This is a genomic window from Nocardioides sp., assembly GCF_035547795.1.
In the GTDB taxonomy this organism is placed as follows: Bacteria; Actinomycetota; Actinomycetes; order Propionibacteriales; family Nocardioidaceae; genus Nocardioides.
The window spans coordinates 1-53,989 of the sequence record NZ_DASZUF010000177.1; the positions used below are offsets into that span (position 1 = coordinate 1).

The 53,989-nt window shown below is 71.7% G+C and carries 64 protein-coding genes, 1 tRNA gene, 1 other RNA gene and 1 riboswitch (1 of these 67 cut by a window edge); of the genes, 53 read left to right on the forward strand and 13 right to left on the reverse strand.

The features are described from left to right. Positions 1-113: riboswitch (cyclic di-AMP (ydaO/yuaA leader) on the forward strand. This riboswitch is flagged as partial in the annotation. A 6-nt stretch (positions 114-119) separates the two neighbouring features. After that, positions 120-680, forward strand: coding sequence for a C40 family peptidase (locus tag VHA72_RS12345; RefSeq protein ID WP_325575629.1), 561 nt, complete (start codon positions 120-122; stop codon positions 678-680). A gap of 8 nt (positions 681-688) precedes the next feature. Here the strand turns inward: VHA72_RS12345 and VHA72_RS12350 are convergent, their stop codons facing one another. Continuing rightward, positions 689-1,336: a PilZ domain-containing protein gene (locus tag VHA72_RS12350; RefSeq protein ID WP_325575631.1), complete on the reverse strand. Its 648-nt coding sequence runs from the start codon at positions 1,334-1,336 to the stop codon at positions 689-691. 190 nt (positions 1,337-1,526) lie between these two features. Here VHA72_RS12350 and VHA72_RS12355 point away from each other — a divergent pair, with 190 nt between their 5' ends. The 9 genes from VHA72_RS12355 (at position 1,527) to prfB (ending at position 10,595) form a co-directional block, all read left to right on the forward strand. Continuing rightward, a complete protein-coding gene (locus tag VHA72_RS12355; protein ID WP_325575633.1) occupies positions 1,527-2,771 on the forward strand; it encodes a TadA family conjugal transfer-associated ATPase in 1,245 nt (414 codons plus the stop codon). Continuing rightward, a complete protein-coding gene (locus VHA72_RS12360; protein ID WP_325575635.1) occupies positions 2,771-3,622 on the forward strand; it encodes a type II secretion system F family protein in 852 nt (283 codons plus the stop codon). Before VHA72_RS12355 ends, VHA72_RS12360 begins: the two co-directional genes overlap by 1 nt. After that, positions 3,619-4,548, forward strand: coding sequence for a type II secretion system F family protein (locus VHA72_RS12365; RefSeq protein WP_325575637.1), 930 nt, complete (start codon positions 3,619-3,621; stop codon positions 4,546-4,548). The genes VHA72_RS12360 and VHA72_RS12365 overlap by 4 nt, the downstream gene beginning before the upstream one ends. A gap of 25 nt (positions 4,549-4,573) precedes the next feature. After that, complete coding sequence (locus VHA72_RS12370) at positions 4,574-4,765, forward strand: hypothetical protein (RefSeq protein WP_325575639.1); 192 nt, start codon at positions 4,574-4,576, stop codon at positions 4,763-4,765. Next, positions 4,762-5,136, forward strand: coding sequence for a TadE/TadG family type IV pilus assembly protein (locus VHA72_RS12375; RefSeq protein WP_325575641.1), 375 nt, complete (start codon positions 4,762-4,764; stop codon positions 5,134-5,136). Before VHA72_RS12370 ends, VHA72_RS12375 begins: the two co-directional genes overlap by 4 nt. Beyond that, on the forward strand, positions 5,133-5,582 hold the full coding sequence (locus VHA72_RS12380; protein ID WP_325575643.1) for a hypothetical protein: 450 nt from the start codon (positions 5,133-5,135) through the stop codon (positions 5,580-5,582). Before VHA72_RS12375 ends, VHA72_RS12380 begins: the two co-directional genes overlap by 4 nt. Beyond that, positions 5,569-6,027: a pilus assembly protein TadG-related protein gene (locus tag VHA72_RS12385; protein WP_325575645.1), complete on the forward strand. Its 459-nt coding sequence runs from the start codon at positions 5,569-5,571 to the stop codon at positions 6,025-6,027. The genes VHA72_RS12380 and VHA72_RS12385 overlap by 14 nt, the downstream gene beginning before the upstream one ends. A gap of 222 nt (positions 6,028-6,249) precedes the next feature. Further along, positions 6,250-9,414 carry a lamin tail domain-containing protein gene (locus VHA72_RS12390; RefSeq protein WP_325575647.1) on the forward strand — a complete coding sequence of 1,055 codons (3,165 nt, stop codon included), beginning with the start codon at positions 6,250-6,252 and terminating at the stop codon, positions 9,412-9,414. A gap of 62 nt (positions 9,415-9,476) precedes the next feature. Next, complete coding sequence (gene prfB / locus VHA72_RS12395; RefSeq protein ID WP_325575649.1) at positions 9,477-10,595, forward strand: peptide chain release factor 2; 1,119 nt, start codon at positions 9,477-9,479, stop codon at positions 10,593-10,595. Between the two features lie 5 nt (positions 10,596-10,600). Here the strand turns inward: prfB and VHA72_RS12400 are convergent, their stop codons facing one another. Beyond that, the gene (locus VHA72_RS12400) at positions 10,601-11,194 is read right to left on the reverse strand and encodes a hypothetical protein (RefSeq protein ID WP_325575651.1); all 594 of its coding nucleotides are present in this window, start codon (positions 11,192-11,194) and stop codon (positions 10,601-10,603) included. A 43-nt stretch (positions 11,195-11,237) separates the two neighbouring features. Between VHA72_RS12400 and ftsE the strand changes: the two genes are divergently transcribed. The 3 genes from ftsE to VHA72_RS12415 all read left to right on the forward strand — a co-directional run bounded on the left by ftsE (position 11,238) and on the right by VHA72_RS12415 (position 14,203). Next, a complete protein-coding gene (ftsE, locus tag VHA72_RS12405; RefSeq protein WP_325575653.1) occupies positions 11,238-11,927 on the forward strand; it encodes a cell division ATP-binding protein FtsE in 690 nt (229 codons plus the stop codon). 34 nt (positions 11,928-11,961) lie between these two features. Continuing rightward, positions 11,962-12,876, forward strand: coding sequence for a permease-like cell division protein FtsX (ftsX, locus tag VHA72_RS12410; protein ID WP_325575655.1), 915 nt, complete (start codon positions 11,962-11,964; stop codon positions 12,874-12,876). A gap of 88 nt (positions 12,877-12,964) precedes the next feature. Beyond that, a complete protein-coding gene (locus VHA72_RS12415; RefSeq protein ID WP_325575657.1) occupies positions 12,965-14,203 on the forward strand; it encodes a M23 family metallopeptidase in 1,239 nt (412 codons plus the stop codon). A 5-nt stretch (positions 14,204-14,208) separates the two neighbouring features. On the opposite strand, the gene VHA72_RS12420 is transcribed toward VHA72_RS12415, so the two are convergent. Continuing rightward, the gene (locus VHA72_RS12420; protein ID WP_325575659.1) at positions 14,209-14,631 is read right to left on the reverse strand and encodes a Fur family transcriptional regulator; all 423 of its coding nucleotides are present in this window, start codon (positions 14,629-14,631) and stop codon (positions 14,209-14,211) included. 162 nt (positions 14,632-14,793) lie between these two features. Between VHA72_RS12420 and VHA72_RS12425 the strand changes: the two genes are divergently transcribed. The 5 genes from VHA72_RS12425 (at position 14,794) to VHA72_RS12445 (ending at position 19,573) form a co-directional block, all read left to right on the forward strand. Next, positions 14,794-15,750 (forward strand): metal ABC transporter solute-binding protein, Zn/Mn family, encoded by a 957-nt coding sequence (locus VHA72_RS12425; protein ID WP_325575661.1) that lies wholly within the window; start codon positions 14,794-14,796, stop codon positions 15,748-15,750. A 77-nt stretch (positions 15,751-15,827) separates the two neighbouring features. Next, complete coding sequence (locus VHA72_RS12430; protein ID WP_414689798.1) at positions 15,828-16,655, forward strand: metal ABC transporter ATP-binding protein; 828 nt, start codon at positions 15,828-15,830, stop codon at positions 16,653-16,655. A gap of 5 nt (positions 16,656-16,660) precedes the next feature. Then, on the forward strand, positions 16,661-17,602 hold the full coding sequence (locus VHA72_RS12435) for a metal ABC transporter permease (protein WP_325575757.1): 942 nt from the start codon (positions 16,661-16,663) through the stop codon (positions 17,600-17,602). Between the two features lie 29 nt (positions 17,603-17,631). Further along, a complete protein-coding gene (locus VHA72_RS12440; RefSeq protein WP_325575663.1) occupies positions 17,632-18,462 on the forward strand; it encodes a hypothetical protein in 831 nt (276 codons plus the stop codon). Positions 18,463-18,469: 7 nt separating this feature from the next. After that, entirely contained in the window at positions 18,470-19,573 is a 1,104-nt protein-coding gene (locus VHA72_RS12445; RefSeq protein ID WP_325575665.1) for a S1 family serine peptidase, read from the forward strand. Positions 19,574-19,581: 8 nt separating this feature from the next. Here VHA72_RS12445 and VHA72_RS12450 read toward each other — a convergent pair whose 3' ends face one another. Then, positions 19,582-20,646 (reverse strand): GTP-binding protein, encoded by a 1,065-nt coding sequence (locus VHA72_RS12450; RefSeq protein WP_325575667.1) that lies wholly within the window; start codon positions 20,644-20,646, stop codon positions 19,582-19,584. Positions 20,647-20,876: 230 nt separating this feature from the next. On the opposite strand from VHA72_RS12450, the gene smpB reads away from it, so the two are divergent. The 10 genes from smpB to VHA72_RS12500 all read left to right on the forward strand — a co-directional run bounded on the left by smpB (position 20,877) and on the right by VHA72_RS12500 (position 27,572). Beyond that, positions 20,877-21,356, forward strand: a complete 480-nt coding sequence (gene smpB, locus VHA72_RS12455; protein WP_325575669.1) for an SsrA-binding protein SmpB — start codon at positions 20,877-20,879, stop codon at positions 21,354-21,356. Between the two features lies 1 nt (position 21,357). Continuing rightward, positions 21,358-22,455: a glycoside hydrolase family 3 N-terminal domain-containing protein gene (locus tag VHA72_RS12460; protein WP_325575671.1), complete on the forward strand. Its 1,098-nt coding sequence runs from the start codon at positions 21,358-21,360 to the stop codon at positions 22,453-22,455. Beyond that, the gene (locus tag VHA72_RS12465) at positions 22,452-22,847 is read left to right on the forward strand and encodes a TIGR03668 family PPOX class F420-dependent oxidoreductase (RefSeq protein ID WP_325575673.1); all 396 of its coding nucleotides are present in this window, start codon (positions 22,452-22,454) and stop codon (positions 22,845-22,847) included. The genes VHA72_RS12460 and VHA72_RS12465 overlap by 4 nt, the downstream gene beginning before the upstream one ends. After that, positions 22,844-23,734, forward strand: coding sequence for an amidohydrolase family protein (locus VHA72_RS12470; RefSeq protein ID WP_325575675.1), 891 nt, complete (start codon positions 22,844-22,846; stop codon positions 23,732-23,734). Before VHA72_RS12465 ends, VHA72_RS12470 begins: the two co-directional genes overlap by 4 nt. Positions 23,735-23,754: 20 nt before the next feature. After that, positions 23,755-24,124, forward strand: a transfer-messenger RNA (tmRNA) gene (ssrA, locus tag VHA72_RS12475). A 159-nt stretch (positions 24,125-24,283) separates the two neighbouring features. Beyond that, positions 24,284-25,204 (forward strand): Dyp-type peroxidase, encoded by a 921-nt coding sequence (locus VHA72_RS12480; protein ID WP_325575677.1) that lies wholly within the window; start codon positions 24,284-24,286, stop codon positions 25,202-25,204. A gap of 10 nt (positions 25,205-25,214) precedes the next feature. Next, positions 25,215-26,027, forward strand: a complete 813-nt coding sequence (locus VHA72_RS12485; protein ID WP_325575679.1) for an acyl-CoA thioester hydrolase/BAAT C-terminal domain-containing protein — start codon at positions 25,215-25,217, stop codon at positions 26,025-26,027. A gap of 65 nt (positions 26,028-26,092) precedes the next feature. Next, on the forward strand, positions 26,093-26,443 hold the full coding sequence (locus tag VHA72_RS12490; protein WP_325575681.1) for a DUF488 domain-containing protein: 351 nt from the start codon (positions 26,093-26,095) through the stop codon (positions 26,441-26,443). A 53-nt stretch (positions 26,444-26,496) separates the two neighbouring features. Beyond that, the gene (locus VHA72_RS12495) at positions 26,497-27,141 is read left to right on the forward strand and encodes a helix-turn-helix transcriptional regulator (RefSeq protein WP_325575683.1); all 645 of its coding nucleotides are present in this window, start codon (positions 26,497-26,499) and stop codon (positions 27,139-27,141) included. Beyond that, positions 27,138-27,572 carry a hypothetical protein gene (locus VHA72_RS12500; protein ID WP_325575685.1) on the forward strand — a complete coding sequence of 145 codons (435 nt, stop codon included), beginning with the start codon at positions 27,138-27,140 and terminating at the stop codon, positions 27,570-27,572. Before VHA72_RS12495 ends, VHA72_RS12500 begins: the two co-directional genes overlap by 4 nt. A gap of 22 nt (positions 27,573-27,594) precedes the next feature. Here VHA72_RS12500 and VHA72_RS12505 read toward each other — a convergent pair whose 3' ends face one another. Then, on the reverse strand, positions 27,595-27,756 hold the full coding sequence (locus tag VHA72_RS12505) for a hypothetical protein (RefSeq protein WP_325575687.1): 162 nt from the start codon (positions 27,754-27,756) through the stop codon (positions 27,595-27,597). A 50-nt stretch (positions 27,757-27,806) separates the two neighbouring features. Between VHA72_RS12505 and VHA72_RS12510 the strand changes: the two genes are divergently transcribed. The 3 genes from VHA72_RS12510 (at position 27,807) to VHA72_RS12520 (ending at position 30,167) form a co-directional block, all read left to right on the forward strand. Beyond that, on the forward strand, positions 27,807-28,232 hold the full coding sequence (locus tag VHA72_RS12510) for an HIT family protein (protein ID WP_325575689.1): 426 nt from the start codon (positions 27,807-27,809) through the stop codon (positions 28,230-28,232). Positions 28,233-28,237: 5 nt separating this feature from the next. Further along, positions 28,238-28,999, forward strand: a complete 762-nt coding sequence (locus VHA72_RS12515; protein WP_325575691.1) for an SDR family NAD(P)-dependent oxidoreductase — start codon at positions 28,238-28,240, stop codon at positions 28,997-28,999. Between the two features lie 106 nt (positions 29,000-29,105). Further along, positions 29,106-30,167: a DUF3048 domain-containing protein gene (locus VHA72_RS12520; protein ID WP_325575693.1), complete on the forward strand. Its 1,062-nt coding sequence runs from the start codon at positions 29,106-29,108 to the stop codon at positions 30,165-30,167. Between the two features lie 6 nt (positions 30,168-30,173). Here the strand turns inward: VHA72_RS12520 and VHA72_RS12525 are convergent, their stop codons facing one another. Beyond that, positions 30,174-30,917 (reverse strand): TetR/AcrR family transcriptional regulator, encoded by a 744-nt coding sequence (locus tag VHA72_RS12525; protein ID WP_325575695.1) that lies wholly within the window; start codon positions 30,915-30,917, stop codon positions 30,174-30,176. Between the two features lie 133 nt (positions 30,918-31,050). On the opposite strand from VHA72_RS12525, the gene VHA72_RS12530 reads away from it, so the two are divergent. The 5 genes from VHA72_RS12530 to VHA72_RS12550 all read left to right on the forward strand — a co-directional run bounded on the left by VHA72_RS12530 (position 31,051) and on the right by VHA72_RS12550 (position 35,443). Continuing rightward, positions 31,051-31,572 carry a hypothetical protein gene (locus tag VHA72_RS12530; protein ID WP_325575697.1) on the forward strand — a complete coding sequence of 174 codons (522 nt, stop codon included), beginning with the start codon at positions 31,051-31,053 and terminating at the stop codon, positions 31,570-31,572. Between the two features lie 34 nt (positions 31,573-31,606). Further along, positions 31,607-32,173, forward strand: coding sequence for a YqgE/AlgH family protein (locus tag VHA72_RS12535; protein WP_325575699.1), 567 nt, complete (start codon positions 31,607-31,609; stop codon positions 32,171-32,173). 20 nt (positions 32,174-32,193) lie between these two features. Then, the gene (locus tag VHA72_RS12540; protein ID WP_325575700.1) at positions 32,194-32,487 is read left to right on the forward strand and encodes a DUF3039 domain-containing protein; all 294 of its coding nucleotides are present in this window, start codon (positions 32,194-32,196) and stop codon (positions 32,485-32,487) included. Then, the gene (locus VHA72_RS12545; RefSeq protein WP_325575702.1) at positions 32,484-34,268 is read left to right on the forward strand and encodes a DEAD/DEAH box helicase family protein; all 1,785 of its coding nucleotides are present in this window, start codon (positions 32,484-32,486) and stop codon (positions 34,266-34,268) included. The genes VHA72_RS12540 and VHA72_RS12545 overlap by 4 nt, the downstream gene beginning before the upstream one ends. Positions 34,269-34,384: 116 nt before the next feature. After that, positions 34,385-35,443, forward strand: coding sequence for a glycosyl hydrolase family 8 (locus VHA72_RS12550; RefSeq protein ID WP_325575704.1), 1,059 nt, complete (start codon positions 34,385-34,387; stop codon positions 35,441-35,443). A 7-nt stretch (positions 35,444-35,450) separates the two neighbouring features. Here VHA72_RS12550 and VHA72_RS12555 read toward each other — a convergent pair whose 3' ends face one another. Genes VHA72_RS12555 through VHA72_RS12570 form a run of 4 tightly spaced genes read right to left on the reverse strand, consistent with a single transcriptional unit; the run spans position 35,451 to position 38,993 of the window. Further along, positions 35,451-36,683, reverse strand: a complete 1,233-nt coding sequence (locus tag VHA72_RS12555) for an MFS transporter (protein WP_325575706.1) — start codon at positions 36,681-36,683, stop codon at positions 35,451-35,453. Beyond that, positions 36,680-37,081: a MarR family winged helix-turn-helix transcriptional regulator gene (locus tag VHA72_RS12560; RefSeq protein WP_325575708.1), complete on the reverse strand. Its 402-nt coding sequence runs from the start codon at positions 37,079-37,081 to the stop codon at positions 36,680-36,682. Before VHA72_RS12560 ends, VHA72_RS12555 begins: the two co-directional genes overlap by 4 nt. Before the next feature lie 52 nt (positions 37,082-37,133). Further along, positions 37,134-37,709, reverse strand: a complete 576-nt coding sequence (locus VHA72_RS12565) for a nicotinamidase (protein WP_325575710.1) — start codon at positions 37,707-37,709, stop codon at positions 37,134-37,136. Positions 37,710-37,742: 33 nt separating this feature from the next. Next, positions 37,743-38,993 carry a nicotinate phosphoribosyltransferase gene (locus VHA72_RS12570; RefSeq protein ID WP_414689800.1) on the reverse strand — a complete coding sequence of 417 codons (1,251 nt, stop codon included), beginning with the start codon at positions 38,991-38,993 and terminating at the stop codon, positions 37,743-37,745. An 83-nt stretch (positions 38,994-39,076) separates the two neighbouring features. Between VHA72_RS12570 and clpS the strand changes: the two genes are divergently transcribed. From clpS to VHA72_RS12590, 4 genes are all read left to right on the forward strand, one after another. Beyond that, positions 39,077-39,370, forward strand: coding sequence for an ATP-dependent Clp protease adapter ClpS (clpS, locus tag VHA72_RS12575; protein WP_325575714.1), 294 nt, complete (start codon positions 39,077-39,079; stop codon positions 39,368-39,370). Further along, positions 39,367-39,957 (forward strand): DUF2017 domain-containing protein, encoded by a 591-nt coding sequence (locus VHA72_RS12580; RefSeq protein ID WP_325575716.1) that lies wholly within the window; start codon positions 39,367-39,369, stop codon positions 39,955-39,957. The genes clpS and VHA72_RS12580 overlap by 4 nt, the downstream gene beginning before the upstream one ends. 82 nt (positions 39,958-40,039) lie before the next feature. Beyond that, positions 40,040-40,468, forward strand: a complete 429-nt coding sequence (locus VHA72_RS12585) for a M67 family metallopeptidase (protein WP_325575718.1) — start codon at positions 40,040-40,042, stop codon at positions 40,466-40,468. 37 nt (positions 40,469-40,505) lie between these two features. Beyond that, complete coding sequence (locus tag VHA72_RS12590) at positions 40,506-40,781, forward strand: MoaD family protein (protein WP_325575720.1); 276 nt, start codon at positions 40,506-40,508, stop codon at positions 40,779-40,781. Positions 40,782-40,810: 29 nt separating this feature from the next. On the opposite strand, the gene VHA72_RS12595 is transcribed toward VHA72_RS12590, so the two are convergent. Together VHA72_RS12595 and VHA72_RS12600 are read right to left on the reverse strand one after the other, a co-directional pair. Further along, the gene (locus VHA72_RS12595) at positions 40,811-41,692 is read right to left on the reverse strand and encodes an ABC transporter permease (RefSeq protein WP_325575722.1); all 882 of its coding nucleotides are present in this window, start codon (positions 41,690-41,692) and stop codon (positions 40,811-40,813) included. Continuing rightward, positions 41,689-42,657: an ABC transporter ATP-binding protein gene (locus VHA72_RS12600; protein WP_325575724.1), complete on the reverse strand. Its 969-nt coding sequence runs from the start codon at positions 42,655-42,657 to the stop codon at positions 41,689-41,691. Before VHA72_RS12600 ends, VHA72_RS12595 begins: the two co-directional genes overlap by 4 nt. A 131-nt stretch (positions 42,658-42,788) precedes the next feature. Here VHA72_RS12600 and VHA72_RS12605 point away from each other — a divergent pair, with 131 nt between their 5' ends. From VHA72_RS12605 to VHA72_RS12645, 9 genes are all read left to right on the forward strand, one after another. Continuing rightward, complete coding sequence (locus VHA72_RS12605; RefSeq protein ID WP_325575726.1) at positions 42,789-43,910, forward strand: sensor histidine kinase; 1,122 nt, start codon at positions 42,789-42,791, stop codon at positions 43,908-43,910. Next, positions 43,907-44,578, forward strand: coding sequence for a response regulator transcription factor (locus VHA72_RS12610; RefSeq protein WP_325575728.1), 672 nt, complete (start codon positions 43,907-43,909; stop codon positions 44,576-44,578). The genes VHA72_RS12605 and VHA72_RS12610 overlap by 4 nt, the downstream gene beginning before the upstream one ends. 48 nt (positions 44,579-44,626) lie before the next feature. Beyond that, positions 44,627-45,589, forward strand: coding sequence for a PLP-dependent cysteine synthase family protein (locus tag VHA72_RS12615; protein ID WP_325575730.1), 963 nt, complete (start codon positions 44,627-44,629; stop codon positions 45,587-45,589). 53 nt (positions 45,590-45,642) lie between these two features. Next, on the forward strand, positions 45,643-46,401 hold the full coding sequence (locus VHA72_RS12620) for an MBL fold metallo-hydrolase (RefSeq protein WP_325575732.1): 759 nt from the start codon (positions 45,643-45,645) through the stop codon (positions 46,399-46,401). Between the two features lie 68 nt (positions 46,402-46,469). After that, positions 46,470-47,393, forward strand: coding sequence for an ABC transporter ATP-binding protein (locus VHA72_RS12625; protein WP_325575733.1), 924 nt, complete (start codon positions 46,470-46,472; stop codon positions 47,391-47,393). Next, positions 47,390-48,190, forward strand: coding sequence for an ABC transporter permease (locus VHA72_RS12630; protein ID WP_325575735.1), 801 nt, complete (start codon positions 47,390-47,392; stop codon positions 48,188-48,190). The genes VHA72_RS12625 and VHA72_RS12630 overlap by 4 nt, the downstream gene beginning before the upstream one ends. Positions 48,191-48,239: 49 nt before the next feature. Continuing rightward, the gene (gene rph, locus VHA72_RS12635; RefSeq protein WP_325575737.1) at positions 48,240-48,947 is read left to right on the forward strand and encodes a ribonuclease PH; all 708 of its coding nucleotides are present in this window, start codon (positions 48,240-48,242) and stop codon (positions 48,945-48,947) included. A gap of 74 nt (positions 48,948-49,021) precedes the next feature. Continuing rightward, positions 49,022-49,642 carry a non-canonical purine NTP pyrophosphatase gene (locus VHA72_RS12640; protein ID WP_325575739.1) on the forward strand — a complete coding sequence of 207 codons (621 nt, stop codon included), beginning with the start codon at positions 49,022-49,024 and terminating at the stop codon, positions 49,640-49,642. Positions 49,643-49,648: 6 nt separating this feature from the next. Beyond that, positions 49,649-50,506 (forward strand): sucrase ferredoxin, encoded by an 858-nt coding sequence (locus VHA72_RS12645; RefSeq protein ID WP_325575741.1) that lies wholly within the window; start codon positions 49,649-49,651, stop codon positions 50,504-50,506. Here VHA72_RS12645 and VHA72_RS12650 read toward each other — a convergent pair whose 3' ends face one another. Continuing rightward, the gene (locus VHA72_RS12650) at positions 50,507-51,310 is read right to left on the reverse strand and encodes an SDR family NAD(P)-dependent oxidoreductase (RefSeq protein ID WP_325575743.1); all 804 of its coding nucleotides are present in this window, start codon (positions 51,308-51,310) and stop codon (positions 50,507-50,509) included. A gap of 48 nt (positions 51,311-51,358) precedes the next feature. On the opposite strand from VHA72_RS12650, the gene VHA72_RS12655 reads away from it, so the two are divergent. From VHA72_RS12655 to VHA72_RS12670, 4 genes are all read left to right on the forward strand, one after another. Further along, a complete protein-coding gene (locus VHA72_RS12655) occupies positions 51,359-51,877 on the forward strand; it encodes a ribose-5-phosphate isomerase (protein WP_325575745.1) in 519 nt (172 codons plus the stop codon). Between the two features lies 1 nt (position 51,878). Continuing rightward, entirely contained in the window at positions 51,879-52,745 is an 867-nt protein-coding gene (locus tag VHA72_RS12660) for an Fpg/Nei family DNA glycosylase (protein ID WP_325575747.1), read from the forward strand. Positions 52,746-52,773: 28 nt separating this feature from the next. Further along, the gene (locus tag VHA72_RS12665; RefSeq protein WP_325575749.1) at positions 52,774-53,871 is read left to right on the forward strand and encodes a PP2C family protein-serine/threonine phosphatase; all 1,098 of its coding nucleotides are present in this window, start codon (positions 52,774-52,776) and stop codon (positions 53,869-53,871) included. 91 nt (positions 53,872-53,962) lie between these two features. Then, positions 53,963-53,989 (forward strand) — tRNA-Gly (locus VHA72_RS12670); it runs 44 nt beyond the window's last position.

The window sequence follows — 53,989 nt, forward strand, 5'->3', positions numbered from 1 at the left end:
TCCCGCGGCTGCTCGCAGCCGCTTGGGGTGAAGCCCGACTCTCCTCGCGAGAGCGGGCCGGACACCTTCTCGTCCGAACCCGACAGCTCACCTCGCAGGCGTGGGGAGGACCACCACGCATGCCCAATTTCATCCGCATCACCATGGCCACGGCAACGGCGTTCGGCGCCCTCGCCCTGGCTCCCACCGGCGCTCAGGCCGCCACGACCCCGACGGCTGCCTCGGCCTCCGTCGTACCGGCCGTACACCTGCGGCTGACCAAGCACCAGCGCAAGGTGCGCATCGAGCATCGCCGCCGGGTGCGCCGCAGTCACGAGGTCACCCGGGCGCTGCGGGTCGCCGCCCGTCAGCAGGGCGATCCCTACCGGTACGGCGCCACCGGCCCGAACGCGTTCGACTGCTCCGGCCTGATGCTCTACTCGTTCCGTGCCGCCGGCCTGCACCTGCCGCGGACCGCCGCCGCCCAGGCCGGCGCGGTGCGTCACATTCCGCGCTCGCGGATGCGTGTGGGTGACCTGGTGTTCTTCACCAGCGGCAGCCACGTCTACCACGTCGGCATCTTCGACGGCTGGAGCCACGGAGCGAGGATCATCATCCACGCGCCGTACACCGGGGCGCGGGTGCGCAAGGAGGCGATCTGGACCAACAGCTGGTTCGCCGGGACCGAGCGACTGGCGTAGCGACCGGCTTAGCGACCGGCCTGGCTGCCGGCCATCTGGTGTAGCCGGATCTGCTCGGCGAACAGCGCCCGCCGCAGCGCGGTGGCCGCGCGCTCGTCGTGCCGCAGGGTGATCACCAGCTCCGTGCCGGTGCCCAGCGACGTACGGCGGAAGACGATGCCGGTGGCGCTGAACGCCTCGCCGCCGATCACGAACTCGGTGCGCACCTGTGTGTCCTCCGCCAGCTCCCTGGCGCGGCCCTCGACCCGGCAGCGCAACGCCGCCTCGCTGGCGTCCATCAACAGCGCGCCCACGGTCGCCTCCTCGGTGGCCAGCGTCATCAGGCCGCCGGTCGCCACGCGGAGGTGCTGGCGCCGGTTGGTGCGGCGGGCCGGACCGGTCGGCTCGGCCCGCCACACCCGCAGCGGGCCGTCGATGTCCTCGGCCACCACCCTCACCGGCAGCTCGTGGAGGCCGGTGGGGCTGGTCCAGATCAGGTCGAGCCGGGTGCCCTCGCCGAGGTCGTTCTCGGCGGGCAGGTCGAACGGACGGGCCAAGGTCAGCAGGGTGCCCTCGACGCTCTCGATCCGGCTCGCGTACTCGCCGCCGTACTCGCCTTGGAACTCGAGTCCATGCTCACGCAGCAGGACGGGCTGGTTGACGGTGGGGCTCTCCACGTCGCCCTCATCGGCAGCTCCGCGCGCCACTTTCGGATCATGACGGGTGTTCTTTGCCTTGCTCGCCGCTGCCGGCGGGTGGTCTGGACCGGTTCTCCACAGGTCGCGATCAGGCTCTGGTCAGGCGATCGGGGCTGACCTAGATTGCAGGCCTGGAGTCCACACTCGGGAACGGAATCCGGTCATGGTCATGTCGCAGGTCGCCGACGGCGGGCTGGTCGAGCTGCTCGACGCGCAGGTGCGCGAGCTGGTGCGCCACGAGGGCGTCGATCCGCAGCGGGACGCGGCGGTGGTGCGCCGGATCGCCGAGTCGGTGGTGCGTGCCCACGACGAGCGCTCGCTGACCGGCGCTGTCCCGCCGTTGCTGGAGCCGCGGGCGATGGTCGGCGAGCTGGTCGCGCGGGTGGCCGGCTTCGGGCCGCTGCAGCCTCTCCTGGACGACCCGGAGGTCGAGGAGATCTGGATCAACGACCCGGCGCGAGTCTTCGCCGCGCGGCACGGTCGCCACGAGCTGACCAACCTGATGCTGACCGCGAGCCAGGTCACCGAGCTGGTGGAGCGGATGCTCAAGGCGAGCGGCCGGCGTCTGGACCGGAGCACGCCGTTCGTCGACGCCACCATGCCCGGCGGCCACCGGCTCCACGTCGTGCTCGACGGGATCTCGCGCGGGTTCGCGGCGGTCAACATCCGCAAGTTCTCCCTGCGCGCCGCCCGGCTGGCAGACCTGGTCGAGCTCGGCACGCTGACGGCGCCGGCCGCGGCGTTCCTGGAGGCGAGCGTCCGAGCCGGGCTGAACCTGCTGATCGCCGGTGGCACCCACACCGGCAAGACCACCCTGCTCAACTGCCTGGCTGCCGCCATCCCCGGCGGGGAGCGGGTGATCAGTGCCGAGGAGGTCTGGGAGCTGCGCTTCGCGCACCCCGACTGGGTCGCGCTCCAGACCAGGCAGTCCGGGCTGGAGGGCACCGGCGAGGTGACGCTGCGGGACCTGGTCAAGGAGTCGCTGCGGATGAGACCCAGCCGGATCATCGTGGGGGAGGTGCGCGCCGCCGAGTGCCTCGACCTGCTCCTCGCGCTCAACAGCGGCATCCCGGGGATGTGCACCTTGCACGCCAACTCCGGTCGGGAGGCGCTGGTGAAGATGTGCACCCTGCCGCTCCTGGCCGGGGAGAACATCGGATCCAGGTTCGTGGTGCCGACCGTCGCCGCCAGCGTCGACCTCGTCGTCCATCTCGCGCTCGACCCGCACGGCGGGCGGCGGGTCGAGGAGATCGTCGCGGTGCCGGGCCGGGTGGAGGGCGAGGTCATCGAGACGGCCGTCGTCTTCGAGCGGGTCGGTGGCGAGCTGCGCCGCAGCACCGGCATGCCGCCCCGGCCCGAGCGTTACCAGCGCGTGGGTGTCGACGTCCACGCGCTGCTGGCCGGGAGCCGATGATGGGTGCGCTGCTCGGCCTCGGCGTCGGACTCGGCCTGGTGTTGTGCTGGTCGGCGTTCGTGGTGCCGCGTACGCCGCGATCCCGGCGGCCGGCGGTGCGGACCGAGGCACTGCTCGCCCGCGCCGGCCTGGGCGAGGTCACTGCGACCAGCCTGTGGGCGCTGTGCGGCGGCTGTGGCGCCGTGGTGGCGCTGGCCGCGGAGGTGCTGACCGCGACGCCGCCGGTGGCGGTGGCCTTCGGGGTGATGGCCGGGTTCCTGCCGGTGGGGATCCTCGCGGGCCGGGCCCGCCGCCGGCAGCGCGAGCTCGCCGAGGTGTGGCCCGAGGCGGTCGACAACCTGGCCTCGGCCGTGCGCGCCGGGCTGTCGCTGCCGGAGGCGCTGGCCGGCCTGGCGATGCGTGGGCCGGAAGCGCTCCGGGCGCCGTTCGCCCAGTTCGCGCTCGACTATCAGGTCTCCGGCCGCTTCGGGGAGTGCTTGGACCGGCTCAAGGATCGCCTCGCGGACCCGGTGGGCGACCGGGTGGTGGAGGGGCTGCGGATCGCACGCGAGGTCGGCGGGGGCGACCTCGGGCGGCTGCTGCGCAACCTGTCGGCGTACCTGCGCGACGAGGCGCACACCCGCGCCGAGCTGGAGTCGCGCCAGGCATGGGCGGTCAACGGGGCGCGGCTCGCGGTGGCGGCGCCCTGGCTGGTGCTGCTCCTGCTGGCCTTCCAGCCCGACGTCATCCACCGCTACTCCTCGCCCGGCGGCGCGGTGGTGCTGGTCGCCGGCGCGGTCTGCTGCCTGGTCGCCTACCGGCTGATGCTGCGCATCGGCCGGCTCCCCACCGAGCGGCGGATCCTGCGATGAGGGGGTGGGGCCTGCTGCTCGGTGCGCTCGCCGGGGGTGGCGTGCTGCTGATCCTGGCCCGGTTGCGGGCGATCCGCCGGCCCCGGCTCGCGGTGCGGGTGCTGCCCTACCTGCGCGACCTCACCGCGGATGCCCGCGCGCCGGAGCCCGCCGTCGGGATGCTGCCACCGGTGGTGGCGGGCGTCTTCGGGCCGCCACTGCGTGCCGGGGCCGACGCGGTCGAGCGGATCCTCGGTGGCGCCGCCTCGGTGCGCCGCCGGCTGGAGCGGGCAGCGGTGCCGCGCACGGTGCACGAGTTCCGGGTCGAGCAGGTGCTGTGGGGGCTGGCCTGCTTCGGGCTCGCCGCCGGCTACGGGCTGCTGCACAGCCTGCACGACCCCGGCAACGCGCCGGCCGGGCTGGTGGTCTGCCTGGTGGCGTTCGTCTTCGGCGTGCTCGCCCGCGACTCCTGGCTGACCAGCCAGGTCAGGGACCGCGAGCGGCGCATCGTCGCGGAGTTCCCCGCCGTCGCCGAGATGCTGGCGCTCGCCGTCGCGGCCGGAGAGGCTCCGATCGCCGCCCTGGACCGCGTGGTACGCCGCAGCCGGGGCGAGCTCTCCGCCGACCTGGCCCGGGTCTTGGCCGCGGTCCGCACCGGCGAGCCGGTTGCCGCCGCCTTCGACGCGCTGGCCGCCCGCACCGGCCTGCCGCTGGTCGCCCGGTTCGCGTCGGGCATCGCCGTGGCGGTCGAGCGCGGCACGCCGCTGGCCGACGTACTCCACGCTCAGGCGGCCGACGTCCGGGAGGCCGGCCGGCGCGAGCTGATCGAGGTCGCCGCGCGCAAGGAAGTGCTGATGATGATTCCGATCGTCTTCCTGGTCCTCCCGGTCACCGTCGTCTTCGCGTTCTACCCCGGGGTGCTCGGCCTGCACCTCGGGATGTCCTGACTCGGGATCACGGAAGGAACACCAGATGGACAGACTCACCCTCCTGCTCCTGCGGCTGCGCCACCGGCTCGACCGCCACGACCGCGACGACCGCGGCGACGTGCCCGGCTGGGTCCTGGTGGTCGTCATGACCGCCGGCTTGTGCGCCGCGCTCTACGGCATCGCCAAGGACCAGCTCAGCGCGATGCTCACCACGGCACTCGACCAGGTGAAGTGAGCAGACAGCGCGGCTCGGCGGTCGTCGACTTCGTCCTGGTCCTGCTGCTCCTGGTGCCGCTGGTGGCCGGCGTGCTCCAGATCGCGCTGGTGCTCTACGTTCGCAACACCGTGGCCTCGGCCGCCTCCGAGGGTGCCCGCTATGCCGCCACCCTCGGGCACGACGAGCGTGACGGCGTCGTCCGCACCCGGGCCCAGCTCGCCGGCGTGCTCTCGGCCCGTTACGCCGAGGACATCGCCGCCGCCCCGATCACCATCGCCGGTGCACCGGCGGTGGAGGTCGTCGTCCATGCGAAGGTGCCGGCGCTCGGCCTCGGCGGCCCCGCGATCGAGCTGACCGTTACCGGCCATGCCGTCCGGGAGCGGGAGTGAGAAGCCGCGACGAGCGCGGCAGCGGCCTGGTGGAGTTCATCTGGCTGGGCATCGTCCTGCTGCTCCCACTGGTCTGGATCCTGCTCTCGGTGCTGGCGGTCCAGCGCGGCGCGTTCGCGGTCAGCGGTGCCGCCCGCGCGGCCGGCCGCGCCTACGTGCTGGCGTCGAACGACGCCGAGGGCGACGCCCGCGCCCGGGCGGCCGCCGCCCAGGCGCTCGCCGACCAGGGCCTGGCCGGCAGCGCGTTCGACCTGACGGTCAGCTGTACGCCGTACCCACCCGACTGTCACAGCGGCACCTCGGTGGTCACCGTTCGCGTCGCCAGCAGCGTCCGGCTGCCGATGCTGCCGCTCATCCTGGGCTCGGCCGCGCCGAGCTTCGCCCTCGACGCCACCGAGGTGATGCCGGTGGGCCAGTACCAGGAGATTCCCGATGCGGCGCCGTGAGGGGCACCGAGAGCGCGGTTCCACGATCCCGCTCATCATCGGCTTCGCGCTGGTGTTGGCCCTGGTGGTCGCGTTCGTGGTCGACGCCAGCGCCGCCTACCTGCGCCGGCAGGCGCTCGACGGCCTCGCCGACGGGGCCGCGCTCCGGGGCGCCGACCTGGGCGCCGCCGGCACCTGGGTGTACGGCGGCGGCCTGGGCACGACCGACCTCGACATCGCCGCCGACGAGGCCAGCCGGGCGGTGACCGACTACCTCGCCGCGACCGGCGCCTACGACCGCTACCCGGGTCTCCGGGCGGAGGTCAGTGTCGACGGTCATCAGGTGCGGGTGCGTCTGATCGCGCCGCTGCGGCTGCCGCTGCGCGTGCCCGGCTCGCCGAGCCGGCCCAGCGTCGGCGCGGAAGGGTCCGCGGTGGTTCGGATCGACCAGGAGGCTCGGCCATAGCATTCGGCCACCCGGTCCACCGACACCCCGCCGGCGAGCCCGCTCTCGCGCGGCGACACGGCCGAGAGCCGACGTCGACGGATTCGCCGGCGTCTCCAGGCGTTCCGGCGCCCGGAGACCTTCGACGCATGTTCGCCCGCACGTCGCCCGCCGTTTCCCGGGCGCCAGCAGGCTGCGGCCGTCCCGTCCCGTCTCGGCCCACCCACCGCGAGGAAACGCCACGTGTTCACGCTTCGCCGCGCTCTGGCCGCCGTACCGGCCGCCAGTCTCGGACTGCTCGCCCTCACCGCCACCGGCACACCTGCCCACGCCGTCGATCCGACCGCGCCCGCCGCGCTGGCCGGCGACCTGCGACTGGCGGCCGTCTACGCCGACGGCAGCCCGGACTGGATCGAGGTCGCCAACGTCTCGGGCCACGACGTCACGCTGACCGGCTGGGACCTCACCGACGACGACCCGGTCGATGACTCGCACCCGATCCCGGACGGCACGGCGCTGTCCGCCGGCCAGACGCTCACCGTGCAGGTCGGCACCGGTGCCGACCCCGACTTCGGCCTGGGCAAGAGCGGCGACGCCGCCACGCTGCGCCTGTCCGGGACCGCCGTCGACAGCGTCACCTGGACCGCGAAGAGCACCGCGACCGGCTTCGCCCGCTGCGCCTATGACGCCGCCGGCGACACCACCTGGACACCGGCCGCCGTCACCCAGGACGGCACGTTCACCTGCCCGGACGCCGCCACCGTGGCCGCCGCACTGACCGCGGCCGTGCGGATCAACGAGGCGGATGCCGACGGCACCGACACCGACCCCGACTGGGTGGAGCTCACCGACACCGGCACCGTCACCGCCGACGTCTCCGGCTGGCACCTGACCGACAGCAAGGGCATTGCCGGCGGCGACGACGTCGTCCTCCCGGCCGGCTCGACCATCGCCCCGCAGGGTTTCCTCACCACCCACGTCGACACCGGCGCGACCGGGGCGTTCGGGCTCGGCGCTGACGGCAAGGCCGACGACGCCACCGTGCTGCTGCCCGACGCCGCCACCCAGGTCGACACGGTCGACTGGGCGCCGAGCGGCGCCACCTCCGGGCTGAGATGGGTCACCGGCAAGACGATCGGCCGCTGCCCCGACGGGACCGGCCCGTTCGGGCTTACCACCGGCGCCACCGAGAACGCGGCCAACCAGTGCCCCGACACCAGCGGTGGCGGCACCGGTCAGCCCGGTGACATCCGGCTCAACGAGGTGTCCAACGACACCGACACCATCGAGCTGGTCAACACCGGCACCGCGCCGGTGGACATCACCGGTTGGACCCAGGTCGACGACGACCCCACCCACGCCCCGAAGCCGATCCCGGGCGCCGGGGTGATCGAGCCGGGAGCGGTCTTCTCCTTCGCCAGCGTCTACGGGCTCGGCGCCTCCGATGCGGTCACCATCTTCGACGCCGCCGGTGCCCAGGTCCTGACCTACCGGCTCCCGGCGAGCGCGACCCCGTCGTACGCCCGCTGTCCCGACGGCCTCGGGAGCTACCAGCTGGTGCCGAGCACGCAGGCGACGTTCGGCAGCCCCAACGACGCCGGTTGCCCAGCGGCGAGCACCGTCACGGGGTTCGAGACCTCCTCGCTGGTGCTCAACGAGGTGTCGATGAACAGCGGTGGCGGCCACGGCGACTTCATCGAGGTCAAGAACGTCGGCGCCACCGCGGTCGATCTGACCGGCATGGGGCTGAGCGACGACAAGCACCCGCTGGACGCCTCACCGGACTGGCAGCCGTTCCCGGCCGGCACGATGCTGGCTCCGGGGGAGCGGGCCGGGTTCGAGACCACCTTCGGCCTCGGCGGCGACCAGGGCGACGAGGCCAACCTGTGGCTCGGCGACAAGACGACGCTGGTCGACGGGGTGACCTGGATCAAGGGTGGCACCGGCGACGGCACCGCTGGCCACCCGCTGCCGTGGCCCGCCACCACCTCGATCGGCCGCTGCCCCGACGACGCCACCACGGTCGGCGCGTGGCAGGAGAGCAACACCGTCACCTTCGGCGCGGTCAACGACTGCAGCGCCTACGACGGCGGCACGAGCGTCTACGACCCGACCACCGACGGCGCCCAGCCGTGGCCCGGCGGCCAGGCCATCCATACCTCGGATGCGGCCGACATGTTCTACCTGCCGGCCTCCGACGACGGCATCGAGGAGACGTACGGCGACGCCAGCGGCGCGGTCTTCGACCCCACCGACCCGAACACGCTGTGGGTCGCGAAGAACAAGCGCGGCACCCTGTTCAAGCTGCGCAAGCAGGCCGACGGCTCCTGGGCCCCGGCGGCGGGCTGGGAGCACGGCAAGGACGTCCGCTTCGTCGGCGGCACCGGCCACCCGGACACCGAGGGCCTGACCGTCGGCCCGGACGGCGACGTCTACATGACCTCCGAGCGGGACAACGCGAACGACTCCGTCAACCAGAACATGGTGCTGCAGTTCGACCAGGATGCCTCCACCTCCGAGCTGACCGCGACCCGGCAGTGGGATCTCACCAGCGCCCTGCCCGACGTCCCGGCCAACCTCGGGCTCGAGGGCGTCACGTGGGTGCCCGACAGCTACCTGGTCGCCGGCGGTCTGCGGGACGCCGGCACCGGCGCCGCCTACGACCCGGCGTCCTACCCGCTGCACGGGAGCGGCCTGTTCCTGGTCGCCTTCGAGGGCGACGGCAACCTCTACGCCTTCGCGCTGAACAGCGACGGCAGCTACGCCAAGGTCGCCACCATCGCCTCCGGCTTCCCGGCCGTGATGGACGTCCAGTACGACGCCGAGCGCGGCTCGGTGTGGGCGACCTGCGACGACACCTGCGGCGACAGGTACGCCGAGCTCCGGCCCGCCGGCGGCACGCTGGCCCGGGTCGGCCTGTTCAAGGCGCCGGCGGACATGCCGGTCCTGAACAACGAGGGCATGGCGATCGCGCCGCAGTCGACCTGTGTGGGCGGCACCAAGGAGGTGGTGTGGACCGACGACGGCAACACCGACCACCACTCGCTGCGCAGCGGCACGATCGCCTGCACCCCGCCCACGACCGGCGACGGAGGCGGCGACGGAGGCGGCGACGGAGGCCACGCCGGCACCCCGGCGCCGCCGGTGACCACGCCGGTGACCGTACACCACGTCACGGGCAAGCCCCGGGTCGGCAAGAAGCTCACCGTCACCGTCACGGCGCCGAGCGGAGCCCACGTCTCCTACCAGTGGTTCGCCGGCAAGAAGCGGATCAAGCACGCCACCCACCACCGGCTGCGGCTGACCAAGAAGCTGCGGCACAAGCGCGTCAAGGTCAGGGTCACCATCATGGTGCCCGGCCAGCCGCCGGTGGTGCGCATCGTCAAGCTGCACGCCCGGGTCCGCTAGGCGGCGATCCCGCCCGGCCGCGATTGAGGCGGTGCCACGGGGGTCCAGTAATCTTGATCCCCGTGGCTGCCACCGACTTCGACGCCGAGCTCAAGGAGCTGCAGGCGACTTTGCACACCATCGAGCAGGTCCTCGATCTTCCCGGCATGAAGGCCGAGATCGACGACCTGGAGACGAAGGTGGCCGCACCTGACCTGTGGGACGACCAGGCCAACGCGCAGAAGGTGACCGGCCGGCTCTCGCTCCTCCAGGGCGAGCTCGAGCGCTTCGAGCAGCTCTCCGGCCGCGTCGAGGATCTCGGCGTACTCGTCGAGCTGGCGCAGGAGGAGGGCGACGCCGACACGCTGGCCGAGGCCGAGTCCGAGCTTGCCCGGGTGAAGAAGGAGGTCGAGGCGCTCGAGGTCCGCACCCTGCTATCGGGGGAGTACGACGAGCGCGAGGCCATCGTGACCATCCGCTCCGGCGCCGGCGGGGTGGACGCCGCCGACTTCGCCGAGACCCTGATGCGGATGTACACGCGCTGGGCCGAGCAGCACAAGTACCCCGTCGAGGTCTTCGACGTCTCCTACGCCGAGGAGGCCGGCATCAAGTCGGCCGAGTTCGCCATCCACGCGCCCTACGCCTACGGCACGCTCTCCGTCGAGGCCGGCACCCACCGGCTGGTCCGGATCAGCCCATTCGACAACCAGGGGCGGCGGCAGACGTCGTTCGCCGCCGTCGAGGTGGTGCCGGTGCTGGAGCAGACCGACGAGATCGAGGTCGACGAGAACGACGTCCGCGTCGACGTCTTCCGCTCCGGCGGCCCCGGCGGCCAGTCGGTCAACACCACCGACTCCGCCGTCCGCCTGACCCACATCCCGACCGGCATCGTGGTCAGCTGCCAGAACGAGAAGTCGCAGCTGCAGAACAAGGCCTCCGCGATGGTGGTCCTCAAGGCCAAGCTGCTGGCGAAGAAGAAGGCCGAGGAGGCCGCGCTCAAGAAGGACCTCAAGGGCGACGTCGCCGCCTCCTGGGGCGACCAGATGCGCAACTACGTGCTCAACCCCTACCAGATCGTCAAGGACCTGCGCACCGGCTACGAGACCGGCAACCCGCAGGCCGTCTTCGACGGCGAGCTGGACGCGTTCCTCGAAGCCGGCATCCGCTGGCGGCGGGGCGCGGACAAGGCCGCCGCCAACTGATCCCCTCAGCCGGCCGCCCGGGCGACCACCAGGCACCAGCGCCCGGCCCGGTCCAGCAGCCGCGCCGGGGTCAGCCCGGGTGAGGTCAGCTCGCAGGAGAGCCAGGCGTCGCCGAACAGTCCGCGCAGCGTGACGGTCTCGCCGCACGCGGCCGCAACGCTCGGCGCCCCGAACGCCGGCGCACTGATCCGCTCACATCCCTTCGGCAGCTGCCCGGCCAGCTTGGTCGCGCGCTGCCGGGTCACCGGCGGCGCGAACAGCCACGCCCGCGCCGCCCGCCCCGCGGTTCCGGTCCACGAGCAGCCCCACTCGTCGGCGATGTCGGTCACGGTCGGTGTCAGCGCGACCTTCTGGCCGGGGCGGTACGCCGTCGGCCGGCTCGCCCCCGAGCCGAGTGCGGCCGCGACGTCGGCGGTGGGCACGGCCGTGCAGAACGCCCGGCGCCGTACCGTCATGGTGGTGGTGTCCGCGGCGGCGAGCGCCGTCGCGAGCGGCTTCGCCGGCGGCGGGCCTGATGGCCTGTTCACGAGCACGCCGACGCCGACCACTGCCGCGGTGACGACCACCGCGGCCAGCGCCGTGCGAAACACCCGAAGCACGCGGAGACACTAACGGGTGGGGGTGTCGACTAATCTCGACCGGGTGATTCGCTTCGAGAAGGTCACCAAGACCTATCCCGGCACCGGGAAGCCAGCCCTCGACCAGGTCTCCGTGGACGTGGAGAAGGGCGAGTTCGTCTTCCTGGTGGGCCAATCGGGCTCGGGCAAGTCCACCGCCCTGCGCCTCATCCTGCGCGAGACCCGGCCCTCCTCCGGCCGCGTCTACGTGGCGGGCAAGGAGATCAACCGGCTCGCCGGCTGGAAGGTGCCGCGGCTGCGCCGCCAGATCGGCACGGTGTTCCAGGACTTCCGGCTGCTGCAGAACAAGACCGTCGCCGAGAACGTGGCGTTCGCGCTCCAGGTCACCGGCCACGCCCGCAAGGAGATCGCCGACCGGGTGCCCGAGACGCTCGAGCTGGTCGGCCTGGAGGGCAAGGGCGACCGGATGCCCGACGAGCTCTCCGGCGGCGAGCAGCAGCGGGTGGCGATCGCGCGCGCCTTCGTCAACCGGCCGATGATCCTGATCGCCGACGAGCCCACCGGCAACCTCGACCCGGCCACCAGTGTCGGGATCATGAAACTGCTCGACCGCATCAACCGCACCGGTACGACGGTGATGATGGCGACCCACGACGCCAGCATCGTCGACCAGATGCGCAAGCGGGTCGTGGAGCTCGACGCCGGGCGGGTCGTGCGCGACCAGGCCCAGGGCGTCTACGGCTTCCAGCACTGACCTCACCCGACTCCCGACTCCAGAGAGCCGATCCATGCAGCTTCGTTACGTCTTCACCGAGCTCCGCCAGGGCCTGCGCCGCAATCTGTCGATGCACCTCGCGGTGGTGCTCACCCTCCTGGTCTCGCTCACCCTGGTCGGGGTGGGCGTGCTGCTCCACCAGGAGGCCGACAAGACCGCCAAGCAGTGGGGGAGCCAGCTGCAGATCACGGTGTTCCTGTGCAACGGCACCACCGACGCCACGCCCTCGTGCGTCGGCCCGGTGACCGACGCCCAGAAGCAGGCGATCCAGAAGGTGCTCGACCAGAACCCCGACGTGGCGTCGTACCGGCTGGAGTCGCAGCAGGAGGCCTACCAGCGCATCCAGCACCTCAACGTGCCGGCGAGCAGCTTCCAGGGCCCCGACCCGGCCATCAAGGTCAGCGACATGCCGGAGTCCTACTGGATCACCATGAAGGACCCGCACAAGGCCGCCTCGATCAAGGAGTCGGTGCAGGGCCTGGACGGCGTCTCCTCGGTGCAGGACCTGCACAACATCATGGGCTCGATCCTGGGCACCATCGACAAGCTGCGCAACGGCGCGATCGTGGCCGCCGTCCTGCTCGTGGTGGCGGCGCTGCTGCTGGTCTCCAACACCATCCGGCTGGCGGCGTTCGCCCGCCGGCGCGAGATCGCGATCATGCGCCTGGTGGGCGCCTCCACGCTCTACATCGCGCTGCCGTTCCTGCTCGAGGCGCTGGTCACGGCGGTGGTCGGCGTGGTCCTGGCCGGGGGCGCCGTCGCGGCGGTGGTCTACTTCGGCGTGATCAACGGGTTGTCCAAGCTCAAGTGGGACGCCTGGGTCGGCTGGCACGAGTACTGGGTGGCGGCGCTGATCATCGCCGTCCTCGGCGTGGCGCTCACGGTGCTGCCGACACTCCTGCTGACGCGCAAATACCTCAAAGTCTGATCCGCGTCCCGTACGGTCGAGGCGTTCACTTCCCCGAACATCCGAAGGCAGTCCGGTGCGTCTCTTCCCCCGTACCGTCCGCCGACGCGTGATTGCGGCCACCCTCGCCGCGACCGCGGTCGGAGGACTCAGTGTCCCGATGGCCCACGCCGCCGATCACCACGCGCTGAAGCAGAAGCAGAAGCAGGCGCAAGCGCACGTCGCGACGGTCAAGAGCGACCTCGACGACTCCAGCGCCGCCCTGCAGCAGGCGACCAAGACGCTCAACGACGCCAAGGCGAAGCTCGCCACCGCCCAGGCACACCTGGCCGAGGTCAACGGCCAGCTCGCTACCGCCCAGCAGGTCGAGGCTCAGCTGCAGAGCCAGCTGCAGGCATCCCAGGCGGCTCTCACGCAGGCCAAGAGTGACCTGGCCGCGGGGCAGGACGCCGTGACCAAGGGCCGCGACGCGGTCAAGCAGACGGTGCTGTCGACGTACACCCAGGGTGACCCGACGCTGCTCGAGGTCGGTCAGCTGATGAAGGCGACCACGCCGGCCGACATCGTCCGCCAGCTCAACTACGGGCACGTGGTGGCCACCGCCGAGACCAACACCTACGACCAGCTCAAGGCGGCCGAGGTGGTGCTCGAGGTGCGCAAGCAGAAGCTCGCCGACGCCACGGCGCAGGTGGCCACCCAGGAGAAGGCGGCCGCCGACCACCTGGTCCAGGTCCAGGACCTGCAGCAGCAGGCCGCGGCGGCCGCGACCGCGGTGCAGGGCCTGGTCACCCAGGCGACCGCCGCCCAGGCGCAGGCCAAGCAGGTCAAGAAGCGCGACCAGAAGGCGCTCGACCAGGCCAGGAAGAAGGAACAGCGGATCACCCAGCAGATCCTGGCCGCGGCGGCGAAGCACCACCGCAACCGGAACGTCGCCTCCACCAGCGGGATGTTCGTCAAGCCGGTGGCGCACACCTACATCACCTCGCCGTACGGCTGGCGGATCCACCCGATCTACCACTACTGGGGTCTGCACGACGGCGACGACTTCCACGCCCCGTGCGGTACGCCGGAGCTGGCGGTCGGCCCCGGCAAGGTGGTCTCGGAGTACTACTCCAGCGTCTGGGGCAACCGGCTCTACCTCGACCTGGGCACGATCAACGGCGCGCAGTACACCGCGATCTACAACCACATTCCCGACGGCGGGTACAAGGCCAAGGTCGGTCAGGTCGTCGCGGAGGGTCAGACCATCGCCGTGGCGGGCACGACCGGTTGGTCGACCGGGTGCCACCTGCACTTCACGATCATGAAGAACGGCACCGCGATCGACCCGATGACCGTGCTGCGCTGAACCCCCTACTTGCGCGCGCAGGCCCGGCAGATGCCGAAGACCTCGACGGTGTGGTCGACCTGGGTGTAGCCGAACTTCTCGGCCGTCTCCTCCGCCCAGCGCTCGACCGCCCGACCCTCGACCTCCTCGGCGCGCCCGCAGTCGCGGCAGACGAGGTGATGATGGTGGCGGCCGGCCGCCTGGTCTCCGCAGTATCGGTACGTGGTTTCGCCGTCGGGGTTGTAGATGGCGTCCGCGGTGCCTTCCTCGGCGAAGGACTGCAGGTGGCGGTAGACCGTGGACAGGCCGATCTTGTGGCCGTCGGCGCGTAGTGCGGCGTAGACGTCCTGGGCGCTGCGGAACCCTTGTTGGGCCAGGAGCGCCTCCCTGACCGCCTTCCCCTGAGTGGTGGAGCGGCGGGCGGGCGAGCGTGAGGTCGACGCGGTCACCGCGCCATCGTAGCGGTAATCGTTACCAGTCCATGGGCGTCCGATGCCGTCGACCGGGCGCTCCAGACTCGGCCGCGCCACTCAAGTGGAAATGATTGTCGTTAGCGCTGTAGGGTCAGTGCTAACGAGGATCGTTTTCAAAATCGATGGAGGTAGCGAGGCATGAGAGCACGTCGGTTGAGCGCCGTCGGTGTGGGCGCGGTGGCAGCCCTCGCCGTGATGAGCGCCTGCGGGTCGGGCGACAACACGGCGGCTGGCGCCGGGAGCCAGGAAGCCGTCACCAAGGGTGCGGGAGCGACCACGGTGTCGGTGGTGGCATCGACCGACGTGTGGGGCGACGTCGTCAAGCAGATCGCCGGAAGCCTGGCCGGGTCGACGGTGCAGATCACCTCGATCATCACCGACCCCGATGCCGATCCGCACTCCTACGAGGCCAACACGCAGAACCAGCTCGCGCTGTCGAAGGCGAAGCTGGTGGTGGAGAACGGCGGCGGGTACGACGACTTCGTCGACACCATGCTGAAGACAGCCGACAACGCCGGTGTCACCAAGCTCAACGCCGTCGACATCTCGGGCAAGACCGCGCCGAAGGGCGGCGACCTGAACGAGCACGTCTGGTACGACTTCCCGACAGTGCAGAAGGTGGCCGCCCAGATCGAACAGGCTCTGGCCAAGGCCGACCCGGCGAACGCCGCGACGTACCAGGGCAACGAGAGTGCCTTCGACCAGAAGCTGGCGGCGATGGAGAGCACCGAGGCCTCGATCAAGAGCGCCCACGCCGGGGAGGGTGTGGCCATCACCGAGCCGGTGCCGCTCTACATGCTCCAGGCTTGCGGACTCGACAACAAGACGCCGTCCGAGTTCAGCGAGGCGATCGAGGAGGGGACCGACGTCTCGCCGGCGGTGCTGAAGCAGGCCGAGGACCTGTTCAACGACAAGCAGGTCAAGCTGCTGGCCTACAACGAGCAGACCTCCGGGCCGGAGACCGAGGCGGTGCTCAAGGCCGCCAAGGCCAACGACATCGCGGTGGTGCCGGTGACCGAGACGCTGCCGGCGGGCAAGGACTACCTGTCATGGATGCAGTCGAACCTGGCCGCGATCCAGACCGCACTGGGCTGAGCGGCAGGATGACATCCGGCATGCTGGGAAGCCTCACCCGGCTCTCGGCCGAGCACGAGCACGAGGAGCATCGGCCGATGAGCGACATCGTCACCCCGCCGGCGCTGCAACTGCGGGACGCGGCGCTCGGCTACGGCGGCCACCGGCTCTGGTCCGGCCTCACGCTGGACGTGCAGCCGGGGGAGTTCCTCGCGGTCCTGGGTGCCAACGGCTCGGGTAAGACCAGTCTGCTGCGCGCCATCCTCGGGCTGCAGCCGCTCAGCGCCGGCTCCCTGTCGGTGGCCGGCCGGCCGGCGCGCCGGGGCAGTCGGGCGATCGGGTACGTCCAGCAGCAGCGTCGGTTGGATCCGAGTACGCCGCTGCGCGCTCGCGACGTCGTCCGGCAGGGCCTCGACGGGCACCGCTGGGGGGTCGCGCGTCCCGGGCGGGTCGCGTGGCGCCGGGTCGACGCGGCGCTCGAGCAGGTCGGGGCGGCGGCGTACGCCGACATGCCCGTGGGCCTGCTCTCCGGGGGCGAGCAGCAGCGGGTCCGGATCGCGCAGGCCCTGGTCGCCGATCCGGTCCTGCTGCTGTGTGACGAGCCGCTGCTCTCGCTGGACCTGAGCAGCCAGCGCACCATCACCGGGCTGGTCGACCGGCGGCGACGGGAGCATCGGACCGCGGTGGTGTTCGTGACCCACGAGATCAACCCGGTGCTGCCCTACGTCGACCGGGTGCTGTACCTGGCCGGCGGTGCCTTCCGCGTCGGCACCGTCGAGGAGGTGCTCAGCTCGGCCACTCTCAGCGAGCTGTACGGGAGCCCCATCGAGGTGATCCATACCGGCGGTCGCATCCTGGTCGCCGGCGTGCCGGAGAGTGCCCGGGACGCCCACCATGTCGATCACGACGAGGGGATCGTGCCGTGACCTCGATGACGCTGTTGCTCGAGTCGAGGATCGGGCCCGACGTGTGGCACCAGATCTTCAACTTCGCCGACTACGGCCAACTGCTCTCGCTGGTGCACAACTCGCTCGTCGCCGGCGCCGTCCTCGGGTTGGTCGGCGGCCTGGTGAGCAGCTTCGTGATGATGCGCGATCTGCCGTTCGCGGTGCATGGCGTCAGTGAGCTCTCCTTCGCCGGCGCCTCCGGGGCGCTGCTGCTGGGCGCCAACGTGGTCGCGGGCTCGCTGACCGGGTCCATCCTGGCCGCTCTCGTCATTGGCGCCCTGGGCAGCCGGGCCCGCGACCGCAACTCGATCATCGGCGTCCTGATGCCCTTCGGGCTCGGCCTCGGCGTGCTCTTCCTGTCGCTGTACCAGGGCAGGTCGGCCAACAAGTTCGGGTTGCTGACCGGTCAGATCGTCGCGATCGACAGCCCGCAGCTGCACTGGCTGATCGCCACCGCTGCGGTCGTCGTCGCCGGCCTGCTGGTGATCTGGCGTCCGCTGGTCTTCGCCAGCACCGATCCGGAGCTCGCCGCGGCCCGCGGCGTCCCGGTCGGCCTGCTCTCGCCGGTCTTCATGCTGCTGCTCGGGCTTGCCGTGGCGATCTCCATCCAGGTCATCGGCGCCCTGCTCGTGCTCAGCGTGATCTGCACCCCGGCCGCCGCGGCGATGCGGGTCACCGCTTCGCCGCGGAAGGTACCCCTGCTGAGCATGGCGTTCGGCCTGGTGGCCGTGCTGGGCGGCATCCTGCTCGCCCTGGGCAGCAGCGTGCCCATCAGCCCCTACGTCACCACGATCTCCTTCGCCATCTACGCGATCTGCCGCCTCATCGGGGCCTGGCGGAGCCGACACGGCTGGGCCAGGCGTGATCCGGCCCCACGGGCCGACTCCGGTCCGGCTCCACTGATCGGGAGCGGGCAGGCATGCTGAGCGTCGGCCCGGCCACCTAGGCTGACGGCGTGCTGGGGTTCTGGCCCTCCGACGGCGTGCTGCTCGTGACCCAGGCCAGCCTCGTGTGCGGGCCGCGACCGGCGCTTCCGCCGGCGCTGGCTCGGTGGCGCAGCGCGACCTGGGCCTGGCTGCTGTTGCCGCTCTCGCTCGGCGGGACGATCGCCGTTCTCGCGCTGCTGCCGGGTCTGAGCGTCGTCTACGCCTGGGTGGCGGCGGTCGGCGTGCCGGTCCTCGCGGCGGTCGCCCTCGGGTCCTGGTTCCCTGCGCGCTCACGAGCCACCGCGGCGATCGCCGTCCTGCTCGCCGGCTGTCTCCTGGCCCTCGCCTGGGTCGACCACGGCGCCCTGCTCGGGCAGGCCGCCGCGGTGGCGCTGACGGCGTTGAGCTGCTGCTCGATCGCGTCCTACCTGGCAGGGCTGGCGCCCTCGCTGGTGCTGAGGCTGGCGCTGGTCGCGATGGCGGTGCTCGACGCGGTGCTCGTCTTCGGCCGGCTCCTTGAGAAGCCCAACGACACGCTCAACGCCGCCGGCGCCGGCGGGCACCTGCCGCACCTCCAGGTCGCCGTGTTCGGCTCGGCGCTGGTGGGGTACGGCGACCTGTGCGTCGCCGCGGTGCTGGGCAACGTGATCGCCGCGGCGGCGTACCCGCCCTGGCCGCCCCGCTGGGCGGTGGCACTGCTGGTGCTGGCCTGCTCGGCCCTTTTCGACCTGCTGTTCCTGGCCGTGGACACCCTTCCGGCGACGGTGCCGGTTGCGGCCGCGCTGGGGCTCGTCGAGGTGCGACGACACGGACAGCGCCATCGTGCCGCTTGCGACAATAGGAACGATTATCAGTCATGATGATGCCATGACAGCTCTCCTTCCCGGCCGCCGCCGACTGGGAGTGATGTTGTCGGCGATCGCCATGCTGGCCGCCGTCTTGACGTGGTGGGCCGACGGGCCGGCGTCGGCACTGGTCGTCCAGCCGATGGTGGTCGGCGGCATGCCGGCCAGCGGTGCCCAAGACCCGTGGCAGGTCGTGATCGTGGGGCGCGAGCACCCGGGGCGCTTCCTGTGCGGCGGAGTGCTGATCTCGCCCGTTCTGGTCCTCACCGCCGGGCACTGTCTGCCCGACAGGGGAACGCTCAAGGGCTGGGCGATCTACGCCGGCTCCACCCACGTCGTCCCGACGGCGGCGAGCTGGCAGGTGCTCGACGGGGAGCGGCTCCATGTCGCGCCACGGAGATTCTGGCGCGCGCCGCACTTCGACGTACCGACGCTCAGCGACGACTTCGGGCTGATCGAGCTGGCCACGCCGGCGGCCAGCACACCGATCAAGATCGCCGGGCCCGCCGAGCGGCGAGCCTGGTCGGCCGGATCGACGGCACTGGTCAGTGGCTTCGGCTACACCACCCAGAACGCTCGGAGGTCCAGCGGCGTCCTGCGGGAGGTCCAGGTGCCGGTCGATGCGGACTCCACCTGTGCTCGCGCCTACGGCCGCCGCTTCCGGCGCACCGTGATGCTCTGCGCCGGTCCGATGAGTGGCGCGCGCGACGCCTGCAGCGGCGACAGCGGCGGCCCCTTGGAGGTGTCCCTGGCGGCGCCGTCGACGGACCCCGGCGCCGCGCCGAAGCGGCAGCGGCTCGTCGGCCTGGTGAGTTGGGGTGTGGGCTGCGGTCGGCCGAACCACCCGGGCGTCTACACCAGGGTCGCCGGCCGCTCGATCGTGGCCCAACTGCGGACCATCATGGTCGACGACGCCGGGCTGGACCCCGCCACCGTCTTCGGGGCCGGTCTGCGCCTGCCGTCGTGCGGCCAGGTCGAGCACAGGATCACGGCGCTGAGGAGCGACCTGCACGCGGCGGCACTCGTTCGGCCCGCCCTGGGCCACCGCGGCAAGGCATCGGAGACGCGGCGCACCGAGAACCGGCTCTCCTACCTGAGCGATCTTCGGCCGAGAGTCTGCCGCTGAGCCCGGCCTTAGGCGATGTCTCGGATCGCGCCGAGCCAGGGCTCGAATCCGTCGTCTGCGCGGCCGCCGGGCAGCGCCTCCGCCGGCGCGACCAGCAGCTGCTCGAACGCATCGCGAAGATGGGCCGGCTCGACCCCGACACCGGTGATCAGGAGTCGGGTCCGGGGGATGCGACGCCCCCAGGCCGCCCGGGTTCCGATGCTGAGCTGGCCGCCCGAGCCGTCCCAGACCTGCACCTGCCCGGGCCTGGTCGGGAGCCAGAACGCACCGCGGGAGCGGTGCCGGCCGCCGCCGAGCCGGCCGATGCCGTCCAGCAGGCGCTGGGGGTGGAACGCGCCTGGCGAGGACAGCTCCAGGCGCCATACCCGGCTCGAGGACAGCGGCGGTACGCCGGCCTCGAGGAGGGGAGCGCTCCAGGCCGTCGTCCGGCCGTGGTCGTACGGCGCGCTCAGCACGTGTGCCGCCTCGAGGTTCTCGCTGCCGACGATCGTGGTGGCGTCCGGGCGAGCCAGCGCCCCGACCAGCTCGGCGCCGGTCGGATCGGGGTGGCTGGTGAGGACGACGACGTCGGCGTACTCCGCCATCGCGCAGCCGACCTCGCCGACACCGCGGGCGTCGTCCGGGCCGCTGTGCCGGCCGCGCTCACGTAGGAGGTCGTCGCCGAGCAGGTCGTCGACGACGCTCTCGCCGTTCAGTGCCACGACCACGGCGGCGATGCGCAGATGGCGCTGCAGCCGGGCGTCCGTGGCGAGCACGGTGCCGACCTTCTCCGCCTCCGCCCCGACCGGCAGGCACGCGACCACCGACGCCCAGCGGCCGTCCTGGCCGAGGCGCTCCATCGCCGGCACGATGTCCTCGCGCAGCGCACAGCTGACGCAGGCGTGCTCCAGCTCGATCTCCTCGCGTTCCAGCACCCCGCTGACGTCGCTGACCGTCCGGGTCCGCACGTGGCGCTCGGGGTCGATCTCGTGGCGGACGGCGACGGCCCGGGGCAGATCCCACGAGAGCCCGACGAGAGTGGCGGCCATCGCGTCGGGGTCGATGCCGGTGAGCACGATCACGGGCGTCCTCATCGCCCGCCTCCCGCTCGGCCGGTTCGTCGGTCGTGACGCTCGAACACCGGACGGTGATCGGGGTGCGTGATCATGCCTCAGCTCCTTCGAGAATAAGAATCGTTCTCAGTATGGCCGAAGAGGCTGCCCCTGTCACGCGCCGAGCCGTGTGCGGCCGCCGAGCGAGGACGCACCCGGCACCGTCGGCGGTCACCGGGAATCACGTTGCCAGGGTTTGCGAGAATGGTGGGATGCCGAAGGAGCAGGGCCGCAAGCTGATCGCGCAGAACAAGAAGGCGCGACACGACTATCACATCGAGGACACCTACGAGGCCGGGATGGTCCTGCAGGGCACCGAGGTGAAGTCGCTGCGCGAGGGCCGCGCCTCGCTGGTCGACGGGTTCGTCGACATCGACCGTGGCGAGGCATGGCTGCACGGCGTGCACATCCCGGAGTACCTCAACGGCACCTGGACCAACCACGCCGCCCGGCGCAAGCGCAAGCTGCTCCTGCACCGGGCCGAGATCGAGAAGATCGAGCGGCGGGTGGCCGAGCGCGGGCTCACCGTCGTACCCCTCTCGCTCTACTTCCTCGACGGCCGCGCCAAGGTCGAGATCGCGCTCGCCCGAGGCAAGAAGTCCTGGGACAAGCGCCAGGCCATCGCCGAACGCACCGCCAACCGGGAGAAGGAGCAGGCGCTGGGCCGGCACCTGAAGGGCATCCGGGACTGACATGCGAGCCGCCGCCACCGCCGCGCTGGCACTCGGGCTGCTCGTCCCGGCCGCGCCGACACATGCCGCCGCCCCCGCGGACCCGGCCGCCGTGTTGGCGCAGATGTCGCTGCGGCAGGAGGTCGGACAGCTGCTCATGCTGGGTGCGCCCTCCACGTCGGCGTCGGTGCGGGTCACCCGCCTGATCGGCCAGTACGACGTGGGCAGCGTCGTACTCATCGGCACCACTCACGCCGGCTCCACCGCCGTCGCGGGCGTCACCGCGGCACTGCAGTCGGCCGCCGGGCCGGTGCGCCTGTTCGTGGCCGCCGACCAGGAGGGCGGCCAGGTGCAGCACCTCCAGGGGCCAGGCTTCGGCCGGCTGCCCAGTGCGCTGGCGATGGGTGCCCAGAAGCCGTCCCGGGTGCGATCGCAGGCCGCGACCACGGCACGTCAGCTGCGTCAGGCGGGCGTCAACCTCGACCTGGCGCCGGTGCTCGACACGGTGCCGCGGGCCAACCGGCACGCCAACCAGCCGATCGGCCGCTATGACCGCGAGTTCGGCTTCACGCCGCACCGGGTGGCGACCAGGGGCGTGGCGTTCGCGAAGGGGCTCGCCGCGGGCGGCGTCAGCGCGACGCTCAAGCACTTCCCGGGCCTGGGCCGGGTCAAGGGCAACACCGACGACTCCAGCGGCGTGACCGATCACACCACCACCGCGCACGACGCCTACCTGCGGCCCTATCGCAAGGGCATCGCCGCGGGCGCGCCGTTCGTGATGGTGTCCTCGGCGGTCTACACCCGCATCGACAGGCACCGCCCGGCCGTCTTCAGCCGCACGGTGATCACGAAGCTGCTGCGCAAGCGGCTCGGCTTCGACGGCGTCGTGGTCTCCGACAGCCTCTCCGCCGCCCAGGTGGCCGGCTGGAGCGCGGCCAAGCGGGTGGTGAAGTTCGTCCGCGCCGGCGGCGACATCGCGCTGACCACCTCGGCGGCCGACCTGCCGACGATGTCCGACGCCCTGGTCGCCGCGGCCCAGCGCTCGCGGCCCTTCCGCAAGCTCGTCGACGCGGCCGCGCTGCGGGTGCTCCAGGCCAAGCAGCGCCAGGGCCTGCTGTGACGCCGGCGCAGGCGCGCGAGCGCTTCGCCGCAGCTCGCGTCGCCCGGCTGGCCACGGTCTGTGCCGACGGCTCGCCGCACCTGGTCCCTGTCGTCTTCGCCGTGGTCGGGGATCAGATCGTGACGGCCGTGGACCACAAGCCGAAGACCACCACCCGGCTGCGCCGACTCGCCAACATCGCCGCCGAGCCGCGGGTGGCGCTGCTCGCCGACGAGTACGACGAGGACTGGTCGCGACTGTGGTGGGCCCGCGCGGACGGCCGCGCCCGGGTGGTCGCCGAGCACGACCTGGCGCCGCTGGTGGCGCGCTACCCGCAGTACCGTGACCGCGTGCCCAGCGGACCCGTGATCCTGATCGACGTCGAACGATGGAGCGGATGGACGGCACGATGACCGATCTCACGCGGGACGCCGCCGAGGTCACGGACTGGTGGCGGCGACACGGGCTGCCGGGGTTGTTCGACGTACACGTGCACTTCATGGCGCCGCCCGTGCAGCGCGCGGTGTGGGAGGTCTTCGACTCCGCCGGGCCCAAGCTCGGGCGGCCGTGGCCGATCCGTTACCGACTGCCCGACGAGGAGCGGGTGGAGATGCTGCGGGCGATGGGGGTGCGGCGGTTCTCCGCGCTGCCGTACGCGCACAAGCCCGGCGTCGCCACCTACCTCAACGACTGGGCGCGTGACTTCGCCGCCCGGGTGCCGGAGTCGCTGTGGTCGGCGACGTTCTATCCCGAGCCGTCGGCGGTGGAGTACGTCGCCGAGCTGATCGGGGCCGGCGTCGAGGTCTTCAAGGTGCATGTGCAGGTCGGGGAGTTCCATCTGCACGACCCGCTGCTCGACCCGGTCTGGGGCCTGCTCGAGGACGCCGGCACGCCCGTGGTGGTCCACGTCGGCTCCGGGCCGGTGCCCAACGAGTTCACCGGGCCCGAGACGCTGCGCCGGGTGCTGGCTCGCTATCCGCGGCTGAGCGTCATCGTGGCGCACCTGGGCGCGCCGGAGTACGGCGAGTTCCTCGAGCTGGCGCAGACGCACGAGCGGGTCAGACTCGACACCACGATGGTGTTCACCGAGTTCTTCTCACAGATGTCGACCTACCCACCCGCCCTCCTGCCCCGACTCGCCGACCTCGGCGACCGGATCCTGCTCGGCTCCGACTTCCCTTCCATCCCCTACCCCTACCTGCACCAGCTGGAGTCGCTGGAACGGCTCGGCTTCGGGGAACACTGGCTGCGGTCGGTGTGTTGGGATAACGGTTGGTCACTGTTCGGCGCAGGTCGATAGACTGGCCACACAACTCAAGAGGGGCTGATCGGTTTCGACTTGGGACGTTAGTTCCAGGGGAAGCGGGTCGAGAAGCCAGCGTCATCTCGTAAACGATCGCTGGAAACCAATAACTGCCAACGCTAAGCGCAGTTCCTTCGCTCTCGCCGCCTGACGCGGTGATCGAAGCGTCTGACCGGGCATCCGTCTCCGTCCCGGACCCAGGCGTCATCTAGGAGACTCACCTCGTGCCGGAGTCGGCGGAGCACGAGGGACAGCTAGTCGACTGAGCCTGTCGGTGACGTGTCCGTGCGAGCACCGAGGCCGAGAAAAGCGACATCACGGACTGCACCCGGAGAAGACCTGGTTCGACGCTCGAGGACGCGGGTTCGATTCCCGCCAGCTCCACTCGACTCGGCAGGGGCGCCGGCCTGCGGAAAGCGCAGACCGGCGCCTCGTCCTTTATTGCGGGGGACGACCCCCGACCCCGAGCTGTGAGTCGAACCCTGCAGCTGCGGCAGCGGGGCAGGACTCACGACGTGCTGGCGGCCGGTCGATAGGGTCGCCCTCATGAAGGTGGCGCAGGATGTGCTGGCCCCTCCGGCGAAAGCCGCGATCTTCCTCACCGTGACGGTGCGGGCGGGGCAGGAGAGGGCGGCGCGCGAGGCGCTGGCCGACGTGCCGGGGATCACGCGGGCCGTGGGGTTCCGGATCCCCGAGCTGAGGCTGAGCTGCGTCGTGGGAATCGGATCCGACCTGTGGGACCGGATGTGCACCGGCCCGCGCCCAGCCAAGCTCCATCCGTTCGTGCCGTTGGAGGGTGGCAAGCACCGCGCGGTCGCGACCGAGGGCGACCTGCTCTTCCACATCCGCGCCGACCAGACCGACATTTGCTTCGAGCTGAGCCACCAGCTCCTGCGCCGTCTGGACGGGCTCGTCGACTGCGTCGAGGAGGTGCACGGGTTCCGCTACTGGGACGAGCGGGACCTGCTCGGGTTCGTCGACGGCACCGAGAGCCCCACCGGGTTCGAAGAGTCGCAGGAGGCGGCGATCATCGCCGACCAGGAGCCCCATTTCGCCGGCGGGAGCTACGTCATCGTGCAGAAGTACCTGCACGACCTGGGCGCCTGGGATGCCCTCACCGTCGAGCAGCAGGAGCTGGTCATCGGCCGACGGAAGCTGAGCGACATCGAGCTGCCCGACGCCGTCAAACCGGCCAACTCCCACGTCACCGTCAACTCGATCACCGACGACCACGGCAACGATCTGGCGATCGTCCGGGACAACCTGCCCTTCGGCAATGCCGGCGCCGGCGAGTTCGGCACCTACTTCATCGGCTACGCGGCCGACCCGAGTGTCACCGAGCGGATGCTGCGCCGCATGTTCATCGGCGAGCCGGTGGGCAACTACGACCGCATCCTCGACTTCTCGCGGGCCGTCACGGGCTGTCTGTTCTTCGTGCCGCCAGCGGCGTTCCTGGAGGACTTGTGAGGTGAAGGCGGTGACAGCGCGACCCACACCCGGCATCGAGGGCGTCCGCTGGATCCCTGCTGAGCCGACCGGCGTGGGCGCACTGGTGCTGGCCGGCTCCAGCGGCCGGGTGGACTCCGCACGGGCCGAGCTGCTGGCCCGTCGCGGGGCGGTCGCGGAGTCGATCCGGTGGTTCGGCGGTCCCGGGCAGCATGACGGCCCGTGGGAGATCCCGCTCGAGCTCTTTCTCGCCCGGGTCGCTGGCCTCGCCGAGGAGTGCGACCGGGTGGTCCTCCTGGGCACCTCCTTCGGCGCCGAGGCGGCACTGCTCGCCGGCGCGCACAGCTCGCAGGTCGCCGCGGTCGTGGCGTTCGCGCCCAGCGACCTGATCTGGGCCGGCGTCCGAAGTGACGGCAGCGTGACCTCCCACTGGACCTTCGACGGCGTGCCGCTGCCGTACATGCCGTTCGACGAGTACTGGGCGCCCGATGACGACGTCCCCGCCTTCGTCGGCCTCTACGAGGCGAGCCGCAGACGCTTCCCGGAGCGGGTCGACGCCGCCACGATCCCGGTCGAGTGCATCGAGCAGGTGGTGCTCGTGGCCGGCGGCGACGACCAGGTGTGGCCGGCGCTGTCGATGGCCGAGGCCATCAAGGCCCGGCGGTCCGCCCACGGGCTGGGCACGGTGCTGGTGTCGGATCCGGAGGCCGGGCATCGCACCGTTCTGCCGGGCGAGCCGGTGGCGGCTGGTGGGATGCGGATGCGGCGTGGCGGCACACGGATCGCGGACCGCCGTCTCGGCGCGGCCGCGTGGCCGCACATCGCGAGCCTGCTGGAGTCGTGAGTCGGATCCTGCACCTACCGCAGCGGGTGGCTGACTCGCGACCGCGGGGGAGTAGCGTCGCCGGCATGACTCGCGTTGCGCGTGTGTACGACGCCCGCGGCCCGGAGGACGGCAGGCGGGTGTTGGCGGACCGGCTCTGGCCCCGCGGCGTGCGCAAGGACGATCCACGCATCGACGAGTGGTGGCCCGAGGTGGCGCCTTCCGGTGAGTTGCGGACGTGGTTCGGCCACCGTCCCGACCGGTTCGAGGAGTTCTCGGCGCGCTACGAGGAGGAGCTGGCCGGCGCCGCGGCGGCGCTGGGCAGGGCCCGCGCGATCGACGAGGCCCAGGGGCTGACCTTGCTCACCGCCACCAAGGACATGACCGTCGCTCACGTCCAGGTGCTGGCCCGGGTCATCGACGCCCGACGGGCCTGACCAGCCGCGGGCGCTTATTTTCTACAAGACTGACTTGTGTAAACTCACCGGCCGTGAAGGACGCAACGCAGGCCGGGGCGCACCCCGGGCGGCGGCGTGAGGTGCTGGCCCTGCTCAAGGCCGCGGCCGCGCCCCGCAGCATCGCCGAGCTCGCCGCCGAGCTCGGCATCCATCCCAACACCGTGCGGTTCCATCTCGACGCGCTCGTCGAGAGCGGAGACGTCGAGCACGCCGCCGCGGCGGTGGGCGGACGTGGGCGGCCGGCGCAGCGCTTCCGCGCCGTACGACGGATGGATCCGGCCGGCCCGCGCGACTACCTGGTGCTGGCTCGACTGCTGGCCGGCACGCTGGCGCGCACGCCCGACGGCGTCGCGCTGGCCACCGCGGCCGGCCACGAGCTGGGCCGGCGGCTCGCCGCGGAGGGCCCGGCTGACGACGACAGACCGATGGGCCGGATGCTGAGCCTGCTGGACCGGCTCGGCTTCCAGGCCGAGCAGCGCACCGACGGCGACATCGTGCTGCACAGCTGCCCGTTCCTCGAGGTTGCCCACGAGCGGCCCGGGATCGTCTGCGGCGCCCACCTGGGTCTGATGCGGGGTGCGCTGGAGCAGTGGACGACCGCGGCGGTGATCACCGATCTGAACGCCTTCGCCGAGCCGGACGCGTGCATCGCTTACCTGACGGCGGTGGCGTCGTGAGCGCCACCGCCTCCACCCTGGTGGCGCTGACCTTCCTCTGGGCGGGGATGGTCCTGGCGATCTCGTTCATCGAAGCGCCGCTGAAGTTCCGTGCGCCGGGCGTGACGATCCCCATCGGCCTCGGCATCGGGCGGATGGTGTTCCGCGCGCTCAATACCGTCGAGGTGGTGCTGGCCCTGGTCATCCTGGCGTGTCTGCTGCGGGAGGGGCCGGGCGTGTTCGCCGCGACCGCCCTCGGCGTCGCACTGGCGTCGCTGGCCTGCCAGCTGCTGCTGGTCAACCCGGTGCTGAAACGGCGCTCGAACGCCGTGCTGAGCGGAGTCAGGCCGGCCGACGCGCCACGCTCACGGACGCACTACTGGTACGTCGGGTTCGAGCTGCTGAAGGTGGTCGCCCTCGTCGTGGGCGGGATCGGGGTGCTCGCGCACTGAGCCCGCTCGGGCGACCGGAGGGTCAGTGCGCGAGGCCCCAGAAGAAGCCGAAGAGGCCGCAGGCGACACCGGCGACGATGATGAGCCACAGCGAGACCGTCGCCAGCAGGTGCATGTTCTCCTGGTAGGCGTTGTGCTCGAAGCCCACGAACTCCTCGTCGTTGAGGCCGGTGAGGTCGGTCATCACTACTCCTGATGCTAGGTCTGGTGCTGGCAGCACCGTACCGTGACCGGGTGACCACCGCAGCAGCACCGTGCACGTTCTGCGATGTCGCGGCGGGCCGACTCGCCGCGCAGGTCGTGCTCGCCGACGATGACTTCGTGGCCTTCCTGGACCGCCGCCCGGTCTTCAAGGGTCACACCCTGCTGGTGCCGCGCGAGCACCACGTCACCCTGCCCGATCTCCCGGCGAGGCTGCGCGACGGTTTCCTCGCGCACGCCCAGCGGTTGGCGACGGCGATGGTGACCGGTCTCGGCGCCCAGGGCAGCTTCGTGGCCAACAACAACACGGTCAGCCAGTCGGTGGCCCACCTGCACCTCCACGTCGTACCGCGGACCAAGGGCGACGGGCTCAAGGGCTTCTTCTGGCCACGACACGCCTACGCCGACGACGCCGAGGCGGCGAGCTACGCCGAGCGGCTGCGCGCGGCACTACAGTGACGCGCATGGGACGTTTCGACGGGCGAGTAGCGATCATCACCGGCGCCGCGCGGGGGATCGGCCTGGGGGTGGCCACCCGGTTCGCGGAGGAGGGCGCCTCGGTCGCGGTGGTGGACCTGGACGAGAGCGCCGCGGCCGGCGCCGCCTCGACCCTGCCGGGCGAGGCCAAGCACCTGGGCATCGGCGCCAACGTCGGCGACGCCGCCTCGGTCGAGGCCGCGGTCGAGCGGACCGTGACCGAGCTGGGTGGCCTGCACATCCTGATGAACAACGCCGGCGTCACCCGCGACAACCTGCTGTTCAAGATGTCCGAGGACGACTGGGACCTGGTGATGAACGTGCACCTCAAGGGCGCGTTCCTGATGACCCGGGCGGCGCAGCGGCACTTCGTCGCACACAAGTACGGCAAGGTCGTCAACGTCTCCTCGACGTCCGCACTCGGCAACCGCGGTCAGGCCAACTACTCGGCGGCGAAGATGGGCATCCAGGGCTTCACCCGCACGCTCGGCATCGAGCTGGGCCCGTTCGGCATCAACGTCAACGCGATCGCGCCGGGCTTCATCGCCACGGACATGACCGACGCCACCGCGGCCCGGCTCGGCCTCGCGGTCGAGGACTTCCGCACCATGGCCGCCGACCAGAACCCGGTCCGCCGGGTGGGCTACCCCGAGGACATCGCCGCCGCTGCCACGTTCCTGGCCAGCGACGAGGCGTCGTACATCACCGGACAGACGCTGTACGTCGACGGCGGCGCGACGCTGGGCTGAGCGCCCGCACCCTCCGGGTGACCGGCCGGTAGGCGCGCCTCCCGCATCTGCTTGGCCCCGCAGCCCACACTTGACCCGTTCGACCTTGCCTGAGTTGGGAGTCTTCATGCGCTCTTCCCGCGCCCTCGTCCGTGCCATCGTCCCGCTGGCCGTCGCCGGCCTCGTCCTGACCGGCTGCGGTGGCGGTGGCAGCAGCAAGAGCAGCAACCCGGGCGGTTCCTCCAGCGCGCCGGGCGCGCCCGCGTCCTCGGCCGCGCCGGCGCCGACCACCGACCCGCTCACCGGGCTGCCGGCCTCCAACGGCGGTGTCACCAACCACCCGGTCTACATCGCCAAGATCGACAACACGTCCTCCAGCAGGCCGCAGTACGGCATCGGTGACGCCGACCTGGTCACCCAGGAACTGGTCGAGGGCGGCATCACCCGGCTGGCGGTGTTCTTCTACTCCAAGCTGCCCGAGAAGGCCGGACCGATCCGCTCGATGCGGCTGACCGACATCGGGGTGGCCAAGCCGCTCAACGCCAGGCTGGTCACCTCCGGCGCCGCCCCGGTGACGCTCAACGGGCTCGCCAAGGCCGGGGTGAAGTTCATCGACATGAACAACCCCAACGTGCGCCGTATCCTGGACGGCACGCACGACACGCTGCACAGCGTCCAGGCCAATATCGACAAGCTCGGTGCCTCGGCCAACCAGAAGACGCCGGCACGCCCCGAGGACTTCTTCGACTGGGGCACCGACGCCGACTTCACCGGCACCATCCCGGCCACCACCGTCGACACCAAGATCGGTAACGCGCCCGGCAGCAACGACATCTGGAAATACGTCGGCGGCAAGTACGTGCTGCAGAACGGCTACATGGATCCGGGCAGCGTCTACAAGCCGGACACCGTGATCGCTTTGACGGTCAAGACGAGCATCGCGCCGTACAAGGACCCGGCCGGTAACCCCGTGCCGGTCACCCACTTCGAGGGCAAGGGCAAGGCCGTGATCTTCCACGGCGGCAAGGCGCTCAAGGCGCGGTGGAGTAAGGACGGCGTGGAGGGTCTGCCGAAGTTCACCACCAAGGACGGCACCGCGGTGAAGATCCCGGCCGGCCACGTCTGGCTGGCGCTGGTGCCCAAGGGTGGCCAGTCGGTCTCGGCCGGCTCGGTCACCTGGCACAAGTAGGAGGGCTCACTCCTTCGGCTCGGTCGGCGCGCCCGCGCCGGCCGAGCCGTTGGTCTCCGCGGGGTTGCGCACCTGGACGCCCTGGGCGGCCAGCGACTGGATCCCGGCCAGGATGAACTCCACCGCCGCCTCGACCCGCTCGGCGGCGGCGGTCTGGTCGGCGGCGTTGGCGACGGCCTCGCCGGCCGAGGAGAGTGCGCCGAAGAAGATCCGGGCGAAGGTGGTGATCATCGCGCCGTCGACCGCCTGACCGGTGCCGCGCAGCACGCCGCTGACGATGTTCTCCACCACCGCGAACGCGGAGCGCTCCTCCTGCTCCCGATAGCGCTCGTAGCCGAGCACGGCGGGCCCGTCCTGGATGACGATGCGGCGGTACGCCGGCTCCTGCACCGCCTCGAGGAAGGAGCGCAGCCCGATCAGCGCCTTCTCCCAGGGGTCCTTGACGCCCTTCATCTGCTGCTCGATCCAGCGCGCGGTGGTCGACTCGACCTCGACGAAGACGGCGTCGAACAGCGCCTGCTTGCCGCTGAAGTGGTGGTAGAGCGCGCCCTTGGTCACCTGGGCTCCGGCCACGATCGCGTCCAGAGAGGCGCTGGCGTAGCCGTTCTCGGTGAACAGCTTGGTGGCGACCTCGAGGAGGGCCTTCTTGGTGGAGGCGGAGTACTGCTGGCGCCGGCTGACGCCGGGGACGTTGGGCAGCGGCGGCACCGGGACCTTGGGCACGAGCTTGCTCACGGTCGACTTGGACACTCCGTAACTCTAGTCACACCCCCTTGACGAGGTGGTCAGGATCACCTCGTGATGAGTTGGCATACCGTCGGTATGGCCCGTACTGTCGTTACGTACTCACGGTATGTGAGCACTCCGAGCAAGGGGGCCAACCATGAACTGGAACAGCTACCACACCCGCGGGGAGATCCTCCGATCCGTCATCGAGGTCGCCAACCAGCGACGCGATGCCCGCCTGCCGATGGACGTCGAGGGCGTTCGCGAGAAGTTCGACGACGAGCTCGACCTGCTCGCCGCGCTTCAGCTCAAGTGGCACACCCGCCTGGCCGGTCGCATCGAGTGCGAGCTCTCCGAGCAGCCGATGGACCTCGAGAGCGCCGTCATCCAGGCCTGGCACAGCACCACCGACGAGATGCCCGGCGTCCGGGCCATCCTCGACCGCTACCGCGGCGGAACCGGCGATGCCCGGACCGACGTGGCGATGACCAAGGCCGTCGCCAAGGAGCACATCCTGCTGGCCGTGATGGCCGGCCGCGGCGGCACCCAGGACGAGCTCGCCATCCCGGTGGGCGCGATGATCGAGGAGCGGGCCCGGGCGACGTACCTGCCCACGGTGCGGGTCCCGGCCGCACGGCCGAGCCTGATGGACAGGATCAGGGCGGCACTCGCCGCCTGACCCACGAGTTGAGCGGCGGTGGGATGATCGCCGCATGGAGACGGGCGTCGTCATCGAGGCAGGGATGCTGCTGGTGGCGACGCCCGCCCTGCTCGACCCGAACTTCGCCGACACCGTCGTGCTGATGCTCGACGTCGATGCGGACGGCGCCGTCGGCGTCATCCTGAACCGGCCCTCGGAGCTGGCCGTCACCGAGGTGCTGGCGCCCTGGAGTGGCCGGGTGGCCGCCCCCGATGTGCTCTTCCGCGGTGGTCCGGTCCGGCCCGAGGCGGCGCTGGCGGTGGCCTGGCTGCGCGACGCCGCCGACGTGCCCGTGGGGTTCAAGGAGGTCGAGGGCCGCCTCGGCGTGCTCGACCTGGACACGCCGCCCGAGCTCGTGGACGGCAGCCTGGCCGCGATGCGGATCTTCGCGGGCTACGCCGGCTGGGGCCGCGACCAGCTCGCCGACGAGATCGCCGAGGGCAGCTGGTACGTCGTCCCGGCGCAGGTGCCCGACGTCTTCCGGGACTCGGTGACGACGCTGTGGCGCGACGTACTCCGCCGTCAACCGGGCGAGCTGGCCTGGCAGTCGACCCGGCCCGCCGACCCGGCCCAGAACTGATCCTCGCGTAGGCTGGGGGCATGGGATTCCTCGGCTTCGGCAACTCCGGCGGGACTGACACCGCCGTCAAGGAGAAGGCGCGCGAGCGTGAGGAGAGCGTGCCCACCGAGGAGGGCGACCACGACCGCTTCTCCCACTACGTGGAGAAGGACAAGCTGACCGAGGCGATGGTCATGGGCACGCCCGTCGTCGCGTTGTGCGGCAAGGTCTGGGTGCCCAGCCGGGACGGTACGAAGTTCCCGGTCTGCCCCGAGTGCAAGGAGATCTGGGAGTCGCTCCCGCCCGAGGGCGAGGGTCCCGGGGGCGCTGAGTGAACAACCTCGGTCCGGCGTGGCCCAACAAGGCCGCGTGGGGAACCGCCACGTCCCTGCGCGCCTGGCAGGCCGCCGCCATGGAGCAGTACTTCGCCCGGTCGCCGCGCGACTTCCTGGCGGTCGCGACGCCCGGGGCGGGCAAGACGACGTTCGCGCTGAGCGTCGCCGCCGAGCTGCTCGGCCGCCGTATCGTCGACCGGCTCATCATCGTGGCGCCCACCGAGCACCTGAAGCAGCAGTGGGCCGAGGCGGCCGGTCGCGCGGGCATCCCGATCGACCCGAACTACTCCGCCGGCCAGGGCAAGACCTCCGCGGAGTACCTCGGCATCGCGGTCACCTACGCCGGCGTCGCGGTCAACCCGCTGGCGATGCGGCTGCGCGCCGACCGCTGGAAGACGCTGGTGATCCTCGACGAGGTGCACCACGCCGGCGACGCGCTGTCGTGGGGCGAGGGTGTCCGGGAGGCGTTCGAGGACGCCACCCGCCGGCTGTGCCTGACCGGTACGCCGTTCCGCTCCGACGTGAACCCGATCCCGTTCGTGACCTACGCACCCGGTGAGGACGGCATTCCGCGTTCGGTGGCCGACTACACCTACGGGTACGCCGAGGCCCTCGCCGACCACGTCGTGCGCCCGGTGCTGTTCATGGCCTACTCGGGGCAGATGACCTGGCGCACCCGCGCCGGCGACGAGATCGCCGCACATCTGGGCGAGCCGCTCACCAAGGACCTCACCCAACAGGCGCTGCGCACCGCGCTGGACCCGAACGGCTCCTGGATCCCCTCGGTGCTCGCCGCCGCGGACAAGCGGCTCGCCGAGGTGCGCCGACACGTCCCGGATGCCGGCGGCCTGGTGATCGCCACCGACCAGGACTCGGCGCGGGCCTATGCCAAGACCCTGCGCTCGATCACCGGGGAGGCGCCCACGGTGGTGCTCTCGGACGAGAAGGCCGCCTCGAAGAAGATCGCCGCGTTCGCGGCCGGAGACGACCGCTGGATGGTGGCCGTGCGGATGGTGTCCGAGGGCGTCGACGTACCTCGCCTGTCGGTGGGCGTCTACGCGACCACCACCTCCACGCCGCTGTTCTTCGCCCAGGCGGTGGGTCGCTTCGTGCGCTCGCGCTCGCGCGGGGAGACCGCCTCGGTGTTCCTGCCGTCGGTGCCCAACCTGCTCGGCTTCGCCGCCGAGCTCGAGGTCGCCCGCGACCACGTGCTCGGCCGCCGGGTCAACGACGACGGCGACATCTTCGCCGCCGAGGATGCGCTGGTCGCCCAGGCGAACGCGGGCGAGGCCGCTTCCGACGAGCTGACCGGCGCCTGGGAGGCGCTTGGCTCGGAGGCCCGCTTCGACCGGGTGCTCTTCGACGGCGGCGAGTTCGGCCACGCGGGGGAGGTGCAGGTCGGCTCGGAGGAGGAGATGGACTTCCTCGGCATCCCGGGTCTGCTGGATCCCGACCAGATGCGCCAGCTGCTGCAGCAGCGGCAGAACGACCGGGCGCGGCAGCAGAAGGCCCGCGGCGACGCGCTGGAGGAGGCCCGCCGACGGGCCGCGGCCGACTCGCTCGCCGAGGTCTCGACCCACGAGCAGCTGGCGGTGCTGCGACGCGAGCTGAACGGGCTGGTCGCCGCCTGGCACCACCGCACCGGCCAGGCCCACGGGATCACCCATGCCGCCCTGCGGCGCGAGTGCGGCGGCCCGGCGGCCGCCGTCGCCACCGCCGAGCAGCTGCGCTCCCGGATCGAGCGGATCCGGGAGTGGGCGGCCCAGCGCAAGAGCTCCTGAGGCGGCGGCTTCGCCGTACACCGGCTCCACGACGTGCCGCCGACTGTGCGAAGCATCACTGTGACACCTTGGGTGGCGGGCGTAGTAGGGCGCACCGGGGCGGTTACCGGCGAGGGATGCTGACCCGGTTCACCCGGCTCCGGCCCGCCGTCGTGGCGGTGACGCTGCTGGCGTCCTGCGGCGGCGGTACGACGCCCAACCCCCCGAAGCCGATGGGCCCGCAGACGGCCGCCCAGCGGTTCCTGTCGACGTACGTGGACGCGGACGGGGCCGTGTTGCGCAAGGACGAGCACGGCGACGTGGTCAGCGAGGGCCAGGCCTACGGGATGCTGATCGCCGAGCTCGCCGGCCGGCAGGATCTCGCTCGCACCATCTGGACCTGGACGAAGAGGCACCTGCAGCGCCCCGACGGGTTGCTGAGCTGGAACGCAGACGCGGACGGGACCGTGCGCGACGACGCCTCGGCCAGCGATGCCGACATCCTGGCCGCCTATGCCCTGCTGCGCTACGAAGGGCCGCAGGCGGCGTCGCTGCATCAGGACGGCCGCCGGGTCGCGGGTGCGGTGCTCGACCACGAGTCGGCCCAGACGCCGCGCGGCCCGGTGCCGCTGGGTGGGCCCTGGGCCGTGGGAGACCAGCGGCCGAAGGTCGACCCGTCGTACTGGATGCCGGGCGTCTACACCGCGCTGGCCCGGATGACCGGCGACCAGCGCTGGACCCAGGCCGCGACCGCCACGGTGGCGCTGGTCGACAAGGCCAGCGGCAGCGGCAAGGACCTGCCGCCGGACTGGGCGCTGCTCGACGACGACGGCTACACGCCCATCGGCAGCGCCGGCAACCGCGCCCAGTACGGCGCGGACGCCCAGCGGCTGCCGCTCTGGTTCGGCTATGGCTGCTCGAAGACCGCGAAGGACATCGCGGCGCGCTGGTGGGGCCGGCTCGGCGACGACTCCGGCGCGCTGGCCCGCAGCGTCACCGGGACGGTCTACAACCGCGACCCGAGCGTCGTCGCCCTGCTCGGCGGCGCCGCCGCGGCCGCGGCCGCGGGCGACGCCGGTGCCGCCGCCCGGCTGCGCGGGGAGGCGGCGGAGACGGCCCAGGCGTCGCCGACGTACTTCGGCGACGCCTGGCTGGCGCTGTCGGCCGGGCTGGCCGACGGCACCCTGGGCTGTTAGCCGGCTGCTAGTCCAGGTCCGCGGTCTCCAGCACCTCGGCCTCCTCGGCCGAGCCGTGGCTCGGGGCGCTGGCGGCGGGCACGAACCGCTTGAAGCTCAGCAGCAGCACCACGGCGAGCGCAGTCGCGGCGGCACCCATCCAAAACGGCGAGTGGATGTTGTGCACGAGCAGCTTGCCGGCGAGGTAGGGGCCCACCGAGGCGCCGGCGAAGCGCACGAAGGAGTACGACGCCGAGGCCACCGGCCGCGGCACCGGCGCCGAGCCCATCACCAGGGGGGGGATGACGGTGTTGTTGTTGCCGAGGAACGCGCCGGCGAGGATCACGCAGACCACGATGACCGGCTTGTGGGTCGTCCACAGCGCCATGATCGCCAGCAGCGCGGCGAAGCCGACGAGCGCGAACACGATCGAGGCGACGGTGCCGATCTTCGACTCCAGCCAGGGCGCGCCCCAGATCGAGTTGAAGGCCAGCAGCAGACCCCAGCCGAAGAAGATCCAGCCGACGTTGGCGGCGCTGGTCTGCAGCGGGAACGGCGCGGCGAGCATCAGGGTGAAGAAGCCGAAGTTGTAGAGCAGCGACGTCAGCGCGACCACCAGCAGGCCGGGGTAGCGCAGCGCCTTGATCGGGTCGGCGATCGAGGTCTTCGGGCCCTGGGTGGGGATCGTCGGCAGGAAGACGGCGGTGGCGACCAGGGCGATGAACATCAGCACCGCGACGCCGAAGAACGGCGCCCGCCACGAGATCCCGCCGAGCTGTCCGCCCACGATCGGCCCGAGCCCGATGCCGATGCCCAGCGCGGACTCGTAGAGCAGGACGGCCTGCTTCAGCGACCCGGCGGCCAGCGTCACGATCGTGGCCAGCGAGGTCGCGATGAACAGCGCGTTGCCCAGACCCCAGAAGGCGCGCGCGAGGACGATGCCGCCCACGCTGTTCATCGCACCCGCCACGGCGGAGAAGATCACGATGAGGACCAGGCCGGCGATCAGGGTCTTCTTCGCGCCGATCCGGCTGGACACGAAGCCGGTGATCAGCATCGCGACCCCGGTCACGGCCATGTACGACGTGAACAGCAGCGAGACCTGGTCGGCGCCCGCGTGCAGCTGCTTGGCGATGGAGGTCAGGATCGGGTCCACGAGGCCGAGGCCCATGAAGGAGATCACACAGGCGAAGGCCACGGCCCAGACGGCGCGCGGCTGCTTGAGGAACGAGCCTTGGGGCTCGGTTGCGGGGGAGGTCACTGGTTTCCTTTCTCGGTGAGGCTCTTGAGTACGGCGACGGCCACGGCGATCTGCTCGTCCGAGTGGCCGGCCAGGCGGTCGCGCACCGCGTCGGCGATCCGGTCGCGGTTCGCCAGCAGGTGGGCACGGCCGGTGTCGGTCATGGTGAGCACCTGGGCGCGGGCGTCGCTGGGGTCGGGCGCCTTGGCGACGTACCCCTCGGCGACGAGGGTCGCCACCTGGGCGCTCATGGTCGGCTGCGACGTGCCGTCGGCGGCGGCCAGCTGACTGATGCTGGCTGGCCCGATGTCATCGAGGACGGCCAGCACCCGGTAGGCGGCGGGCACGCCGAGTTCGCGGCGCACCTGTCGGACCAGGCTGGCGGCGAGGACGACGAGGTCGGCGGCGGGATCGGTCACGTCTCCCTAACATACATAGGTTCCCTATGTATTCCCAATCCGCCGGACGAACTCACACGACGGTGACGCCGGCCTCCCTCAGCTCGGCGAGCGCGAGCCGGGTGGTCTCGGGGGCGACGCCGGCGCTCAGTGCGGTCAGGACCCGGGTCCCGAAGCCCTCGCGGCGGGCGTCCAGGGCGGTGGCGCGCACGCAGTGGTCGGTGGCCAGGCCGCAGACGTCGACCTCGGTGACGTGGTGGTCGTGCAGCCAGCCGGCCAGGGTGCTGCCGTCCTCGGTGCGTCCCTCGAAGCCGGAGTAGGCGGCGGCGTGCTCGCCCTTGCGGAAGATCGCGTCGAATGGCTCGGGATCGAGATTGGGGTGGAACGCCTCGCCGTCGGTGCCGACCACGCAGTGCGCGGGCCAGGTGTCGACGTAGTCCGGCGGGTTCCCGAAATGGTGCCCGGGATCGACGTGGTGGTCCTTGGTGGCGACCACCACGTCGTAGCGCGCCGCGTCCGGGAGGCCGGCGCTGCGGGCTCGCAGCAGTGCCGCGATGTCGTGCGCCACCTGGGCGCCGCCGGTCACGGGCAGCGACCCGCCCTCGCAGAAGTCGTTTTGGACATCGACCACGATCAGCGCGCGAGCCATGGGCTCAGCCTAGGCCGATCCTCAGGCGAATCCTCAGGCGAACAGGGTGGGGATGACGGGCTCGCCGCGCATCATCGACTGCACCGCGATCGGCAGCTCGGCGACGGCGGCGGCGTGCCGGTCGCGGGCGGCGGTCAGCGGCTCGCGGCCGACGATCTCGCCGTCGCGCACCAGCGGCACCAGCAGCGGGCGATCGTCGCGGCCATCGGGCGGGGCGTCGTCGGGTGGCGCGCCGACGCCGATCACCTCGGCCTCGGCCACGCCGTCGGGCGAGCGGCGGCGCAGGGCGTACTTCCGCCCGCCCATCGAGACCTTGTCCACGCTGCGCTTGGCCACCGGCACCAGCTCACCGGAGTCGCCCTCGCGCGCGACCAGCTTGTAGACGAACCCGCAGGTCGGCGCGCCCGAGCCGGTGACCAGCTGGGTGCCGACGCCGTACCCGTCGACGGGGGCGACCGCGAGCGCCGCGATCGCGTACTCGTCCAGGTCGCTGGTCACGATGATCCGGGTGTCGCGGGCGCCCAGCGCGTCCAACTGCTCGCGTACGTCGCGGGCCAGCACCGCCAGGTCGCCCGAGTCGATCCGGACCGCGCCCAGCTCGGGGCCCGCCACCGAGACGCCCAGCCGGACCGCCTCGGCGATGTCGTAGGTGTCGACCAGCAACGTGGTGGCCGCCCCGAGCGAGTCGACCTGCGCACGGAACGCGTCCGCCTCGGTGTCGTGCAGCAGGGTGAAGGAGTGCGCCGAGGTCCCGGTCGAGGGGATGCCGTACTGCGCCCGGGCGGCCAGGTTCGAGGTCGCCTCGAAGCCGGCCACGTAGGCGGCCCGGGCGGCGGCCACGGCGGCCGCCTCGTGGGTACGGCGCGAGCCCATCTCGATGCAGGGCCGCCCGCCCGCTGCCAGCGTCATCCGGGAGGCCGCCGAGGCGATCGCGCTGTCATGGTTGTAGATGGAGAGCAACACCGTCTCCAGCAGCACCGCCTCGGCGAAGCTGGACTCGACTGTCAGCAGCGGCGAGTGCGGGAAGTAGACCTCGCCCTCCGGGTATCCCCACGCGTCGCCGGTGAACCGGTAGTCGGCCAGCCAGGCCAGCGTCGGCCCGTCGACCACGCCCTCGAGGGCGGCCAGCACGGGCTGGGTGAAGCGGAACGACGCGATCGCCTCCAATGCGCGGCCGACGCCGGCGACCACGCCGTACCGCCTGCCCTCGGGGAGGCGTCGGGGAAACAGCTCGAAGACGCTGCGGCGCCCCGCCGTGCCCCCGGCCAGTGCGGCCTGCAGCATGGTCAGCTCGTAGTGATCGGTCAGCAGCGCCGTCGACGATGGGCTTGTCGAGTCCACGGGCTCATCGTGGCACGATGGGACACATGTCCGCGCCGAGCCCTGTGGAACTCGACGAACCGGTTGCCGACGATGTCGCGATCCCGGCGACGCCCTGGATCACGATCGTCTGGAACGACCCGGTCAACCTGATGTCGTACGTCACCTACGTCTTTCAGAAGTACTTCGGCTACGAGAAGAAGAAGGCCGAGAAGCTGATGATGGAGGTCCACAACGACGGCCGCTCCGCGGTCAGCTCCGGCACCCGCGAGGAGATGGAGCGGGACGTGCAGGCGATGCACGAGTACGGGCTGTGGGCCACCCTGGAGCGGCAAGAGTGAGCGGCTTCTCCTACCACCGTCGGGGCCGGCAGGTCATCGCCACGTTCAGCGGCTTCGAGGCCGACCTGCTGCGCTCGCTGGCCTCCCAGCTGGTCGAGCTGCTGCACAACGAGGCGGCGCTGCCGCAGACCTCGGTCGACCCGCTGGAGGCGATGTTCGACTTCTCCGGGCCGACCACCGAGCCCGACGACCCGGTGCTGGCCCGGCTGTTTCCGACCGCCTACCGCGACGACGAGGAGGCGGCGGGGGAGTTCCGCCGGTTCACCGAGAGCGCGCTGCGCGACGGCAAGGCCAAGGCTGCCTCGACCATCATCGACACGCTGGAGGAGGCCGGCCTGCCGCCGGAGCTGGCCGAGGACGGCCTGGTGATCGACGTCGAGCTCGACCCGGCCACTGCCGAGACCTGGATGCGCTCCTTCACCGACATCCGGCTCGCGCTGGCCACCCGGCTCGGCATCGAGGACGACGACGAGGGCTACTGGGAGGCGCTCTCCGAGGACGACCCGCACGGGCAGGTGTACCGGATCTACCAGTGGGTGGGCTATCTGCAGGAGACCCTGGTCGAGTCGCTGAGCCGGGCCGCGTAGCGCATCGCGGCGGGCGCCTCGGCACCGTCCCACGGGATGGGCGATGACGTGGCGAAGGACGCCGCAACCTAGGCTTGTCGCCGTGCTGACCATCTCCCAGGCGACCTACGACGCGATCGTCGCGCACGCCAAGCGGGACCACCCCGACGAGGCGTGCGGCATGGTGCTCGGGCCCGAGGGCTCGGACCGACCGGAGCGGTTCGTCGAGATGGTCAACGCCGCGGGGAGCCCGACGTTCTACGAGTACGACTCGACCGAGCTGCTCGAGCTCTACAAGCAGATGTGGGCGAACGGCGAGGAGCCGGTGGTGATCTACCACTCCCACACCGCCACCGAGGCCTATCCGAGCCGGACCGACATCGGCCTGGCCAGCGAGCCCGGCGCGCACTACGTGCTGGTCAGCACGCGCGAGCACGGGAATAACGAGGGCCCCGTCGAGTTTCGTTCCTACCGGATCGTGGACGGCGAGGTGACCGAGGAAGAGGTCACCGTCGTACCCGCGCTGCCCTGAGCGCCGCGAACACAGGACCATAGAACAAGGAGAAGACATGGCCATCGAGGTCAAGATCCCGACCATCCTGCGCACCTACACGGCCGGGGAGAAGGCCGTCACCGCCGACGGCACCACCCTCAGCGCGCTCATCGACGACCTCGAGGCCAACCACCCCGGCATCAAGGACCGTCTGATCGACAACGGCGACCTGCGCCGGTTCGTCAACGTCTACGTCAACGACGAGGACGTGCGCTTCATCGGCGGCCTCCAGGCCGAGCTCAAGGACGGCGACCAGGTCGTCGTGCTGCCGGCCGTCGCCGGCGGCTGCTGACTCGCTGATCCTCGAGCCCGGCCCCGGGCTCACGCGACGTCGCGGCGCCGCAGCACCCACCCGGCGAGCACCGGGAACGCCGCCAGGTAGATCGCGACGGTGACGACGGCCCGCGCCGTCCCGAGCGTGTCGAACACGCCCGGGGTGGCGTTGACCGGGTCGATGCCGGCCAGCCGGCCGACCAGCGACCCGGCGGAGGTGCCGGGCAGGAAGTGGGTGAGCACGGCGACCGCGTGCAGCGAGTTGCCGACGCCGCGCAGCAGATTCTCGATCACCATGTTCCAGACCAGACCCAGGCCGATCGAGACCGCCGGATTCCGGGCGACGGTGCCGAGCAGATAGCCGGCCAGCGCCCACATCTCCATCACCATCAGCGCGGCCAGGATCGACTTGCCCATCGCCGCGGCGGTGGGCCAGTGCACCGACTGCGACTCGGCGCCGGCGATCACCAGCGAGAACGCCACGTCCAGGGCGATGGTCACGACGAGCAGCGCGAGCACGGCCGTCATGGTGGCCAGGATCGACCCGAGCACCGTCGACGTACGGCTCGGGCCCTGGGTGAAGACGGTCTTCCAGGTGCCCCAGCCGTAACCGTTGCCGGCGATGATCGCGCCGAGCACCATCATCAGCGCGCCGCCGAACAGCGGCATGCCCTGGGGCAGGTTCTCGGCGAGTGCGCCGGGGAGGATCGAGGCGAGCAGGTCGGCCTTGGACTCGCCCTGGTTGGAGAAGTTCGTCGAGCCGCTGGCGTAGCTGACCCAGTTGAAGACGAAGGTGAACAGCGCGTCCAGGAGCAGCCAGGCGGCGGCCAGCACCCACACGGCCGTCCAGCGGCGCAATCGGAACGTCTCGGCGCGCCAGGCCCGGGCGACGCCGTAGCGGGCGGACGGGAGTGCGGTCGTGGTGCTCATCGGGCTGCCTCCAGCAGGTCGGTGGGTTCCGGCTCGGCCGAGCCGGTCATCTCGAAGAAGACCTCCGCCAAGGTCCGCTCCGTGCGGCGTACGTCGTGGATCGCGGCGCCGTCGGCCACCAGGGCGGCGACCAGCTCGGGCGTCCGCTCCGCGGGTACGTCGATCCGCACCGCCGGGGCCGCCGGGTCGCCGAGGTCGACGTCGACGGCCGCGGGGCCGGCGAGCCGCTGCGCGGTGGCGACCGCGCGCTCGGTCGGCGTCGCGACGATCCGCAGTCGGCTGGTGCCGCGCAGCTCGGCGACGGTCGACTCGGCCCGTAGCCGGCCGCCGGCGATGATGCCGACCCGGTCGCAGATCTCCTCGACCTCGGCCAGCAGGTGGCTGGAGAGCAGGATGGTGTGCCCGTCGCGGGCCAGCGCCACCACCAGCGCGCGCATGTCGGCCATGCCGGCCGGGTCGAGCCCGTTGGTGGGCTCGTCGAGCACGATCAGCTCCGGGTCGCCGAGGAGGGCCGCGGCGACGCCGAGGCGCTGCTTCATGCCCAGTGAGTAGGAGCGGAACTTGTCTCCGGCCCGGTCGGTCAGGTCCACCCGCGCCAGCGCGTCCGTCACCGCCGAGTGCGGCAGCCCCCGGTAGCGGGCGAGCGTCTCCAGGTTCGCCCGTCCGGACAGGTAGGGGTAGAAGCCGGGGCCCTCGATCAGGGCGCCCAGCCGGTGGGTGACCTCCGGCGTGCCGGGGTGGCCACCGAGGACGCGGGCGCTGCCGCCGGTGGGGCGCACCAGCCCGAGCAGCATCCGCAGCGTCGTGGTCTTGCCGGCGCCGTTCGGCCCGAGGAAGCCGTAGATCTCTCCGCGCCGCACGGTCAGGTCGACGGCGTCGACGGCGCGGCGGCCGGCGTACGTCTTGGTCAGCGCGTCGGTGCGGACGACGACCTCGGTGTCGTCCGGCTCATCTGTCAGGTCCATGGCTTCGACTCTGGCGCCCCGGGATCGCGGGGCCGTCCGCCGAGGAGCGACGGCCGGCTACGCAATCCGACGTAGCCGGCGGCCGCGTCGCGTCGTACGCCGTGGGGGTGCCGGGCTCCTAGGCTCGGATCGTGTCCCGAGTGAACCCGTGGTGGCTGCTGGTCGCCTTCCTGCTTCTCGCCGGCTCTCTCGGTGCGGAGCACGGCCACGGCGGCGCCGACCACTTCGGTCTGGCGTTCCTGTTCGCCGGACTGGCCGGGACGACCCTCGTCGGGGCCTCGGTGTGGCCGCGGGCCGGCGTGCTGCTGTGCGGGGCGGCCGTGCTCGGCTACTTCGGCACCGGTCTGACCAACGGGCCGGTCTTCCTCGCCCTTCCGCTCACCACCCTGGTGGCGGCGCAGCGGGTCCGTGCGCCCGGGCTCACGCCCGTCCTCGTGCCGGCCGGGGTGCTGGCGGTGACCGGGCCGGTGCTCCGGGCGGCGTGGCACGGTGCGCCGTGGAGCGAGGCGTTCTGGGAGTGCGTCGGGGTGGTCGCGCTGTCGACGGGGGCCGCCTTCGCCGGCTGGTCGCTGGGCGACCGGGGCCGGGCCCGCGCCGAGCGGGCCCGGCTGGTGGCGACCGAGGAACGGCTGCGGATGGCCCGTGAACTGCACGACGGCGTCGGCCACGGGCTGGCCGTGATCGCCATGCACGCCGGTGTCGCACTGCATCTCACCGACCGGCAGGAGCAGCCCGATCCGGCCATCCGCCGGCTCCTGGAGGGCATCCGCGACGCCAGCCGTGACTCGCTCGACGCGCTGCGCGTCGAGCTCGGCCGGCTCGCCCCCGGCGACGCGACGCCGGACCGGGCACCCGCCCGCGGCCTCGCCGACATCGATCTGCTGCTGGACCGACTGCGCGCGGGCGGTCTGGTCATCGACGTACGCCGCGACGGCGACCTCGCCGACCGCGTCTGCGCCGAGGCCGGCGCGACGGCGTACGCCATCGTGCAGGAGGCGCTGACCAACGTACTGCGCCACTCCGGCGCCCAGCGCGTGCTGCTCGAGATGACACTGCCAGACGACCGGCTGCTGCTGGTGGTGGCCGACGACGGTCCGGTGCGCGGCGATCCGCCCACGGAGGGCATGGGGCTGCGGGGCATGCGCGCCCGCGCCGAGCGCCTGGGCGGCGTGCTGTCGGCCGGGCCGGGCGAGCAGGGATTCGTCGTCCGGGCGGAGCTGCCGGTCGGCCGGGAGTGGGAGGTCGAGCAATGATCCGAGTCGCGCTGGTCGACGACCAGACGCTGGTGCGGGTGGGGCTGCGCACCCTGATCGAGCCCGAGGAGGGCATCGAGGTGGTCGGTGAGGCTGCCGACGGTCGGCTCGCCCTCGGGATGATCCGCGCCACCCGCCCCGACGTGGTGCTCTGCGACATCAGGATGCCGGTCCGAGACGGCCTCGAACTGCTGGCCGACGTGGTGGCCGACCCGATCCTGGACGGTGTGCGGATGGTGATGCTGACGACGTTCGAGCTCGACGAGTACGTCTTCGAGGCGCTGCGCCAGGGCGCCAGCGGCTTCCTGCTCAAGGACGCCGAGCCCGCCCGCCTCTTGGATGCGATCCGGGTGGTCGCCGACGGCGGCTCGCTGCTGGCGCCGTCGGTGACCCGACGGGTCATCGAGCACTACGCCGTGCCCGGCCGCGGCGGTAGGTCGATGCTCGACCCACACCCGCGCATCCACGAGCTGACCGATCGCGAGCGAGAGGTCGTCGGCTGGGTGGCCACCGGCCGCTCCAACGGCGAGATCGCGGGGTTGCTGCACCTCTCGCCCGAGACCGTCCGTACCCACGTCAGCCGGGCGATGATCAAGCTCGGGGCGCGGGACCGGGCCCAATTGGTGGTCTACGCGATCGGATCCGGGCTGGTCGCCGGCTCCCGGTGACCGGGCAGCGAATGGGATCGACCCAACCGCGGATGCGAGACTGGACCCATGCGCTTCGATGACCTCCTGTCCTCCGTCGGCAATACGCCGCTGGTGGGTCTGCCGCGGCTCTCCGCGCAGGTCAACCGGGGAGACAGCGAGGTGCGCCTGTGGGCCAAGCTCGAGGACCGGAACCCGACCGGCTCGATCAAGGACCGCCCGGCCCTCAAGATGATCGAGGAGGCGGAGAAGGACGGCACCCTCCGGCCGGGCTGCACCATCCTCGAGCCCACGTCCGGTAACACCGGCATCTCCCTGGCGATGGCGGCCAAGCTCAAGGGCTACCGGATCGTGTGCGTGATGCCGGAGAACACCTCGCCGGAGCGCCGTCAGCTGCTGCGGATGTGGGGTGCCGAGATCGTCTCCAGCCCGGCCGCGGGTGGCTCCAACGAGGCGGTCCGGGTCGCCAAGCGGCTCGCCGCCGAGCACCCCGATTGGGTGATGCTCTACCAGTACGGCAACGCCGCGAACGCGCTCGCGCACGAGGAGGGCACCGGCCCCGAGCTGCTGGCCGACCTGCCGAGCATCACCCACTTCGTGGCGGGGCTGGGCACCACCGGCACCCTGATGGGCGTCTCCCGGTTCTTCCGGCGAGCCAAGCCCGACGTACGCATCATCGCCGCCGAGCCGCGCTACGGGGAGCTGGTCTACGGCCTGCGCAACCTGGACGAGGGCTTCGTCCCCGAGCTGTACGACGCCGGCCTGATCGACTCCCGCTTCTCCGTCGGCCCGCGCGACGCCGTCCGCCGGGTGCGCGAGCTGCTGGAGTTCGAGGGCATCTTCGCCGGCATCTCCACCGGCGCGATCCTGCACGCCGCGCTCGGCCAGGCCGCCAAGTCGGTGCGGTCGGGGGAACGGGCCGACATCGCGTTCGTGGTCGCCGACGGCGGCTGGAAGTACCTGTCGACCGGCGCCTACGAGGGCACCATCGACGAGGCCGAGGAAGGGCTCGAGGGCCAGCTCTGGGCGTGACCTGCGTCAACACCTGATGCCAATCACAGGCTGAGCCCCTAGCCTTGCGTCTCGTGCGTGTGACGATCGTCGGCTGCAGCGGCTCCTATCCGGGCCCCGACTCACCCGCGAGCTGCTACCTCGTCCAGGCCGACGACGCGGACGGGCGCACCTGGAGCATCCTGCTGGACCTGGGCAACGGCGCGCTCGGCGCGCTGCACAAGTACGTCGACCCGCTCGCCGTCGACGCGGTCTTCCTTAGCCATCTGCACGCGGACCACTGCATCGATCTGACCAGCTATTACGTGCTGCGCAAGTACCACCCCAGCGGCGCCCAACCGCCGATCCCGGTCTACGGCCCCAGACGCACCCCGCGCCGGCTGGCGCGTGCCTACGACCTGCCACGCAAGCCCGGCATGCGCGAGGAGTTCGAGTTCCACAAGCACGGGCCGGCGGCGCACATCGGGCCGTTCACGGTGGAGAGCCGGCCGGTGGACCACCCGGTCGACGCCTACGCGTTCCGGGTCACGGTCGACGAGACCACGCTGGCCTACAGCGGCGACACCGGCCCCACCGGTGCCCTGGCGGAGATGGCCGCCGGCGCGGACCTGTTCCTGTGCGAGGCCTCCTTCCGCGAGGAGGACGACAACCCGCCGAGCCTGCACCTGACCGGCCGCGAGGCGGCCGCGGCGGCGACGGCGGCTCAGGCGAAGCGGCTGGTGCTCACCCACATCCCGCCCTGGCACGACGCGGCGGACATCCTGGCCGAGACCGAGGGCGTCTTCGACGGGCCGGTCGACCTCGCCGCGCCGGGTGCGACGTACGACCTGTGACATCTGTCCTGGCCGAATCGGGGGATTCCCCGATGCGAACCCTGCTCTGACAGGGCAGGCTGGGGTCCATGATCAAGGTAGAGGGACTGACCCGCGTCTACGGGAGCTACACCGCGGTCGACGACGTCAGCTTCGAGTGCCAGCCCGGTCGGGTGACCGGCTTCCTCGGGCCCAACGGCGCCGGCAAGTCGACCACGATGCGCGTGATGGTCGGGCTCACCCCGCCGACCAAGGGCAACGCCACCATCAACGGCAAGCACTTCCACGACATCCCCAACCCCGGACGCACCGTGGGCGTGCTGCTCGACGCGTCGGCCCAGCACGGCGGCCGCACCGGCCGCGAGATCCTCACCCTCGGCGCGATGACGATGGGCCTGCCGATGAGCCGGGTCGACGAGATGCTGCACCTGGTCTCGCTCACCCCCAGCGAGGCCAAGCGCCGGGTGAAGAACTACTCGCTGGGCATGAAGCAGCGCCTTGGCATCGCCCATGCGCTGCTGGGCGACCCCGAGGTGCTGATCCTGGACGAGCCGGCCAACGGCCTCGACCCGGCCGGCATCCGCTGGATGCGTGGCCTGCTCAAGTCGTACGCCGACAAGGGCGGCACGGTGCTGCTCTCCAGCCACCTGCTGCACGAGGTCGAGCTGATCGCCGACGAGATGATCCTGATCGGCAAGGGCAAGATCGTGGCGCAGGGCGACCGCAAGACACTGATGGCGCACGCCGGGCCCGCCGAGACCCTGGTCACCTCGCTCGACAACGACGCGCTGGCCCGGGCCCTGCAGGGCAAGGACATCGCTGTCACCCCGGCCGGTGACGGCCTGCGGGTGGCGTGCGAGCCGGTCGAGGTCGGCCGCACCGCCGTCGAGCACCACATCGTCCTCTCCGACCTGCGCAGCGGCGACGGCGGCCTGGAGGAGCTGTTCCTGCAGCTCACCGCCGACACCGCGCGCGAGGCCGACCTCTCCACTCCGAACGGAGCCATCGCATGACCACGCTGACGCCGGACGCCGCGGCCCCCGCCGTACCGGACACCATCTCGTTCTCCCGGCTGGTGCGGGTCGAGTTCCGCAAGTCGTGGGACACCCGGGCCAGCTTCTGGCTGCTGTTCGCGATCGGCGCGATCGTGCTCATCGCCGAGCTGATCGCCGCGATCGTGACGGGCGTCCAGGACGTCGACGACGTGCAGTTCGGCACGTTCGCCACGGTCGCCGGCTTCATCAGCCAACTGCTGCTCCCGGTGCTCGGCATCATGCTGGTCACCTCGGAGTGGAGCCAGCGCAGCGCGATGGTGACGTTCTCCCTCGAGCCGCGCCGCTCGCTGGTCGTGCAGGCGAAGATGGTCGTCGGCCTGGTCTGGACGGCCCTGACGGTCCTCTTCGCGCTGGTGATGGGGGCGCTGTTCAACCTGCTCTACGGCGCCATCGCCGGCCACGTCGACTGGTCGGGCGGTGCCGGGGTCACCGGCTTCATCATCACCCAGACGATCGCGATGCTGCTCGGCTTCGCGCTGGCCGCGCTGCTGCTCAACACACCGGCCGCGATCGTCATCTACTTCGCCTACCTGTTCGCGCTGCCGACGATCCTGGCGATCGGCAGCGCGCTGATGGACTGGTTCAAGTCCTTCGCGGAGTGGATCAACTTCAGCGACGCCCAGAACCACCTCTACGACGGCTTCTGGAACATGACCGGCAGCGAGTGGGGCAAGCTCATCGTCTCGGGCTGCATCTGGTTCCTGCTGCCGCTGGCGATCGGCCTGCGCCGCATCCTGCGGGCCGAGGTCAAGTAGCAGACCGTCGGCGCGGGTCACGCGTGGGACATCCCCTAGGGTTCAGCCCATGACGACCCGCGCCGACGGGCGAGCCGACGACGAGCTCCGCCCCATCACGATCACCCGCCACTGGCTCGACCACGTCGCCGGCTCCGTCCTCGTCGAGTTCGGCCGGACCAAGGTGCTGTGCGCCGCCTCCGCCTCCGAGGGCGTGCCGCGCTGGCGCAAGGGCTCGGGCCTGGGCTGGGTGACGGCGGAGTACGCGATGCTGCCGGCCTCGACCAACACACGCTCGGACCGGGAGTCGGTCAAGGGCCGTATCGGCGGCCGGACCCACGAGATCAGCCGGCTGATCGGCCGCTCGCTGCGTGCCGTCATCGACTACCGGGCGCTCGGCGAGAACACCATCCAGATCGACTGCGACGTGCTCCAGGCCGACGGCGGGACCCGCACCGCCTCCATCACCGGTGCGTACGTCGCGCTGGCCGACGCGGTCGCCTCCCTCGGTGTGCCGGCCGCGCTGACCGGGTCGGTGGCGGCGGTCTCGGTCGGCATCATCGACGGCGTGCCGCGGCTGGACCTGCCCTACGAGGAGGACGTGCGCGCCGAGACCGACATGAACATCGTGATGACCGGCACCGGGAAGTTCGTCGAGGTGCAGGGCACCGCCGAGGGCGCCGCCTTCGACCGGGCCGAGCTCGACGCCCTGCTGGCGCTGGGGGAGAAGGGCTGCGCCGACCTCACTCGGCTGCAGCTGGCGGCCTTGGCCCGCTGAGGGAGCCCGGCCCGTCCGAGAGGTCACTTTCGGCCGGTCGAGTAGTCACTTTCCACCGCTTGAGAGGTCACGTCATGCCCCGAATCTTCGTCGCCTCCCGCAATGCCAAGAAACTGGCCGAGATGCACCGCATCCTCGAGCCGTTGGTCCCCGGCGTGGAGGTCGTCGGCCTCGACGATGTCGCGTTCTACGACGAGCCGGTCGAGGACGGCGCCACGTTCGAGGACAACGCGCTGATCAAGGCCCGGGCCGGCTTCGCCGCGACCGGGCTGCCCAGCGTCGCCGACGACTCCGGGCTGTGCGTCGACGCCCTCAACGGCATGCCGGGGGTGCTCTCGGCGCGCTGGTCGGGGATGCCCAAGGACGATGCCCGCAACAACCGGCTGCTGCTCGAGCAGCTCCACGACGTCCCCGACGTACGGCGCGGTGCGCACTTCGCCTGCGCGGTCGCGTTCGTACACGCCGGCGGGGAGTTGGTCGTCGAGGCCCGGATGGAGGGCCGCGTGATCCGTGAGCTGCGCGGCGGTGGCGGCTTCGGGTACGACGTGCTCTTCGTGGCCGACGACACCATCGCGGCCGAGGGCGCCGACGCTCGCACCAGCGCCGAGCTGAGCGTCGCCGAGAAGGACGCCATCTCCCACCGCGGCAAGGCCCTTCGCGAGATCGCTCCGCGGATCGCGGCGGCGCTGGGCTGAGGGACGATGGACCAACACTGCTCGGTGCTCGCGGCGGTCCGTGAGGAGCCGATGGCCGGCACGGCGTTCACCCAGGGCGGGCTGCTGCTGGTCGAGCAGCCCGGTGCCTGGGGTCGGACCGGGCTGGCCGAGTCGGACTTCGACACCGACGTCGCGCGCGAGCTGGACCACCGTGCCGCCGCGGGCGGACTGCGGCTGCTCGCGATCCGTCCGCCGGGTCGCTTCGGGGGCGGCCGGCGACGCTGGGCGCTGCGCCTGCCCGGGCAGGCGGTGACGCGGTGGGGCAGCTACGACGCCGACGCCGAGCTGGCCGACCTGCCGCTCGACGGCAGCGTCGGTGAGGCCGACGACGGACCGCTCTACCTGGTCTGCACGCACGCCAAGCGCGACCGGTGCTGTGCCCTGTACGGCCGTCCGGTCGCCGAGGCGCTGGAGGATCTGCGGCCCGGCCGGGTCTGGGGCTGCAGCCACACCGGCGGCCACCGGTTCGCGCCGGTGGTGGTCACCATCCCGCCCCGGCGGGCCGGGGCCGCCCTGCACGGACGGGTGTCGGCCCGCGACGTACCGGAGCTGGTGGCGGCCACCGAGGCGGGCCGCACCCTGCCGCGGCTGCTGCGCGGGCTGGTCGGTCATCCGGCCGAGGTCCAGGCCGCGCTGGCCCATGTCGGCGCCGGCTACGGCGACTGGGTCGTGAGTCACGCCGAGCGTGACCCACGGCAGGATTCGACTCACAGCGTCGAACTCCGGGGACCCAGCGGCTCCGTGAGGCTGCGGGTGAGCGCCTACCAGACGCAGGAGCCGATGGTCAGCTGTGGCAAGCCGGACCCGGCCCCGCAGACCCACTACCGGGTGGACCGCGCCTGACTAGCTCTGCGGCTTGGTCTGCTGCGCCATGATCGGCGCCGCGGCGGCGTCGGGCAGGTGAGTGGCCAGCTCGGCCTGCACCTTGTTCTTGATCGACCCGGCCACCACGCTCGGCTTGCCGGCCATCAGCGCCTGGTAGGCGTCGTCGGCCACGTCGTCCGGATCGTCCTTCTTCTCCTGCGCGACCTTGGTGTCCTCCATGTCGGCCCGGGCGAAGAAGTCGGTGTCGGTCGGGCCCGGCATCAGCGAGGTGACGGTGACGCCGGTGTCCTTCAGCTCCTCGCGGATCCCCTCGGCGAAGGAATGCCCGAACGCCTTCGAGGCGGCGTAAGTGGCGTGGTAGGGGCCCGGTGCGACGGCAGCGATGGAGGAGGTCACCAGCACTCGCCCGGTGCCGCGCGCGACCATGTCGCGGATCACCAGGCCGGCGAGGTGGACGGTGGAGCGGACGTTGAGGTCGACCAGGCGCAGGTGGTCGACGACGTCGGGCTCGTGGAAGGCGCCGGAGACTCCGACGCCGGCGTTGAGGGCGAGGATGTCGATGGGGTCGGGTCGCGCGGCCGCCTCGGCGTACAGCGCCTCGACACCCTCGGGGGTGGCGAGGTCGGCCTGGACCGGGGTGACGCTCACGCCGAGGCCGCGCAGCGCGTCGGCGGTGGCGTGCACGTCCTCGTTCTCGGCGGCGATGATCAGGTCGTGGCCGTGCTCGGCGAGCTTCGTGGCCAGAGAGCGGCCGATGCCGCTCGACGCGCCGGTGACCAGGGCCAGACCGGCGGTGTTCGGGAGGTCGGTGTGTGTCGTCATGCCGTCCGGTACCCGTTGGGTCCGGATCGACATGAAAGACTTCGCGCCATGCGCGTGCACATCGGCTGCGACCACGCCGGTCTCGACCTGAAGGCCCACCTCAACGCCCGACTCACCGAGCTCGGCTACGACGTCGTCGACCACGGCCCGTTCGTGTACGACGCGCTCGACGACTACCCGGTCTTCTGCATCCGGGCCGCCCAGGGCGTGGCCGCCGATCGGGCCCAGGGGCTGGACAGCCTCGGCGTGGTGATCGGCGGCTCGGGCAACGGCGAGCAGATCGCCGCCAACAAGGTCGCCGGGATCCGCTGCGCCCTGGCGCACTCCGACGAGACCGCCAAGCTGGCGCGTGAGCATAACGACGCGCAGGTCATCGCGGTGGGCGGCCGGATGCACCCGATCGAGGACATGACCCGCTTTGTCGAGCTCTTCCTTGCCGAGCCGTTCAGCCACGAGGAGCGTCACCAGCGCCGCATCGACCAGCTGAGCCACTTCGAGCGGACCGGTCAGCGTCCGCCGCTGCCGGAGTCGGCCCGGGGTCGCGGGCCGGCCGAGGACCAGGACTGACGTGCCGGAGGGGCACACCCTCCACCGGCTCGCGCTCGACCTGAGCGACGCCTTCGCCGGCCGGCCCGTGCGGGTGGGCAGTCCGCAGGGCAGGTTCGCCGAGTCGGCCGCGCTGGTCGACGGGCAGACGCTGGAGTACGCCGAGGCCTGGGGCAAGCACCTGTTCGTGGCGTTCCCCGACGAGCGATTCGTGCACGTGCATCTCGGGCTCTACGGCAAGTTCCTGATCGGCCAGACCGTCGGGCCCGGCGAGGCGCCGCCGCCGGTGGGCCAGGTCCGGCTGCGGCTGGTCGGCGAGCAGGCCTACGCCGATCTGCGCGGGGCCACCACCTGCGAACTGATCACCGTCGGGCAGCGGGACGCGGTGGTGGCCAAGCTCGGCCCCGACCCACTGCGCGCCGCTCTGCCGGACGGTTCGGGCGATCCGGAGCGCGCCTGGGCCAAGATCAGCCGCAGCAGGTCCCCGATCGCCGGGCTGTTGATGAACCAGGAGGTGCTCGCCGGGGTCGGCAACGTCTACCGCGCCGAGCTGCTCTTCCGGCACCGGCTCGACCCGATGCGGCCGGGCGCCAGCCTGCCCAAGCGCACCTGGACGGCGATGTGGACCGACCTGGTCGAGCTGATGCACCAGGGCGTGACCGACAACCGGATCGACACCGTCCGACCCGAGCACACCCCCGAGGCGATGGGACGGCCGCCGCGGGTCGACGACCACGGTGGTGAGGTCTACGTCTACCGCCGTACCGGCCAGGCCTGTCATGTCTGCGGCGCGACGATCCGCACCCAGGAGCTCCAGGGCCGCAACCTGTTCTGGTGTCCGCGCTGTCAGCGGCCTCACAAGTCCCGCACAGGAGCGGCCGTACAGTGAAGCTCCCGACCCGAGGCGAGGACCATCGATGAACCTGGCGGCGGCGTTCGCGCCCGCGGCGCTGCGGCGCCGCGTCGCGGCGGTGCGCCTGCGGCAGCGTCGCTCCGGGCGCGAGTCGCGGGTGCTGCTCTCCCTGCTGCTGGCCGCGCTGGTGCTGACCGTCCTGATCACCGTGCTGCCCGACTCGGTGCCGCTGAACTCGCTGCTGGTTCCGCTGCTGCTCGGCAGCCTGCTGCTCGGCCCGCGCACGCTGCCGTGGTTCGTGGTCAGCGTGATGACCATGCTGGTGATCTCCGTGCTGGCGCGGCGCGGACCCGTCTCCGGGCTGACCGCCGGCGCGATCGGGATCGTCTTCCTGCTCGGCTTCATCATCCTGCTGACGTCGTTTCGGCGCTCGCGGCTCGGCGTGGCGGGCGTGCTGGGCGAGTCGATGTTCGTCGACCTGCGCGACCGGATCCTCAACCAGGGCGGCATCCCGGAGCTGCCGGACGGCTGGCACGCCGAGTCGGCGCTGGCTTCGGCGGGCGGCACCCTGTTCGCGGGCGACTTCGTGGTTGCCAGCCGGCCGCGGCCGGATCGGATCGAGATCGTCGTGGTCGACGTGTCGGGCAAGGGCGAGCAGGCCGGCACCCGGGCGCTGCTGCTCTCCGGCGCGTTCGGCGGGCTGCTGGGCGCGCTGCCGCCGGACCAGTTCCTACCGGCCGCCAACGAGTACCTGCTGCGCCAGGACTGGCCGGAGGGCTTCGCCAGCGCCATCCACCTCTCGCTGCGGCTGGACACCGGCGACTTCGAGATCCGCACCGCCGGGCACCCGCCGGCGGTGCTGCGCGCCGCCGGCAGCGGTCGGTGGACGGTGCTGGCCAGCGAGGGCCCGCTGCTCGGCCTGCTCGAGGGGGCGGAGTACCTGTGTGCGGGTGGCAGGCTGCGCGCCGGCGACGCCGTACTCCTCTATACCGACGGAATGGTGGAGGAGCCGCGGCGCGACATCGACCTCGGCATCGACCGGCTGCTGGGCGAGTCGGAGCAGCTGCTGCGCGGCGACTTCCGCGGTGCGGCGCAGAAGCTCGTCACCGCCTTGGGCTCCAAGGACGACGACCGCGCGGTGGTGGTGGTGACCAGGTCGTGATCTCGCCGCCCGCACCGGTTGGGGAGTGGGCGCGAGGGTGTGGCACCATTTCGGGGTTGCCCGCAGGCGGTACGCCGCATGCGAGCAGCACGCGGATGTAGCTCAATGGTAGAGCCCC

Coding starts and splice junctions, on each gene's coding strand:
- VHA72_RS12345 (WP_325575629.1), top strand. CDS start 120: ATGCCCAATTTCATCCGCATCACCATGGCCACGGCAACGGCGTTCGGC.
- VHA72_RS12355 (WP_325575633.1), top strand. CDS start 1,527: ATGTCGCAGGTCGCCGACGGCGGGCTGGTCGAGCTGCTCGACGCGCAG.
- VHA72_RS12360 (WP_325575635.1), top strand. CDS start 2,771: ATGGGTGCGCTGCTCGGCCTCGGCGTCGGACTCGGCCTGGTGTTGTGC.
- VHA72_RS12365 (WP_325575637.1), top strand. CDS start 3,619: ATGAGGGGGTGGGGCCTGCTGCTCGGTGCGCTCGCCGGGGGTGGCGTG.
- VHA72_RS12370 (WP_325575639.1), top strand. CDS start 4,574: ATGGACAGACTCACCCTCCTGCTCCTGCGGCTGCGCCACCGGCTCGAC.
- VHA72_RS12385 (WP_325575645.1), top strand. CDS start 5,569: ATGCGGCGCCGTGAGGGGCACCGAGAGCGCGGTTCCACGATCCCGCTC.
- ftsX (WP_325575655.1), top strand. CDS start 11,962: ATGCAGCTTCGTTACGTCTTCACCGAGCTCCGCCAGGGCCTGCGCCGC.
- VHA72_RS12425 (WP_325575661.1), top strand. CDS start 14,794: ATGAGAGCACGTCGGTTGAGCGCCGTCGGTGTGGGCGCGGTGGCAGCC.
- VHA72_RS12430 (WP_414689798.1), top strand. CDS start 15,828: ATGAGCGACATCGTCACCCCGCCGGCGCTGCAACTGCGGGACGCGGCG.
- VHA72_RS12435 (WP_325575757.1), top strand. CDS start 16,661: ATGACGCTGTTGCTCGAGTCGAGGATCGGGCCCGACGTGTGGCACCAG.
- VHA72_RS12445 (WP_325575665.1), top strand. CDS start 18,470: ATGACAGCTCTCCTTCCCGGCCGCCGCCGACTGGGAGTGATGTTGTCG.
- VHA72_RS12450 (WP_325575667.1), bottom strand. CDS start 20,646: ATGAGGACGCCCGTGATCGTGCTCACCGGCATCGACCCCGACGCGATG.
- smpB (WP_325575669.1), top strand. CDS start 20,877: ATGCCGAAGGAGCAGGGCCGCAAGCTGATCGCGCAGAACAAGAAGGCG.
- VHA72_RS12460 (WP_325575671.1), top strand. CDS start 21,358: ATGCGAGCCGCCGCCACCGCCGCGCTGGCACTCGGGCTGCTCGTCCCG.
- VHA72_RS12470 (WP_325575675.1), top strand. CDS start 22,844: ATGACCGATCTCACGCGGGACGCCGCCGAGGTCACGGACTGGTGGCGG.
- VHA72_RS12480 (WP_325575677.1), top strand. CDS start 24,284: ATGAAGGTGGCGCAGGATGTGCTGGCCCCTCCGGCGAAAGCCGCGATC.
- VHA72_RS12490 (WP_325575681.1), top strand. CDS start 26,093: ATGACTCGCGTTGCGCGTGTGTACGACGCCCGCGGCCCGGAGGACGGC.
- VHA72_RS12505 (WP_325575687.1), bottom strand. CDS start 27,756: ATGACCGACCTCACCGGCCTCAACGACGAGGAGTTCGTGGGCTTCGAG.
- VHA72_RS12515 (WP_325575691.1), top strand. CDS start 28,238: ATGGGACGTTTCGACGGGCGAGTAGCGATCATCACCGGCGCCGCGCGG.
- VHA72_RS12520 (WP_325575693.1), top strand. CDS start 29,106: ATGCGCTCTTCCCGCGCCCTCGTCCGTGCCATCGTCCCGCTGGCCGTC.
- VHA72_RS12530 (WP_325575697.1), top strand. CDS start 31,051: ATGAACTGGAACAGCTACCACACCCGCGGGGAGATCCTCCGATCCGTC.
- VHA72_RS12535 (WP_325575699.1), top strand. CDS start 31,607: ATGGAGACGGGCGTCGTCATCGAGGCAGGGATGCTGCTGGTGGCGACG.
- VHA72_RS12540 (WP_325575700.1), top strand. CDS start 32,194: ATGGGATTCCTCGGCTTCGGCAACTCCGGCGGGACTGACACCGCCGTC.
- VHA72_RS12550 (WP_325575704.1), top strand. CDS start 34,385: ATGCTGACCCGGTTCACCCGGCTCCGGCCCGCCGTCGTGGCGGTGACG.
- VHA72_RS12565 (WP_325575710.1), bottom strand. CDS start 37,709: ATGGCTCGCGCGCTGATCGTGGTCGATGTCCAAAACGACTTCTGCGAG.
- VHA72_RS12570 (WP_414689800.1), bottom strand. CDS start 38,993: ATGCTGCAGGCCGCACTGGCCGGGGGCACGGCGGGGCGCCGCAGCGTC.
- clpS (WP_325575714.1), top strand. CDS start 39,077: ATGTCCGCGCCGAGCCCTGTGGAACTCGACGAACCGGTTGCCGACGAT.
- VHA72_RS12590 (WP_325575720.1), top strand. CDS start 40,506: ATGGCCATCGAGGTCAAGATCCCGACCATCCTGCGCACCTACACGGCC.
- VHA72_RS12595 (WP_325575722.1), bottom strand. CDS start 41,692: ATGAGCACCACGACCGCACTCCCGTCCGCCCGCTACGGCGTCGCCCGG.
- VHA72_RS12600 (WP_325575724.1), bottom strand. CDS start 42,657: ATGGACCTGACAGATGAGCCGGACGACACCGAGGTCGTCGTCCGCACC.
- VHA72_RS12610 (WP_325575728.1), top strand. CDS start 43,907: ATGATCCGAGTCGCGCTGGTCGACGACCAGACGCTGGTGCGGGTGGGG.
- VHA72_RS12615 (WP_325575730.1), top strand. CDS start 44,627: ATGCGCTTCGATGACCTCCTGTCCTCCGTCGGCAATACGCCGCTGGTG.
- VHA72_RS12625 (WP_325575733.1), top strand. CDS start 46,470: ATGATCAAGGTAGAGGGACTGACCCGCGTCTACGGGAGCTACACCGCG.
- VHA72_RS12630 (WP_325575735.1), top strand. CDS start 47,390: ATGACCACGCTGACGCCGGACGCCGCGGCCCCCGCCGTACCGGACACC.
- rph (WP_325575737.1), top strand. CDS start 48,240: ATGACGACCCGCGCCGACGGGCGAGCCGACGACGAGCTCCGCCCCATC.
- VHA72_RS12640 (WP_325575739.1), top strand. CDS start 49,022: ATGCCCCGAATCTTCGTCGCCTCCCGCAATGCCAAGAAACTGGCCGAG.
- VHA72_RS12645 (WP_325575741.1), top strand. CDS start 49,649: ATGGACCAACACTGCTCGGTGCTCGCGGCGGTCCGTGAGGAGCCGATG.
- VHA72_RS12650 (WP_325575743.1), bottom strand. CDS start 51,310: ATGACGACACACACCGACCTCCCGAACACCGCCGGTCTGGCCCTGGTC.
- VHA72_RS12655 (WP_325575745.1), top strand. CDS start 51,359: ATGCGCGTGCACATCGGCTGCGACCACGCCGGTCTCGACCTGAAGGCC.
- VHA72_RS12665 (WP_325575749.1), top strand. CDS start 52,774: ATGAACCTGGCGGCGGCGTTCGCGCCCGCGGCGCTGCGGCGCCGCGTC.